The sequence below is a fragment of the Marinomonas sp. AWM4_232 genome, from assembly GCF_056158325.1.
Genome location: NZ_JBSWTA010000001.1, coordinates 115,344 through 173,014 on the forward strand (window position 1 = coordinate 115,344; position 57,671 = coordinate 173,014).

General features: G+C 45.5%; 54 protein-coding genes and 1 pseudogene (2 of these 55 cut by a window edge). 20 read left to right on the top strand and 35 right to left on the bottom strand.

The features are described 5' to 3' along the window. The 9 genes from ACXAC1_RS00535 to ACXAC1_RS00575 form a co-directional block, all read right to left on the bottom strand. Positions 1-1,039, bottom strand: partial view of an ABC transporter ATP-binding protein gene (locus ACXAC1_RS00535; protein ID WP_475057573.1) — the 5' portion only. It extends 713 nt beyond the left edge of the window; the window shows 1,039 of its 1,752 coding nt (coding positions 1-1,039); its start codon is at positions 1,037-1,039; its stop codon lies off the left edge, out of view. Positions 1,040-1,042: 3 nt separating this feature from the next. Then, positions 1,043-2,839 (bottom strand): ABC transporter ATP-binding protein, encoded by a 1,797-nt coding sequence (locus ACXAC1_RS00540; RefSeq protein WP_475057575.1) that lies wholly within the window; start codon positions 2,837-2,839, stop codon positions 1,043-1,045. After that, complete coding sequence (locus tag ACXAC1_RS00545; protein ID WP_475057578.1) at positions 2,832-3,812, bottom strand: siderophore ABC transporter substrate-binding protein; 981 nt, start codon at positions 3,810-3,812, stop codon at positions 2,832-2,834. The genes ACXAC1_RS00540 and ACXAC1_RS00545 overlap by 8 nt, the downstream gene beginning before the upstream one ends. A 12-nt stretch (positions 3,813-3,824) precedes the next feature. Next, on the bottom strand, positions 3,825-4,586 hold the full coding sequence (locus ACXAC1_RS00550) for an iron ABC transporter ATP-binding protein (protein WP_475057580.1): 762 nt from the start codon (positions 4,584-4,586) through the stop codon (positions 3,825-3,827). Continuing rightward, positions 4,583-5,536, bottom strand: a complete 954-nt coding sequence (locus tag ACXAC1_RS00555) for an iron chelate uptake ABC transporter family permease subunit (protein ID WP_475057582.1) — start codon at positions 5,534-5,536, stop codon at positions 4,583-4,585. The genes ACXAC1_RS00550 and ACXAC1_RS00555 overlap by 4 nt, the downstream gene beginning before the upstream one ends. Further along, a complete protein-coding gene (locus ACXAC1_RS00560; RefSeq protein ID WP_475057585.1) occupies positions 5,533-6,519 on the bottom strand; it encodes an ABC transporter permease in 987 nt (328 codons plus the stop codon). Before ACXAC1_RS00560 ends, ACXAC1_RS00555 begins: the two co-directional genes overlap by 4 nt. Further along, positions 6,519-7,220, bottom strand: coding sequence for a TetR/AcrR family transcriptional regulator (locus ACXAC1_RS00565; RefSeq protein ID WP_475057587.1), 702 nt, complete (start codon positions 7,218-7,220; stop codon positions 6,519-6,521). Before ACXAC1_RS00565 ends, ACXAC1_RS00560 begins: the two co-directional genes overlap by 1 nt. Before the next feature lie 90 nt (positions 7,221-7,310). Beyond that, entirely contained in the window at positions 7,311-9,452 is a 2,142-nt protein-coding gene (locus ACXAC1_RS00570) for a TonB-dependent receptor (protein ID WP_475057589.1), read from the bottom strand. 351 nt (positions 9,453-9,803) lie between these two features. Then, positions 9,804-10,700 carry a LysR family transcriptional regulator gene (locus ACXAC1_RS00575; protein ID WP_475057592.1) on the bottom strand — a complete coding sequence of 299 codons (897 nt, stop codon included), beginning with the start codon at positions 10,698-10,700 and terminating at the stop codon, positions 9,804-9,806. A gap of 92 nt (positions 10,701-10,792) precedes the next feature. Between ACXAC1_RS00575 and ACXAC1_RS00580 the strand changes: the two genes are divergently transcribed. Further along, entirely contained in the window at positions 10,793-11,437 is a 645-nt protein-coding gene (locus tag ACXAC1_RS00580) for a LysE family translocator (RefSeq protein ID WP_475057595.1), read from the top strand. Positions 11,438-11,520: 83 nt separating this feature from the next. Here ACXAC1_RS00580 and ACXAC1_RS00585 read toward each other — a convergent pair whose 3' ends face one another. The 5 genes and pseudogenes from ACXAC1_RS00585 to ACXAC1_RS00605 all read right to left on the bottom strand — a co-directional run. Beyond that, the gene (locus ACXAC1_RS00585; RefSeq protein WP_475057598.1) at positions 11,521-12,909 is read right to left on the bottom strand and encodes a DUF3999 family protein; all 1,389 of its coding nucleotides are present in this window, start codon (positions 12,907-12,909) and stop codon (positions 11,521-11,523) included. Next, a complete protein-coding gene (locus tag ACXAC1_RS00590; protein WP_475057601.1) occupies positions 12,906-15,656 on the bottom strand; it encodes a DUF2339 domain-containing protein in 2,751 nt (916 codons plus the stop codon). Before ACXAC1_RS00590 ends, ACXAC1_RS00585 begins: the two co-directional genes overlap by 4 nt. A 358-nt stretch (positions 15,657-16,014) precedes the next feature. Next, the gene (locus ACXAC1_RS00595; protein WP_475057603.1) at positions 16,015-16,332 is read right to left on the bottom strand and encodes a hypothetical protein; all 318 of its coding nucleotides are present in this window, start codon (positions 16,330-16,332) and stop codon (positions 16,015-16,017) included. An 82-nt stretch (positions 16,333-16,414) separates the two neighbouring features. Next, positions 16,415-16,645: a hypothetical protein gene (locus ACXAC1_RS00600; RefSeq protein ID WP_475057606.1), complete on the bottom strand. Its 231-nt coding sequence runs from the start codon at positions 16,643-16,645 to the stop codon at positions 16,415-16,417. Positions 16,646-16,767: 122 nt separating this feature from the next. Further along, positions 16,768-16,971 (bottom strand): annotated as a pseudogene (locus ACXAC1_RS00605) (putative sulfate exporter family transporter); the annotation flags it as partial. An 80-nt stretch (positions 16,972-17,051) separates the two neighbouring features. Between ACXAC1_RS00605 and tnpB the strand changes: the two are divergent. After that, positions 17,052-17,414 (top strand): IS66 family insertion sequence element accessory protein TnpB, encoded by a 363-nt coding sequence (gene tnpB / locus ACXAC1_RS00610; RefSeq protein ID WP_475057608.1) that lies wholly within the window; start codon positions 17,052-17,054, stop codon positions 17,412-17,414. Between the two features lie 36 nt (positions 17,415-17,450). Next, positions 17,451-19,034, top strand: coding sequence for an IS66 family transposase (tnpC, locus tag ACXAC1_RS00615; protein WP_475057611.1), 1,584 nt, complete (start codon positions 17,451-17,453; stop codon positions 19,032-19,034). A gap of 200 nt (positions 19,035-19,234) precedes the next feature. On the opposite strand, the gene ACXAC1_RS00620 is transcribed toward tnpC, so the two are convergent. The 5 genes from ACXAC1_RS00620 to ACXAC1_RS00640 all read right to left on the bottom strand — a co-directional run bounded on the left by ACXAC1_RS00620 (position 19,235) and on the right by ACXAC1_RS00640 (position 24,095). Next, positions 19,235-20,032, bottom strand: coding sequence for a YeiH family protein (locus ACXAC1_RS00620; RefSeq protein WP_475057614.1), 798 nt, complete (start codon positions 20,030-20,032; stop codon positions 19,235-19,237). Positions 20,033-20,117: 85 nt separating this feature from the next. Next, on the bottom strand, positions 20,118-21,188 hold the full coding sequence (locus tag ACXAC1_RS00625) for a TRAP transporter substrate-binding protein (protein WP_199462173.1): 1,071 nt from the start codon (positions 21,186-21,188) through the stop codon (positions 20,118-20,120). A gap of 39 nt (positions 21,189-21,227) precedes the next feature. Continuing rightward, positions 21,228-22,520, bottom strand: a complete 1,293-nt coding sequence (locus ACXAC1_RS00630) for a TRAP transporter large permease (RefSeq protein ID WP_475057617.1) — start codon at positions 22,518-22,520, stop codon at positions 21,228-21,230. Positions 22,521-22,576: 56 nt separating this feature from the next. Further along, a complete protein-coding gene (locus ACXAC1_RS00635) occupies positions 22,577-23,128 on the bottom strand; it encodes a TRAP transporter small permease (protein WP_475057620.1) in 552 nt (183 codons plus the stop codon). Between the two features lie 64 nt (positions 23,129-23,192). Next, positions 23,193-24,095, bottom strand: coding sequence for an aldo/keto reductase (locus tag ACXAC1_RS00640; protein ID WP_475057623.1), 903 nt, complete (start codon positions 24,093-24,095; stop codon positions 23,193-23,195). 321 nt (positions 24,096-24,416) lie between these two features. Between ACXAC1_RS00640 and ACXAC1_RS00645 the strand changes: the two genes are divergently transcribed. The 3 genes from ACXAC1_RS00645 (at position 24,417) to ACXAC1_RS00655 (ending at position 27,457) form a co-directional block, all read left to right on the top strand. After that, positions 24,417-25,133: a GntR family transcriptional regulator gene (locus ACXAC1_RS00645; protein WP_475057626.1), complete on the top strand. Its 717-nt coding sequence runs from the start codon at positions 24,417-24,419 to the stop codon at positions 25,131-25,133. Between the two features lie 28 nt (positions 25,134-25,161). After that, positions 25,162-26,286 (top strand): Gfo/Idh/MocA family protein, encoded by a 1,125-nt coding sequence (locus tag ACXAC1_RS00650; RefSeq protein WP_133560242.1) that lies wholly within the window; start codon positions 25,162-25,164, stop codon positions 26,284-26,286. Positions 26,287-26,476: 190 nt separating this feature from the next. Continuing rightward, complete coding sequence (locus tag ACXAC1_RS00655; protein WP_475057629.1) at positions 26,477-27,457, top strand: TauD/TfdA family dioxygenase; 981 nt, start codon at positions 26,477-26,479, stop codon at positions 27,455-27,457. Positions 27,458-27,509: 52 nt separating this feature from the next. Here ACXAC1_RS00655 and ACXAC1_RS00660 read toward each other — a convergent pair whose 3' ends face one another. Genes ACXAC1_RS00660 through ACXAC1_RS00670 form a run of 3 tightly spaced genes read right to left on the bottom strand, consistent with a single transcriptional unit; the run spans position 27,510 to position 30,332 of the window. Then, complete coding sequence (locus ACXAC1_RS00660; protein WP_475057632.1) at positions 27,510-28,019, bottom strand: DUF7482 domain-containing protein; 510 nt, start codon at positions 28,017-28,019, stop codon at positions 27,510-27,512. Positions 28,020-28,059: 40 nt separating this feature from the next. Further along, positions 28,060-28,359: an antibiotic biosynthesis monooxygenase family protein gene (locus ACXAC1_RS00665; protein WP_133560245.1), complete on the bottom strand. Its 300-nt coding sequence runs from the start codon at positions 28,357-28,359 to the stop codon at positions 28,060-28,062. A 41-nt stretch (positions 28,360-28,400) separates the two neighbouring features. Beyond that, entirely contained in the window at positions 28,401-30,332 is a 1,932-nt protein-coding gene (locus ACXAC1_RS00670; protein WP_475057635.1) for a sigma-54-dependent Fis family transcriptional regulator, read from the bottom strand. 395 nt (positions 30,333-30,727) lie between these two features. Here ACXAC1_RS00670 and ACXAC1_RS00675 point away from each other — a divergent pair, with 395 nt between their 5' ends. The 6 genes from ACXAC1_RS00675 (at position 30,728) to ACXAC1_RS00700 (ending at position 36,779) form a co-directional block, all read left to right on the top strand. After that, entirely contained in the window at positions 30,728-31,816 is a 1,089-nt protein-coding gene (locus tag ACXAC1_RS00675) for an ABC transporter ATP-binding protein (RefSeq protein WP_133560247.1), read from the top strand. 1 nt (position 31,817) lies between these two features. Then, positions 31,818-32,918 carry an ABC transporter ATP-binding protein gene (locus tag ACXAC1_RS00680; protein WP_133560248.1) on the top strand — a complete coding sequence of 367 codons (1,101 nt, stop codon included), beginning with the start codon at positions 31,818-31,820 and terminating at the stop codon, positions 32,916-32,918. Then, a complete protein-coding gene (locus tag ACXAC1_RS00685) occupies positions 32,911-33,777 on the top strand; it encodes a carbohydrate ABC transporter permease (protein WP_133560249.1) in 867 nt (288 codons plus the stop codon). Before ACXAC1_RS00680 ends, ACXAC1_RS00685 begins: the two co-directional genes overlap by 8 nt. 135 nt (positions 33,778-33,912) lie before the next feature. Further along, a complete protein-coding gene (locus ACXAC1_RS00690; RefSeq protein WP_055463373.1) occupies positions 33,913-34,710 on the top strand; it encodes a carbohydrate ABC transporter permease in 798 nt (265 codons plus the stop codon). 11 nt (positions 34,711-34,721) lie between these two features. Further along, positions 34,722-34,994: a DUF2160 domain-containing protein gene (locus ACXAC1_RS00695; protein ID WP_133560250.1), complete on the top strand. Its 273-nt coding sequence runs from the start codon at positions 34,722-34,724 to the stop codon at positions 34,992-34,994. 66 nt (positions 34,995-35,060) lie between these two features. Next, the gene (locus ACXAC1_RS00700; RefSeq protein WP_133560251.1) at positions 35,061-36,779 is read left to right on the top strand and encodes an ABC transporter substrate-binding protein; all 1,719 of its coding nucleotides are present in this window, start codon (positions 35,061-35,063) and stop codon (positions 36,777-36,779) included. 72 nt (positions 36,780-36,851) lie between these two features. Here ACXAC1_RS00700 and ACXAC1_RS00705 read toward each other — a convergent pair whose 3' ends face one another. Beyond that, on the bottom strand, positions 36,852-37,751 hold the full coding sequence (locus tag ACXAC1_RS00705) for a DMT family transporter (protein ID WP_475057638.1): 900 nt from the start codon (positions 37,749-37,751) through the stop codon (positions 36,852-36,854). Between the two features lie 89 nt (positions 37,752-37,840). On the opposite strand from ACXAC1_RS00705, the gene ACXAC1_RS00710 reads away from it, so the two are divergent. Then, a complete protein-coding gene (locus tag ACXAC1_RS00710) occupies positions 37,841-38,758 on the top strand; it encodes a LysR family transcriptional regulator (protein WP_475057640.1) in 918 nt (305 codons plus the stop codon). Positions 38,759-38,793: 35 nt separating this feature from the next. Here the strand turns inward: ACXAC1_RS00710 and glpK are convergent, their stop codons facing one another. Then, entirely contained in the window at positions 38,794-40,278 is a 1,485-nt protein-coding gene (gene glpK / locus ACXAC1_RS00715) for a glycerol kinase GlpK (protein ID WP_475057643.1), read from the bottom strand. Positions 40,279-40,440: 162 nt separating this feature from the next. On the opposite strand from glpK, the gene ACXAC1_RS00720 reads away from it, so the two are divergent. Together ACXAC1_RS00720 and glpD are read left to right on the top strand one after the other, a co-directional pair. After that, positions 40,441-41,205 (top strand): DeoR/GlpR family transcriptional regulator, encoded by a 765-nt coding sequence (locus ACXAC1_RS00720; RefSeq protein WP_475057645.1) that lies wholly within the window; start codon positions 40,441-40,443, stop codon positions 41,203-41,205. A 229-nt stretch (positions 41,206-41,434) separates the two neighbouring features. Beyond that, on the top strand, positions 41,435-42,958 hold the full coding sequence (gene glpD, locus ACXAC1_RS00725) for a glycerol-3-phosphate dehydrogenase (RefSeq protein ID WP_475057648.1): 1,524 nt from the start codon (positions 41,435-41,437) through the stop codon (positions 42,956-42,958). A gap of 47 nt (positions 42,959-43,005) precedes the next feature. Here the strand turns inward: glpD and ACXAC1_RS00730 are convergent, their stop codons facing one another. Continuing rightward, the gene (locus tag ACXAC1_RS00730; RefSeq protein ID WP_475057651.1) at positions 43,006-43,929 is read right to left on the bottom strand and encodes an LpxL/LpxP family Kdo(2)-lipid IV(A) lauroyl/palmitoleoyl acyltransferase; all 924 of its coding nucleotides are present in this window, start codon (positions 43,927-43,929) and stop codon (positions 43,006-43,008) included. A 166-nt stretch (positions 43,930-44,095) separates the two neighbouring features. Here ACXAC1_RS00730 and ACXAC1_RS00735 point away from each other — a divergent pair, with 166 nt between their 5' ends. Next, positions 44,096-45,427, top strand: a complete 1,332-nt coding sequence (locus tag ACXAC1_RS00735; protein ID WP_475057654.1) for an IS4 family transposase — start codon at positions 44,096-44,098, stop codon at positions 45,425-45,427. Positions 45,428-45,477: 50 nt separating this feature from the next. Here the strand turns inward: ACXAC1_RS00735 and ACXAC1_RS00740 are convergent, their stop codons facing one another. Then, positions 45,478-46,125, bottom strand: coding sequence for a DUF2959 domain-containing protein (locus ACXAC1_RS00740; protein ID WP_273102569.1), 648 nt, complete (start codon positions 46,123-46,125; stop codon positions 45,478-45,480). 96 nt (positions 46,126-46,221) lie between these two features. Continuing rightward, complete coding sequence (locus ACXAC1_RS00745) at positions 46,222-47,124, bottom strand: LysR family transcriptional regulator (RefSeq protein WP_133560257.1); 903 nt, start codon at positions 47,122-47,124, stop codon at positions 46,222-46,224. Positions 47,125-47,221: 97 nt separating this feature from the next. Between ACXAC1_RS00745 and ACXAC1_RS00750 the strand changes: the two genes are divergently transcribed. From ACXAC1_RS00750 to ACXAC1_RS00760, 3 genes are read left to right on the top strand one after another with little or no spacing between them, the layout of a single operon-like run. Then, the gene (locus ACXAC1_RS00750; RefSeq protein ID WP_475057657.1) at positions 47,222-48,403 is read left to right on the top strand and encodes an MFS transporter; all 1,182 of its coding nucleotides are present in this window, start codon (positions 47,222-47,224) and stop codon (positions 48,401-48,403) included. A 30-nt stretch (positions 48,404-48,433) separates the two neighbouring features. After that, entirely contained in the window at positions 48,434-49,237 is an 804-nt protein-coding gene (gene dkgB / locus ACXAC1_RS00755; protein WP_475057659.1) for a 2,5-didehydrogluconate reductase DkgB, read from the top strand. A gap of 15 nt (positions 49,238-49,252) precedes the next feature. Next, complete coding sequence (locus ACXAC1_RS00760) at positions 49,253-49,564, top strand: putative quinol monooxygenase (RefSeq protein WP_475057662.1); 312 nt, start codon at positions 49,253-49,255, stop codon at positions 49,562-49,564. A 74-nt stretch (positions 49,565-49,638) separates the two neighbouring features. On the opposite strand, the gene ACXAC1_RS00765 is transcribed toward ACXAC1_RS00760, so the two are convergent. From ACXAC1_RS00765 to ACXAC1_RS00780, 4 genes are all read right to left on the bottom strand, one after another. After that, positions 49,639-50,529 (bottom strand): LysR substrate-binding domain-containing protein, encoded by an 891-nt coding sequence (locus tag ACXAC1_RS00765; RefSeq protein WP_475057665.1) that lies wholly within the window; start codon positions 50,527-50,529, stop codon positions 49,639-49,641. Between the two features lie 40 nt (positions 50,530-50,569). Further along, positions 50,570-51,319, bottom strand: coding sequence for an amino acid ABC transporter ATP-binding protein (locus ACXAC1_RS00770; RefSeq protein WP_475057668.1), 750 nt, complete (start codon positions 51,317-51,319; stop codon positions 50,570-50,572). Beyond that, a complete protein-coding gene (locus ACXAC1_RS00775) occupies positions 51,312-52,259 on the bottom strand; it encodes an amino acid ABC transporter permease (RefSeq protein WP_475057671.1) in 948 nt (315 codons plus the stop codon). Before ACXAC1_RS00775 ends, ACXAC1_RS00770 begins: the two co-directional genes overlap by 8 nt. A 71-nt stretch (positions 52,260-52,330) precedes the next feature. Beyond that, a complete protein-coding gene (locus ACXAC1_RS00780) occupies positions 52,331-53,140 on the bottom strand; it encodes a transporter substrate-binding domain-containing protein (RefSeq protein WP_475057674.1) in 810 nt (269 codons plus the stop codon). A 296-nt stretch (positions 53,141-53,436) separates the two neighbouring features. Between ACXAC1_RS00780 and ACXAC1_RS00785 the strand changes: the two genes are divergently transcribed. Beyond that, positions 53,437-54,336 (top strand): homocysteine S-methyltransferase family protein, encoded by a 900-nt coding sequence (locus tag ACXAC1_RS00785; protein ID WP_475057677.1) that lies wholly within the window; start codon positions 53,437-53,439, stop codon positions 54,334-54,336. 69 nt (positions 54,337-54,405) lie between these two features. On the opposite strand, the gene ACXAC1_RS00790 is transcribed toward ACXAC1_RS00785, so the two are convergent. The 4 genes in view from ACXAC1_RS00790 to ACXAC1_RS00805 are tightly spaced (at most 9 nt apart) and all read right to left on the bottom strand, a layout consistent with a single transcriptional unit that may run on beyond the window. Next, positions 54,406-55,185 carry a LytR/AlgR family response regulator transcription factor gene (locus ACXAC1_RS00790; protein ID WP_475057680.1) on the bottom strand — a complete coding sequence of 260 codons (780 nt, stop codon included), beginning with the start codon at positions 55,183-55,185 and terminating at the stop codon, positions 54,406-54,408. Beyond that, a complete protein-coding gene (locus tag ACXAC1_RS00795) occupies positions 55,172-56,281 on the bottom strand; it encodes a sensor histidine kinase (RefSeq protein ID WP_475057683.1) in 1,110 nt (369 codons plus the stop codon). The genes ACXAC1_RS00790 and ACXAC1_RS00795 overlap by 14 nt, the downstream gene beginning before the upstream one ends. Beyond that, positions 56,274-56,957 (bottom strand): hypothetical protein, encoded by a 684-nt coding sequence (locus ACXAC1_RS00800; RefSeq protein WP_475057686.1) that lies wholly within the window; start codon positions 56,955-56,957, stop codon positions 56,274-56,276. The genes ACXAC1_RS00795 and ACXAC1_RS00800 overlap by 8 nt, the downstream gene beginning before the upstream one ends. A 9-nt stretch (positions 56,958-56,966) precedes the next feature. Further along, a protein-coding gene (locus ACXAC1_RS00805) for a MipA/OmpV family protein (protein ID WP_475057689.1) crosses the window boundary here: on the bottom strand, positions 56,967-57,671 show its 3' portion. It continues 51 nt past the right edge of the window; the window shows 705 of its 756 coding nt (coding positions 52-756); its start codon lies off the right edge, out of view — the gene reads right to left on this strand; its stop codon occupies positions 56,967-56,969.

The window sequence follows — 57,671 nt, forward strand, 5'->3', positions numbered from 1 at the left end:
GACCAAAGTAACGAAAACCAACATCGATTAATTCAAGCGTATAGTCTATTGGCATTTTTGGCGACTCAGCTTGCGCAAGTGGTTTAACGTCAAGAATGCCTTGAATCTCTTTAAGCTGATTACCCGCCGCCCTGATCGCTTCCCCGTAGCCAGACACATCAAGTAGCGGCTCAACAAAACGATTAATCAGCAATAAACACAGGATAGTACTAATCAAACTATCAACACTATTCTGTGTGGTTGCGTCACCACTTAGGGTGAACAGCGTTCCTATTAGCAAGGCAGCAAATACACCTTGTACCACCCATGTATTTATGAGTGAAGCAACTAAAGAAAGGCCTATCATTTTTCTTGCCGAGACCGTTTGATCCGCCACAGCCTGCTCTAACAACTGAGTGCTTGTCCCTTCACCATTAAAAGCTCGAAACATTGATTGAGCTTGGGCAAACTCAATGATTCTATGGCTTGTTTGAGCAGTAGCGTGATGATAATGCTTGTCCGCGCGGTAACCTAGTTTTGCTGCCAACACGCAACTTAGCCCCATGATAGGAAGGCTCAATAAAGCAATCACTCCAATTTTCCAGTTGATGCTAAATAGAGCGGCAATGATAACCAGCGGAACAACTAAGCCGCTAAATACAGGAGTGAATACATGCGCAGGTAGTTGTGCTATTTCCATCACACCATTGGTAATAGTATGACTAAGTTGAGCTGTGTTTTTCGCATTAAACCAACCAATTGGTAGCTTAGCAACATGAGACCCAAGCCTATGTCGCCCATCTTTCAAAATGGCAACACCAACATCGATACCCGCTTTGTCAACTCTAATGCGCAGATACCAACATATAAGCAACCCAACAAACAAAGCACAAAGCCAGTACAACGTGACGGAAGTCCTTGCCATTAATAAATTATGTATTATTGGGATGACTAAGGTAATAGTTAAGCCACTAAGAAGACCATATAGCAAAGCCATAGATACATAGCGCTGAAATTTAGACGATTCGTTACCGAGTAATAACCAAAGCGTTTTAAACACGACCTACTTCCCCCTCATGTCTACGTGGTAGTTGCCAAGACGCAATAATTTAGCGTAATACCCATTCATAGCTAATAGCTCTTGATGAGTGCCTTGCTCACGTACAACGCCATGATCTAATACAATGATCTGATCTGCCTTCTCAATCGTGTCAAGCTTATGAGTAATAACTAGTACGGTTCGATCTTGCAATAAGTGCGAAAGAGCTGTCTGAATGGCTACCTCATTTTCAGAGTCGGTCGAAGCCGTTGGCTCATCTAAGATAATCATCGGGGGATCTAATAAGATAGCTCTGGCAATATTGATACGCTGTCGTTCCCCGCCTGACAATTCGATGTCTTGACCAATAATAGAGTCATAACCTTGCGGTAGTGATATGATTCGATCATGTATATTGGCTGCTTTTGCTGCTTGCTCAACTTCCGTACGAGAAGCGTTGGCGCGGCCTAAAGCGATGTTGTCATGTAAGCTCCCATGAATTAAATGAGGCTCTTGTAAAACGAAGCCTACATGCTGATATAAATCGCTGACCGTAATATCTTTAAGATCTACTCCAGCAAAGGTAATACGCCCCTCCGTCGGATCGAAGAAACGCAATAGCAGCCTAGCTAACGTAGATTTTCCTGAACCCGACGCGCCAACAATCGCCGTCACACTGCCCGCATTTAGAGTTAGTTCAATGTTTTTAAGAACAAAATGATCACCTGCATAAGCGTAGGAAACATTGTCAAAATAAACTGTCTCACTTTCAATCTGGCAACGATTTTCCGGCGATGGCTGTGCTAAAACTGGCGTATCAAGTAATGCTTGTAAGCGTTGAGCTGCTGCAGTGGCATGATTTAAATTATGACTACTGTAGTTCCATTGCATCAGTGGTGACGAAATACCTGGAGCCACCAAAAGAAATGGCAATAAATCAATAGGTTGAACCAAGTCTAAACTGATAAACAAGCAACCGAATAGCAATATCACACTGAGTACAGCCACTGGTGCGATGATGGCATTAGCATTCGCGAGAGGCGTTATAAATGGTCTCGTAAAGCTTAGAAAACCCTTTAGAAAACTATCTACCGCATTCTGGTATCCTGAGTAAGAAGTATCATTCATGGCAAAGGATTTAATGACAGGCAACCCTCCAATAAACTCCGCCACCGCGTTATTCATAAGGGCTTGACCACTAACAAAAGCATTCATTCGCTCTTCACTAATGGATTTTTTGGCAGCGCCAAAAATCAAGTAAAAGCAAGGAAAAGGCAGTAATGAAACGATGGCTAAGCGCCAGTCCATAACAACCAGATAGACAACAGACAAAGAAATTACGCCGATACAGCGTCCTTTGGTCGTGTAGTAGTGAGCAGTCAGTTCATGCAGCGCATTGACATCATCTTGAACCGCTTGCTTTACATCGCCTGATGCTCGACTGGTAAACCACCCTAAAGGTACTAAGGTCAGGTGCTGCATAATACTGATACGTAATTTACGTGTTATTTGATTATCAGCTAAATGAGCCAATGCACCGCTAATCGAAACACACATCAGCCCCAAGAAAAGACTTCCTAAGCTGAGTCCAACAACAAACCAAACATGTGAAGCGTCAAACAAACTTTGACTCTTCACATCAGTATCAACTGGCCCAAAACGTCCCTCTTCAACCCATATTTCAACGATATAAGCAATCCCCGCCAAAGGAACGAGCGACAACATCGCACCGACGCCTGCAAGCGCCGTGACCAGCATTAGCTTGCCTTTGATTGGATACAACAGTTGCTCGACAGGACTCGCTTGAGCGTTACTATTCATCAGCGTATCCCTTTAAAACATCGTCAATAACAATTTGTAAGGCGCTATAGCCCGCACCAGTGATATACCACGCTTGTGAATTAACAAAAATCACACGATTGTTCTGCCATGCATTCGTCTGACGGATCAGTGGGTTGTCCATGGTATCTCTGTTTAACGCTGCTGTTCGCTCCATCACTGATGTACGATCTACTACATAGATAATGTCTGGATTATTCTCGAATATGAATTCACTTGAAATTGGTTGCCCATGTAACCCAGAATTCATTGGGGAGGAAACTGGTTTCACGCCTAAGGCCTGAAACACAAAGCCATAACGCGATTTTTCCCCTAAAAAACTATAAGCTCCATTGTTTCGTAAAACGATCATAGCTTTCTCAGGCCTGTTCTTAATAATGTCACGTGCCTGCTCAACTTTTGTATGCAATAAATCTGCCTTTCGCTTGGCGAGCTCTTCTTTATCAAATATTTTTCCTAACGTTAGTAAATGACTAATAACAGTATTAAAGTGTTCACTGCCACTGTCTTTATAGTCAACATCAAGTAATAAAGTAGGTGCTAACTCTGACAACTCAGAGTAGTAATTTGCTTGAAGCGGTGACATTAAAATAAGATCTGGTTTAAGCGCATAAATTTTTTCTATATTCGGCTGAACTATAGCACCAAGATCTGCAATGTTAGGATCGTCAGCATAGCTAGACAGGTAGCTAGGAATAAAATCTTTAGGCATGCCTGCAACTGAAACATCAAGCTGATCAAGTAGGTCAACCTCATTCATATCAAGTGCCGCAACGCGAACTGGGCGTTGATCAATTGATACATCCCCTAATTTATGGCTAATTGAAATCGTTTCAAATCTATCAAGATTTTCATTTTCCGATTCATTTTTTTCTTCATCAGTTCCACATGAAACAATACTTACTGTCAAGAAAGTAAAAAAACAAATCCGATAAAAACCATTAATTATTTTCATTAAAATCAACTCCTAAGGTTTAAAGTAACTACAGACAATTCCATTTTTAGAACGCAATATTTCAAAATCGATTTCATATAAATCGTCAAGTCTTTTCTCATTCACTATTTTTTCAGAAGAATCAGAATAAAAAACACTCCCAGACTTCATAGCAACAATATGATCTGAGTAATTCACTGCAAAATTTATATCATGAATCACTAACACTATCGTTCGATTATATTTATCACACAATACTCTTAGCATTTTCATTATTTTTAAAGCATGCTTCATATCTAGATTATTAAGAGGTTCATCCAGAAGTATGTAATCTGTCTGTTGTGCTATTGTCATTGCAAGAAAGGCCATTTGACGCTGGCCACCACTAAGCTCGTCGATAAATGAACCTTTCAAATTCTCAAGCTCTAGAAAGGATATTGAGTCCTGAACAATGATTTTATCTTCGCTTGTTAAAACTCCATGACTATGAGGAAAACGCCCAAACTCAACTAGTTCTTCAACTGTTATTCGCACGTTAATCGCTTGAAATTGGCGCAGGGTTGCTACTTGTTTTGCAAAAGATTGCACGGAAATATTATTTATATTATTTTCTTCAATCAGAATTTTACCAGAGTCTGACTTAATCAATTTTCCGATAGACATTAAAAGTGTGCTTTTTCCGGCACCATTAGGGCCAATAAGAGAAGTTAGCTTTCCTTTTGGAAAGCTAGCTGATACATTATTTAAAACAGTATTTTTCCCATAGTATTTACTTACGCCGTCAACAAAAATCATGCCAGCCTTCTTTGACTAATAACCAGTATAATAAAATAAAAACCGCACATTAAGTTAACCAATATTCCAACCGTTGTCTTATAGTTAAAAACATGTTCAACTAGAATTTGTGCGACAACAAAAACCCCTATCGAAAAAGCAACACCTATCGAAAAAATCGTTTTATGCTTCGGTGATACAGATAAAAAGTAAGCCATATTTGCTACCAATATTCCCATAAAAGCAGTTGGACCAATTAAACTTGTTGAAATAGCTACTAATATAGAAATCATAAAAAGACTTTTTTTAACAACAGGATCATAATCTAAACCAAGAGATTTTGACTGGTACCGCCCCAATAAAAGCACATCAAATAATGGAGTGGCTCGATATATGTAAATTGAAATAACCACCATCACTATCAGTGATAAAAGAATTTCATATCCTGTTGATCGGTTAAATGAGGCTTGGCTATAACTCATCAACATTGAAAACTCACCAGGACTAATCGAGAACTGGATCAATTGATTAAAGGACGTAATAACCAAGGTCAAAACTAGACCAAAGAGCAGAAGAAAATATACGTTTCCTCCTTCCTTCTTCATCATGAAATGGTGTACCAACCATGAAAAAACTATAATAACCAATGAAGAAAGTATAAAGTTAACACCTTCATTAAAATAAAGAGCACTTCCCATACCTAGAAAAAAAATAAGCAACGACTGAAATAAAATATAAATAGACTCATAACCCATAATAGATGGCGTTAGTATTTTGTTCTCAGTAATTGTTTGAAATAGTATGCTGGACAAGGCAATACAAGAACCTCCAATAAACATTACCAATAGACGAGATACTCTATTCGGAATAATATAATTAAAATCCAACGACGAATCAAAAAACACATAAGCAATACTTAAAATTGACACAAAGAAAAATAACCAAACTTCTCTTTTTTTAAAAAAAGTCATCTATTGTATTTCCATATAATAAATAAAAAAACACAACCACCTAGACAGGAAACAGTTAAACCAATTGGTACTTCGAATGGATAGAGAATAATTCGCCCAAATACGTCACAGGCTAATAGAACTGTAGCCCCAGTCAAAGCAATGATGGGAAGTGTTTTCTTTAAATTATCACCAAACAAAACACTTACTAAGTTTGGGATCACCAAACCAATGAATGGGATAGCACCAACTGTAATAACGACGGATGAAACCGTTGTAGCTACTAAAATAAGGCCGAGAATAGTCATAGATAAGTAGTTTAATCCTAAACTCGTCGCCACCAACTCACCCATTCCAACAACAGTAAAACGGTGTGCAAATATATAAGTAGCTATTATAATAGGAAGTACAACATATATAATCTCATAACTCCCTTGTATTACTTTGGAAAAATCGCCTAACAACCACCCCTGCATATTTTGTAACAAGTTATTTTGATAAGCATAAAATTCTGCGACAGAGTTCAAAACTGCGCTGTACATTAACCCAATCACTGGAACCAGTACGGCATTTTTAAACCTAATAAGTCGTAATATGCTGATAAATAAAAGACTAGAAGCAAGACAAAATACTAAAGCTCCTATCATTTTCCCTGTTGTACCCCATGCTGACAAATGAATTAATGCGAAAAGAATGCCGAGCTTTGCTGCATCCAATCCCCCCGTCGTCGCGGGTTCAACAAACTTGTTACGCACAATTTGCTGCAAGATAACACCGCAAATGGACAGACCAACACCCGCTATGATAAGCGTCATTAGTCGTGGTATTCGACTTGCTAATAGCGTCAGCCAAGTATCACTGGAAAGTTTTGTAAATTCAGATAAATGAAGGGATTTCACTCCAATCGTCAGCGAAGCAAAACATAATAGAAAAAAAATGCATATTAACAGCGAGATAGAATTTAGGTTGCTTAATCCTTTAATGGTAGAGCGAGATACATACATTAGTTAGACTCGTTTAAAGCCTTATCATGACGCTGCTTCATAATCTCAATTCCCTCTAAAGCAATATCTCTTTTATTTTCCCACCACTTCCTAGGACCAGCCTTCATAATGCCCACCATTGCATTAAGCTGTTGAGATTTTTCCGAGCAATTCAGCGCTTCTATCTCCCACATTTCAATCATATGCTCAGTTCGTGTACGACCATCTTGCTCTGTTTTAACAATTGACCACCAACCGATAAAACAGTCCTTTACCATATCTACCAACATATCTACGGCCACCACAGCCAACTCAAGAGAAAACCCCTTCTCTTGAAGGCGCTCCACTGATTCAGCGAACGATAACATCCCCGTTTTAGGCGCTATTTCCGCAAAATTTAACGCTTCAGCAAGACCTGGGGTTTGATCGTATAACGCCCAAATAGAGTCCGTAAGTACAATAAGCTCTTCTCGCCAAGACACCGCTTTCGGCGCACGCCATTCCATATCTTGGATAGCTATTTCCGCTGCCAATTCGATGATTTCAGCGCGGCTTTTAACATGATGATATAGGGAAGAATGATCGACCCCCAAGTGTGTAGCGATAGTCGGCACAGTGGCTTGGTTAACTCCAATTTCTAGTGCTGCGCGGGCGATTTTTTCACGTGTAATTCGGCTTGGTCGTCCACGTTTACGTTTTGTTCCTTCTAAAGAATCGCTCATCTAAACTCCTAGGTGGTTACCTTCATATATACAGAAAAAGACACCTAAATATGATGCATCTAGATGCCCTTTATTGGGGGTTATTAGTTGTTAAAAATCTACGCTGGCTGATAGTTTGAAGGTACGCCCCTCTCCTACTGCCAAATCATTATAATGAGCCATTGACCAATAAGATTTGTCCATCAAATTATCAATATTTGCACGAACCGTTAGAGGCATTTGATCTATTTTCGTCGAGTAACGAGCACCTATTCCGTATATAGTTCGACCTGAAATTGACTGATCATTATCATTATCGAGATAAGACTTAGAAGCAGAAGTCGCATTAGCTGTTAGCGTCAATTTATCCATAAATGGTGTATCCCATTCCGCCCCTAACTTTGCTTGCCATTCAGGTATGCCGGAAGCTTGATTACCTATTTGCGTAACATCATTTGCCGAAGTGATTTTTGCATCAAGGTAAGTAATACCTCCCATTAAACGTAGATGGTCAAATGGCGTACCATAGAAGCCCCATTCAATACCTCTGTTACGCTGCTCTCCGTAATAGCCATAGACATTTGTTTCGCTATCCGTATAACTACTTGGTCTTTCTATTTCGTAAATCGCTAGGTTGTGAGTAAAGCTACCATGATCGAACTTAAGACCAATTTCCTTTTGCTTAGTCTTATAAGGTGCGAAAATTTCTCCGGCGTTGTCAGATAGCGCAGGAGCTGTACCACCGGCGCTGAGGCCTTCCATATAGTTTGCGTACACAGATGTTTGATCATTGAGACGAGTCACAAAAGCGACCGACGGCGTTACAGCACTTTCGTCGTAAATAGAACCGGTTGATAACATGCCACCTGTTTGTTCCGTTTTCACCATTTGGTGTCGAGCACCGACAGTAAGCTGATAACGGTCTTGATCAAATGATAGAGTGTCCGCCAATCCAACACTGGTCAAGGTGGTTTCTGTAGTCAGTAACAATGGAGCATTTAAATCCAAGTTTGGCTTATTGCTCCAATCCGGCGCATAGATATTTGTTGTAAATTGATCACTAAACCGTACGGCATTTAGATTATAAGTTTCCTTGTAGTGAGTGGCGTTGGTCACCAATTGATGACTTATTCCTCCAGTATGAAAGCTATACCTAAGGCCCGATTCCAATGACATACGTTTGTTATCATCGTCTACATAACCAAGGGTTGTATTGTAATCCCCAGCGGAATTGAATATCTCAGCTTTTGATGCACTTAGGCCTTCATAATCCATTTCGTTTTGGCCTGCTGCAGCATAGATAGACAATTGATCATTTACATCGTATTCGCCGCGAGTAATGACCCCCTGAGTCTGAGACTCGTAGAACGCCCAACTAGGGCTTAATGGATTATCAGCATCCGGCGCACGAGGAATATCAACAGCTGAGGCAACAGTAATACCTCGTGTGGGGCCATCCACTTCTTCTTTAGTACGATAGATATCTGCTGATAGTCGCAAGCGCTCACCGCGCCAATCTATACCTAGCGAACCTACATTAGATTCTTTTTCCTGCGAGTCAATACTGGTATCACCATTTGAATAAGCACCATTAAACCGCATCCCCCACTCATTATTTTCACCAAAGCGACGACCGACATCTAAGTGCCCACCCACTTGCGAGTCCGAGCGATATTTAGTTGTTAGGCGTGTCAGTGGTTCCTCTCCCGCGCGTTTAGTTTGAAGATTGACAGAACCACCAACAGAGCCATTTGGAGACATACCATTTAATAATGCAGAAGGCCCCTTGAGAACTTCGACACGCTCAAACATTTCCGGTGCACTACGGTAATATGGCGCCATACCAGATAGACCATTAAGGGTCACATCATTGCTGTTTGTAGAAAAGCCTCGAATGGAATAGCTTTCAAGGTTTTCACCAACAACTTCACTGCTGTATACAGATGCATCTGTTGCTGAAATCACTCCTACGATATCTGTTGCTTGCAGATCATCTACAAATTTATCTGTATAGCTAATCGCACTAAAAGGCGTCTCCAATGCATCTTTATTACCAAGAAAACCGGCATGATTAGATTCTAAAATTTGATCGGCAGAACCTTGGTAAGTGCTTTCTGCATCTTGCTCTCCTTCTACCATCAACACTGGCAAAGTTGTCGTTACAGAACTCTCCTCTTGCTGCTCTACTTCTGTTTGAGCATATACATAAGAGCTATTCACTAGCACAGCGCCAATAACAATATTTAACATCATTAAACTCTTTACATTTGGGGAAGAGCTCAGTGCAGAAGCCACTCTCATTGGTGCATGCTGACCTCTCTCAGTTGAATACTTCTCGTACATTTCCTTTCCTTATTCCCAAGCCAAAGACACAACAAGAATGGATAGTAATGCAAATCATTATCGCCTTCAATATTTTCAAACATACTGTTGATAAATAATTTTTGAGACAATATATCCCTTCACATAAAAAGCTCCCAATAAAAATCCCCGCTTGATTAACCAAGCGAGGATTCTTATTGGGAGCGCTTTAGAATTACTCGAAATAGTGAGGTAGCAGTGCTTCACACACCGACTCAAACATGGTCTCACCAATCAGCAAAACTATTTTTTTTCTTTAAATAACGACAGTAACCAGTTTTCCAGCTGTATCACTCTTGGATCTGGCGTCGGTTTATCAAGGCTTAACACTTGATAGCAATAACCAGTCGGTTCCACTCCCCAAGGGGCCACTAACAGACCTTGCTTTAATTCTGTCTCGATCACGGGATAAGAGCCAATGGCCATGCCTAAGCCACTTTGGGCGGCCTGTAATGTATAAAAGAAATGATCAAAATATCGATCATCGTGTTCTTCCGGTACCTCCCTTCCTTGAAGCGCTATCCAGTCACGCCATGCTGCAGGGCGTGTTCGGCTATGAAACCGAACGCCTTTATTCCAATCTTGTGCGATGGATTGAGCATAGGCATCGGTACACACCGGGCCAGCCAGCTCTTCCACAAAAGGCGTAATGCGATAGTCATCCGGCACACCAAAATCTGAACGCCTGATCGCCACATCACAGCCTTCGGCCAAGAGATCAATAGGCCCACCCGCCATGCGCACATCTACACTGATCTCAGGGTGCAGGCGATAAAACGCCCCTAATTTTGGCAACAACCAGCGCATGGCTAGAGTTGGCTCGCAGGACACAACAAAGATAGGAGACGTAGTAGATTGACGATGAATCTTTTCCACCGCATCGTCTAGGGTATCTAGGCTCTTTTGTGTGGCTTTGAACAGCAACTCCCCTGCATGGGTAAGCACCACCCGTCGATTACGGCGATAAAATAGGGGCGTGCCAAGGCGCTCTTCCAAACCCGCAACCGCACGACTCACCGCCCCATGGGTCATGTTGAGACTTTGCGCGGCTTTAGAAAAGCTCTCGTAGTGGGCGGCGGCTTCGAATACCGGTAACGCATTGAGCGATGTCACCACTCTCTTTCTGTGAAAATTACTCACATATATTCCCAGTTATTGTCGATTTTAAGGCATTAAAAGATGCTTCATGATTGTTTTATTCACACAGTAAAGCAATCTTTGCAGGAGTTTCAATGGACTATTTCACAATTGAGTGGGTCAGTGTGGTGTTAATCAGCAGCCTTGCGATTATTAGCCCTGGGCCCGATTTCGCCATGGTGTCTAAAATCGCCGTGAGCAAAGGCCGACCAGCAGGCGTTTGGTGTGCGGTAGGCATTGGCATGGGCGTCACCGTGCATTTGACCTACACCTTACTCGGTTTTGGGCTGTTGCTCAGTCAGCAAGTTTGGTTGCTGACTACGCTAAAAATCATTGGCGCGAGCTATTTAATTTGGCTGGGGCTGCAAGCCTTTTGGCCTGATATTAAGGCCCGTTTCTTTCCAAGCCCTACTATTGAGCAAGTTGTGAAGCCAAAGCCTAGGTGGATGCAACTTAGCCAAAGCCCTTTTTTTACAGGTTTTCTGTGTAATGCGTTAAACCCGAAAACCATGCTGTTTATTATCGCGCTGTTCAGTCAAGTCGTGTCCAGTGAGAGCAGCCTGTGGCAGGAAATGGGCTATGGCGTCTTTATTGCACTGGCACATATGGTGTGGTTTGCATTGATCGCTTGTGTTTTTACTAGCGCACGCTTTGAGCAGCAAATACAACGTTGGAAGCGACGAATTGAGCGCAGTTGTGGCGTTGTGATGATCGGCTTTGGAGCCAAAATGATCTTATAAAATTTGCTAACGTTGTCGTTTTAACTCGGAGCTTTTTATTATCGTTTAATAAAGCTCCACTAAGCTCACATTACACGTATTTATTAATTTTCACGTTGTAATTGACGCAGCAACTTGACTGCAAACAACGCTAACACTATCACCGCAACGGCCAAGCTGAGCCAAAACACTAAGTCCATCCAATTCTGCTGAGTCTGCTGCGCTTTAGGCAAACGGATAATTTCCAGCGGTTTCATCCCCAGCGCTGCCCATTCAACGTCGCTCTCCCCTAATAGTTGGCTAAACACACTGCTTGACGCATTTTGCTGCGACACTTCAGCTGTTTTCCCGATGCGATAAGGCCCATTGTTATTAGCGATAAATTGTAGGATTTGTTGCGGGTGGTGCAGGGTTATCTTTGGCGTTACTGTGTCTTGCAAGCCGTTACTGAGCTCTAGGCGCCAATAGGAATCGGTATTGGCGTCTATTTCAATGGCTTTGCTATGTTGCCACGTATCCCCCACTTTGGCGTTAAACCAAACGCCTAAGTAACGCTGTCGCCAATCACTCTGCGCAGTGGATCGAGAATAGAGACGAACAGTATCCCCGAAGGTTGTTTTACCGAAATCCAAACTTAGCTGTTGAATGGCCGCTTGATCATCACGCTGGTATTCCCAAGCGCTCACTGGGCCATCATCCGTAGTGAGTGAATCCTGCTGCTGGGCCAATGTGCCGATCACTTGCCAACTTAAGAGTGGTCTCTGGGTAACGACTTGTACAGGCTCGGCATGAATCGCCAACGGCTGCACGTCAGACTGATCTGGGAACGCAATTCGCAGAAACTCATATGGCTGTGATGTTAACGGGAGGTCGATCTTGTTGCGCACTAGGCTTTGTTCGCCTTGTTGAAGCTGAACTAAGGTGGTGCGGGACAGGCTTCGCCAACGATTCAAGTCATGGCTGCCACTGACCTCAACCACTAAATACTGGCTTGATGGATCGACTGCCCAACTCAGTTCGAGTCCCTTTAGTGCGCGTTCGTGTTCTCGTATATCAATCAGATAGAAATATTCATCTTTGGCTGGCTGGACATTACTAGGATCTAGGGAGATGGCAATAGACCCTTTATCAATCTGTAACTGAGTTTTGCCTTGTAACATGGCTCCAGTTAATGGCGTACCGACCAGCACAGGAAAAAAATTCAGCGCTATGATTTCCGGCTTAGATTGTGTCTTTGACTCGGCCATGCGAATGCGCGATGGCAAGACCGCGTCTTCGCCATCCAATACAACAATGTCTTTGAGTTGGGCGCTGTCCGTGTAGCGATAGATCTCAGCGGGTAAGGATGCTTCCAGATACACATCGGCAGAGTCAGAGACAGGTTCGATGTCATAAAGCGCCGTAACCTCATCTTGGGCTAAAAGCGTGTAGCTACCAAGTAAACCTAGACATAAGGCTGACCATCGCACTGCGAGCATGGCGATTTTATTCATGAGAACTTCTCCCGGCTATCCGACTCAGTCTCTGTTGGAGCACGACTTGGAATCGGCGATAAATAACCGATCAGTAACATGAGCCCGCCTACCACCATAAAAGAAACAATACGTGTTAGGTTTCCGCTATCTTGTAGATCGATGGTAAAAAGCTTTAATAGCACCACCCCCAGTACACTGACACCCAGCAGCCATATATTGCGGCTTTGCTGACGACGGGAAACATTCATAATCACTAAGGCGCATAGACTCCACAATATCGACAGTGACATCTGTACCGTGTCGGATTGCCACAGCGCCTGCGCGTTGTAAGGTACCTCAATAAAGTGATGAAGCCCCCTGAGTAACACGAGGTTGAGCCAAACAAACCCTAGCACCAGCGGCACCGACATGATCAATGCCTGTCTAACGGCCTTAGTTGCCATGATATTTTGTTGGACGGCATAGGCCATTAAGATCACCAGCGCTAATTGAGCCAAATCCACCGGGTTAAGGATCGGTAGATGGAACCACTGAGTTGCCCCAGAGTTAGTGCTCGCTCCGAAAAACCAAAGCAAGAGCATTAATACCAAAGGAACAGGCACCAAATCTTTGTAGACGGAGCGATGGTGTACCATCGGCCACCTATCGCGCTTTAACAGCTTCATAAGTAACAACAAGGGGCCAGCAAAGACCGCAAACCAAACTAGTATCGAGGTGATGTCGCTCCAATGCTGTATGTTTTGATACCAGCTTACCTCCCAGATTAAAGCCAGCCATAGCCCCCATACGGTGAGTGCGTGCCAGCCTTTCACCAATATTTCGGTCGATTTCGATACTGGATGTTCTGCATGTTGCTTGCCTTTCAGCCACAGGAAGTAATATTGCACACCGGCGAATAGAGCAAATGCCAGCCCCCCCAAATTTTGGAAAGGATGCAGCGAACTGCCATCAAACATTGAGACAACAAAGCTTACAGCGCTCCAGAGCACCACGAGCGGCAACAAACTGTAAGCGGCATTTAATACATTAGGCCAATGCAAGCGACGACTGAGCAGCAGACAAGCCATTGAAGACAAGGAGATAAACAAGATAATCCCAGAAAATAAGTATTCTCGGGGCACCTCATTGACGATCTTGATGCTTCCCGCCACATACCACCATGTTAGCCCTATCAGAATAGACAGGCTTTCTAGAGGCATTTCATAGTGAGTCAGTACGGCACGATGCCGTTGCAGAATCAGACCAATATAAAACGCCGCCAGCGCCAAGATAACTAAGCTCAGCACCTGATCGGCGATGATCTGCAAGCCGGAGAGATAAAAGTGCCCGTTCGCATGTAACGCTACCGCACTAGCAATATAAAGCATGTAACCCGCCAAACGCGCTAACCAACGCTGCTGTCGTGCGCCAATCCAGACAAGCCCGGCAGCTTCAATACACCAGGTGGCCGAGGTCCAGCTGGCATCCAGTGCCAGAGGTACGGCAAGAGTGACAAAGATAAGCCCCAAAGCAATAAAACACTCACTTAATAAACGATGGGACTGCTGATATTTCTTCATTAGAAGCGCTGCCAGCGCAAGATAAAGAGCCGCAAGAATCACGGCACTGATCGGCAAGCCATACTCGGAATCTTTGAGCAAGAATGTTTGCAGGCCAAAGGCTACCACTGGCAAACCAAAAACCAAACTGCCATCCACTAAACCCGTCAGTTTCGGTGATTGCTTGGCAGAGAACAGCACTGAGACCATCAGATACAGTAAAAAGAAGGCCACCAGAAATGGCTGTGTCGAGCTGTAAAACTGCGGCTGATAACTTTGTACACTCCAAAGAGACGTGATCACAAAGGTAAATAAGAAACCGATCCAGTTCAGCAAGCGCCAAGCTTTAAACCAAGCAATCGCCAAGATGCCGAGGTTTAGTAGCAGGTAAAAGCTAAACAGCGCCACATGGTTACCCGAGCCGTCGGAAGTCAGTATCGGCGCGAGAAAACCACCAATGGTCGCCATAGTCGCCAGCCCTTGGGCATTTTGTAACACTGCCAAGGCCACGCCAAAGACGACAATCACCGTCATGAGGCCGAAGGTCATGGTGGTCGACATCAAGTCGTAAAACTTACCCGCCGCGAAAATGGTGAGATACAAGGCGGCGATGCCTCCACCCTGCAATATCAGGCCATAACCATTGTGCCGATCTCGGGTAAACCAGCCAATCACTAACAGTGCAGCGGCAATCAGCGCAATGACTGTCAGGCGCATTTCAATTGGGAACAGTCCTGCACTGGATGCATATTTAGCTAAAAAGCTCAGACCAAAAAACAACACCAGCATGCCCACACGCACCACGGGATTACCTTGAGTAAAGAAGCGGCGCACCAGCTCAGTCAGCTTGTTAAGAAATTGCAGACCATTCGCCGCTTTATCGGCTTGGCGCCCCTTGGCAAAACGCTTATCCCTCCAGCGATCGGTTTCTTGGGCAGCTTCGGTTTGAGGAGTAGTCTGTTGAGCATTGGGTAAATCATACAGAGGAGCTTTTGCGACAGGCGCCGTCTGTGTTTCCCTAGAGGCCCCCACTTCAGATCGTTTAATCTGAGCACTCGTTTGTAAACGAGAGACCTCTCTTTCTAAGCCTTTAACACGATCGGATAACTGCCAGACCTGTCCTAGTGAAAGTCCTACCAAACCACCAAACAGCCAGCCAAACGGGTCTGATAAATAGGCCGTTCCAGTAAAAAGGCCGATAATGGTCGTGACTATGATTTTACCCATTAGATCATTCCTTTCCTTGTGCATACGATCTGCTGCTGAATTCTTCATCCGGCAGAATTGGAACTTAATTGGCTCATTAGCCGACAAGCACAGCGGCGCAATTTACCACAATCCGAGCAGTTTCAATAGTTATGAAATCTTTTCGGGTTAGCATTGCTTACACCTATATAACGCATTGGGAATATCAACACTGGAAACCGCTGTGGGAAGGCCCTCTATCGGGAAGAGGCATATAAGACTCAGCGGCGTTACCTTAATGACCTGTAACGGTTTAACGCTGATAGATGATTGCGGCAGGATTATTAGCCAGCAAAGCCGGGCTGGTATCTCAGCACTGACTAACACTAGAAGAGATATATCACGTTACTTTAAAACTCCCGACATGGCTTTCAAGTGCTTGATACAAGGAAGAGATCTGTCGCGCTTGCTCGTTGATCAGTTGAGCCACTTGTTTAGCGGCTTCGGTCTGTGAGTTGAGGTGAACGAGATTTTCATTGATCTCTTTGGCCACTTTTGATTGCTCTCTGGTTGCTTGGGCAGTTTGCGCCGCCATACCTTCGACCTTGGCAAAAGATTGATGCAACGAATGGAACATTTCGGTGACTTTACCGAAGCTTTCAGAGGTCGTTAGCGCATTTTCTCTGCTGGACTTGGTCGAGGTGGATACGATACTCATTAAAATGCTCAATCACTTGAGCTGTGTTGTCTTGAAACGCCTTCAGGACAGCTTCTTTGCTTTCCAGCCCATTACAGAGGAGCTATATTGCCAAACGGGGCTGATAAAGATCCCTGTCAGCATTTAACACAGCACTAATGGCTTCTAAGTAGCGTTCTAGTTTCGCTGCGGAGACTTCGCCATTAAGCGCTCTAGTTTTATCCCTTAAGGTTTCCCCCGCTTTATCCAACATAGCCCGAATGCTAGCGAATTGCTGATCCAGCTCCATTTCCTGAGCTGTGCGCTGATGGCGTAATTCCGTATTAGTTTGCAAACGTTCACTTTGTTGTAGCCAAGTTTGAAAAAAGTCTAGGCAAAGGATCAAAATTCCGCCAAGTACGATTGGCATTTTTATTAAGAGAGGGCGTTTGAAGAGAAGTACACTACGCTCTCAGTTCAAATAAAACAATACGCCAAAACGGCACCAGCAACAGCCATGAACACTGTTTCCCCAACAAGAATAAGCAATGGCGCCATGCCAACTTCTTTAAGTTTATTTAAGCGCGTGCGCATGCCAATGGCTGCAATGGCGAACACTAAACACCAACGAGACAGATGTGCCAAAAATTCGATCACGATTTCAGGAATCCATCCCATGGTATTTACGTAAGCGTCCGGCCATTCACACCTTAATCTAGCACCTTAGATCCGACATAGTCATGACTTTTGGAGTAATGACTGTGTTCAATACAAGCGATTCCCTCCCTGTTATTCTGATTTGTGGTCCAACCGATATGCGTAAGTCCATTGATGGCTTAACCGCTATCGTTGCGTACGACTTAGAACAAGAGCCATGCTCTGATCGTTTATTCGTCTTTTGCGGTCGAACCCGTAATCGTCTCAAAATCCTGCAATGGTCTAGGAATGGTTTTTGGCTGCATTACAAACGCTTGGAAAAAGGTGTGTTTCAATGGCCGGGCATCGAAGATGAGCAATTGTCTTTGCAAGTATCACCAAGGCAGCTCAATTGGCTACTGGATGGTTTACCGCTTAGTCTTGATCAGGCCCACCCAAAAATTACCTACCGTTATCATGAAAATTAGCGCTCTAATCTGTAGATGGCTGGTATAATCCATGCCATGAAAAAGACTCTGAATGACCTACCTGACGATATTGATTTGCTTAAGAAACTCTTGCTTGAGCAGGCGGAGCAGTTGTCAGAAAAAGATGAACAAATTGATCATTGGAAGGCGGGCTATGAACGCCTGCTACAGCAATGGCGTTTGGCCCAACATCGCCAGTTTGGCAAAAGCTCTGAGAAGAGTCCAGGTCAAGGTGAACTGTTTGATGAGGCTGAAGCAGTGGTCGCAGAAGAAGAGACTTCAAACGAAGCCGATTCGTCGTCAGAAAAGAACGATGCATCAATGCGTCATCGCCCTAAGCGTAAAGTCTTGCCCAAAGACCTTCCTCGCACTGTCATTGAGCTGGATGTCGCCAATGTAGAAAAAGTCTGTGCGTGTTGCCAAGGTGCATTACATCGTATTGGCGAAGATCGTTCGGAGCGCTTAGAGTTTATTCCTGCTAAAATCACGGTGATTGAAACGGTTCGTCCTAAGTATGGCTGTCGCCATTGTGAGCAGAATGAAACGCATGTCACGATCAAACAAGCACCACCAGCACCCAGTCTTATCCCAAAAGGCATCGCAACACCAAGTTTGCTAAGCCAGATCATCACCAGTAAATACCAATTTGCTTTACCTCTGTATCGACAAGAGGCGCTGTTCAAGCAATTAGGCATTGAGCTGAGCCGCAGAACCATGTCGGACTGGGTGCTCAAAAGTGCCGATGCATTAAGACCGCTTTACCAGAGACTGAAAGACATTTTAGTCCAGCAGCCTGCGCTTCATGCGGACGAAACACCGCTCAATGTGGTGAAAGAAGATCGAGATAAATGCTACATGTGGGTCTATTGCAGTGGTACAGATGGTCCAGACACGCCTCATCCTATGTATAAAACGCCATTAATCCCCATTGTTTTATACGAGTTCCAAAAAACGCGCCAAGCGACCCACCCCAAGACCTTTTTGAATGATTACTCAGGGTATCTACACGCCGATGGGTATGCTGGATACGAACAAACCGACACACAGCTCGTTGGATGCTGGGCCCACGCACGCCGTAAATTTATGGACATTGCCAAAAGTTTAGGAAAGAACAAGACGGGCACACATACCGTGGCACTGAACTGGATACAAAAGCTCTATGCCATTGAAAGTAGAGCTGCACAGTGCGAGACAACGGAAAAGGCCTTCGCTTATCGCCGTGAACAGGCGATACCGGTGCTAAACGACTTTAAGAAGTGGCTAGAAAAAACAGTGAAAAACAAGCCGCCAAAAGACAAGCTCACCAGTGCTTTAAATTACTGTCTCAACCAATGGGATAAGCTTATTCGCTATGTTGACGATCCACACCTCAACATCGACAACAACCGTGCCGAGCGAGCCATCAAGCCGTTCGTGATTGGGCGAAAGAACTGGCTCTTCTCAAATACGGAAAATGGTGCCGAGGCCAGTGCGATGCTCTACAGCATGATCGAAACTGCTAAAGCCAATGGCTTGATCACTTACGACTACCTTGTGAAAGTGTTTGAAGAACTACCAAAACGCAAAACAGGTGCAGACATCGATGACTTGCTGCCTTGGAATGTGACGTTAACGTCTTAGAAGAAACTGTTCTCTGCTGCATCCGTGCAGCTTCATGGTCATCCTGAAGAAAGGCAGAGCTCCCATCCTAGGAGCTTAAACTATCCATAGCTCTCTGCCTCAAACGTACATTAAAGAGATCACAGCCTGTTTGCACCTTTTAAATGTCTCAAAAGTGTTATAGATCAAAAAACATCCTCAAGGTGTGAATGGCCGGACGCTTACGTATTTACAACCACTAAGCCAATAAAAACCAATAAAAAAGGTGGTACTGGAAACTTTTTAGCAACGTTTTGATGCTGGCTTTTGCGGGCAAACATTAATGCCAACACAAAGACAATGGGCGCCAGCATCGCTACACGAAACAGCTTTACCAAGGTTGCATTATCACCAGCGTATTCAGAAACACCGTAGCCTGCGCCGACTACTTGGACCACATCATGAATGGTTGCGCCTAAGAAGAATCCTGTTTGACGTTCATCTAGGCCAATCCAATTGGCAATCATAGGATACACAATCATGGCCGTGGTGCTCATGGCGGTAATCCCTACAATGGTAAAGACCACTGAACGATTAGTGTTGCCATTCTTAGGCAGCACTGATGCGACAGCAGCCGTTGCCGATGCCCCACAAATCGCTACTGCACAACCAGCCAACAGCCCCATGTTTCCCGGTAACTTCAATAGCTTTCCGGCGACGACACCAATCATAATCACGGCTAACACCAATAGTCCTGTACACAATAAGACAGGCCAACCAAAATCCGTCAGGGAGCTGATGGTGATTCTGGCTCCAAGTAGTGCCACTCCGGTACGCAGCAATGTGGATGCAGTAAACTCTAAACCGGAGCAGGTTTTCTCTTCGTCCGCCATAAAGTTAAAGCTCATGCCTAATAGCAATGCCATCAACATTACTGGTGCACCATAGTGTTCACTTAAAAAGGCCGCCGACAATCCCATAACGATAGCCAGCATGATGCCAGGAATTTTAGGCGCAAAAAGTCTCATTGGGTTATACATGACGTACCCATTGTATAGATATATAGAGTGTTGTTTGGGAAAGAGGCGGCGAACACCGCCTCTTATTTTGAAGAGCTAAGCGAGCTTATTTCAGGTCTGCATCGTATTCAGAGGCAATTTTTTGCTCAGCTTCCTTAGCCGCATCGTTTAGCAGGTTGTACCATTTTTCACCGTCTTCTATGTTTTCTTGGAACCAAGTGTAAACAGGCTTAGCGGCTTCTGCGAACTGCTCTTTCTCTTCTGGAGATGGCACATACAATTCACCACCTGCCTCAGCAAAGGCTTTGTATGCGGCAATGGATTTACGTTTTGGTGAAGCAAACGTGGCTTGCTGCAACGCAGAGAAGCCATCAACTACGACACGGCGCAATTCTTCTGGCATATCCATAAATACATCATTATTCATGTACCAAAGCGCTGACATGTAAGCGTGGCCATCTAGAGTCACGTACTTCAAACCGGCATCGGTGAACTTCATGCCCATGATGTCTGTGATACCGTTTTTGGAGCCTTCAACCACGCCCGTTTGGAATGATGTAAACAGATCGCCCCATGGGATCGGTGTTGGGCTAGCACCAAGTGAACGTACTAGCTCCTGCGGCAGGTCAGAAACGACCGTACGTATTTTTAGCCCTTCGAGGTCTTCTGGAGTTTTCACCGTATGCTGGGTATTGGCAAAGTTGCGCCAACCGCCAGTGTTACCAATCGTCATTAGACGAACTGTATCACCGGAGTCTTCCAGGATTTGGTTACGTAGTTCGCGGGTAAAGTCGCCAGTAAAGACTTCCTCTGCAACGCGGTCATCACGCAATACATACGGCAAGTCTAATACTTGAACGTAAGGGTACATTGCCGAAGCCCCACCAGATGTAGAGATGTAAATGTCCACAGAACCGTATTCAACGGCTTCAAGACACTCTACACCATTACCACAAAGCTGAGTCCCCATGTAGATGTCTACAGCGATTTTGCCGTTTGAATGAGATTCAACGAAGTCTTTAAAGACCACCAAGCCATCATAGTCTTCATCGTTCTCGTTGGAGTTCGCCACAGCACGCAGATTAAAATCCGCTGCCTGAGCCAGGCCACTTAACATGACTCCAGCACCGATTAACGTCGCGGCAACTACACTATTTATTTTTGTTTTCGTGAACATGTAACAGTCCTCATTAATGGTTTTGCTTTGCGTTTGCGCCTATCCAGCTACTAAGCCAAGTAACCTTGGCAAAGTCATGGATAGAGATGGGAAAAAGGTAACTAAGAAGATCACTAAAACCTCTACCGCCAAAAATGGCAGAATGGCTTTAGAGATCGTTTCGATGCGCTCACCAGAGACACTGGAAGCAACGAATAACACTAAGCCCATGGGCGGAGTTGCCAAGCCAACAGTCAAGTTGACACTCATGATGATGGCGAAGTGAACAGGGTCGATGCCTAAGTTGATAAAAATCGGTCCTAAGATTGGCCCCAAAATAATGATGGCGGGGCCGGCATCTAGGAACATACCGACAATAAACAGAAGTAGGTTAATCAAGAACAGCAACATCAGTGGATTTTCACTGATGGTCAGTACCCAGTCAGCCAAGATTTCAGCACTGTGAGACAGACTTACCACTGTTTTAAACGCTATGGCGGAGCCGACTAGTAACAGCACCACAGCGGACGTTTGTGCCCCTTTGATAAAAATGTCCGGTAGGTCGCTCAATTTAACCGTTTTCATTACCCAAACACTAATGATCAAGGCATAGGCTGTCGCAATCGCAGACGCTTCCGTTGGCGTAAAAATACCACCGATGATACCGCCTAAAATGATTACCGGAGCAAATAATGGAAAGATGGCATTGCGCGTTGCCGTACCACGCTGCTTCCAAGTCGATTTAGGTCCAGCGACAGGGAAATCATATTTCTTCGCCATTAAGGCAATCATGATCATCAAGCCGCCACCGATCAAAATACCTGGCACAATGCCTGCTGCAAACAAGGCAGCGACGGACACTTCCATGGTGTAAGCGTAGATAATCATAATGCCAGATGGCGGAATAATAGGACCGATCACAGAAGATGCTGCAGTAATCGCGGTGGCAAATTTACGGCTATAGCCATTCTTCTCCATAGCAGGGATCATCATAGAGCCAATGGCTGAAGTATCCGCTACTGCTGACCCTGACAATCCGGCAAACAGCATACTGGAGAGAACGTTTACATGAGCCAAACCACCACGTACATGGCCAATAAAGGCTTGTGAAAACTGCACTAAGTTCATGGTAATGCCGCCACGGTTCATTAACTCGCCGGCTAGCATGAAGAATGGAATCGCCATCAAAGGAAAAGAGTCAATGCCGTTATAGATATTACGAAACAGCAAAGAGATATCTCGCTCCATGCCCGTCATATATAGCATGGCCCCTGGTGCTGCCAACATGGCAAAAAACACTGGCATACCAATCAACAGCAAGACTAAAAATAAAGGTAAAAACAGAGCTAACATAATGTGCGTCTCTTGTTATTGTTGTTCTCTATAAGCACCGTCAAGCGGTCACTGTGTTATTCAGCAGGGGCATCAGCGCGAACTTCGGTGCTCAGGGCCAACTGTTTTTGTCCCAATAGGCAACCCAATTCCCGTAAACACAGCTCAATGTTCGCCAGAAGCATAGTGAAAAAGCACACAGGCATCGCAAGGTAGATCCAAGCTCGGGAAATATGAATCGATGCGGCTCTTGAACGGAAACCTCGGTCAAAGAAGTCAATACCAAGTACCGTCAACTTCACCAATACAGCGCCTGCAACCAGCAGCAAGACTAACTTAAGTAGACTTGATGCTCGTTCTGGTAAAGCACTCAAGAACATATCAATCGCCACAAATGAGCCCCGTCTATAGGCTTCACCAGCCACCATGGCCATCATCCAAATCATTAATGCGCGGGCCGCTTCTTCAGGCCATGGCAAGGCGTTACCTAATACATAGCGACAGAAGACTTGTAATAAGATGACGCTGATCATCAATGCAACCAGCACCCAAGCAATGTTGCGACCAATGCGATTCAGCAGCAAATTCATGGTGGTAAAGCAGGACACCAGCATTCCTAGAATGGCCATGTGTTACTCCCTCAAAAACCTATTGTTATTGTTATCGTGTCTAACTGTTTAAGAGCTTCCCTGCTTAAGGGACTTCCTGGCCCGCCGCCGCTGTCCAAAGCTCAAACCAAGTTTCACGATCAATTTGGATATCTAAAATATTAGAAAGGTCTTTGATTCGATCTGGGTTATTGGTTCCCACTACAGGCAAAATATTCGCTGGATGCGCTAACAACCAAGCAAGCGCAACATGATCAGAAGAAGCTCCCTGCTCTTTTGCTAAACGCTCAAATAATGGAGCCAAGCGACGAGTCTCTGGGGTATCACTAAACAAGGCACCGCCACCTAGAGGTGACCAAGCCATCGGCGTAAGTTGATCCAACTGCATGGCACTCAAGCTACCATTGGTAAAGGCATCACGGTGAAGCAAGCTCATTTCCACTTGGTTGGCAACCAGAGGATGACGCATGTTGGCTTGCAGTAAACGCCAGTCCCATACGTCAAAGTTAGAAACACCGACAGCACGTACTTTACCGCTGTCGATTAGGGCATCTAATGCTGCGCCAGTTTCAGCGGCGTTCATTAAAGGATCAGGGCGGTGGATTAATAACAGATCTAGGTAATCCGTGTGCAAGTTTTTAAGGCTCTGCTCAACACTAGCGGTTACGTATGCAGCACTGGTGTCGTAGAACTTCACACGACGATCTGGGAATTTTTCAGACATCAGAGCGATGTCACATTTTGAGATAAGTTGCATCTTAGGACGCAAACTAGGATCTTGGGCTAAGGCCTTTCCGAATAGCATCTCGCATTCGTAATCGCCGTAGATATCAGCGTGGTCAAAGGTAGTAATCCCCTGCTCAAGGCACAGGTCAATTTTATGTCTGACGTGGGTCAGAGACACATCAGAAGCGTCTGCTAAACGCCAAACACCGTACACTAGACGGCTGAATTGTAGGTCAGACTTGCCTATTTGAACCATTCGCATTGTTTTCTCTCTCCGAATTTTGAGCGTTCCTGGCTTCCTTTGGACGCTCAGAATTTTGTTTTTGTTTTATGCTCCTCGCTTTAGGTCAGATCAAATCGATACCATCACGAGAGGTTGTATATTTACCCTAACAGTGTATTCTTGTGATGTAAATCAATAGTGAATGAATTTTCCTAAAAAGTTCTTTTTCCCTCCTAAGCCATGGTTGGTTTGGTGGGCGAATACTCTGCCAAGTCAGTTACTTAGGGCACTTTAGCTACTTACAATTGCCCATTTGACTTGTAAGATAGGGATACATATTGCGCAGGTTTAGGTGAAAAAGTGGAAAAGAAAAACAAGACAAAACAGCTACCGCTCTATATCCAGATTAGCGAATTATTAAATCGCGAAATTGCAGCAGGACATTGGTTACCCGGAGATCGGTTACCCATAGAAGCAGAGCTTGCTGCCAAGCTGGGCGTGGCGATTGGTACTCTTCGTAAAGCCCTTAAAAAGCTTGAAGAAGATGGTTTTTTAGAACGCCGCCAAGGCTCTGGAAATTATGTGAAGCGTGCGCCAGGTGGCCGTGCTATTTACCAATTTTTCCATCTGGAAACTCTGGAAGGTGGTGGAGTACCGACGGCTGATATTTTGTCTGTCACGATTGATGACGATGAGTTTGTGAAACGACAGTTAAACATCGATGCAGATGGCAAGCTATGGTGTATCAAACGTGCTCGTTATCTTAATCGCGAACTTGTTGCTATGGAGCAGATTTGGTTCAAACACGCCCATGCACCAACTCTAAAACCAAAAGATTTACACGAATCGCTGTACCTCCATTATCGAGACAACTTTTCTTTTTGGATTAGTCGAGTGGAAGACGAAGTCGATTGTGCCCCCGCACCTCAATGGGTGACGGACAACCTGGAGTTAGCTCCAGAAACAACAATGCCAAAGGTGCATCGTAGAAGTTGGTCAAACGAAGGCAATATCGAAGAGTTTTCGTTTACATGGTATGACCCAGCCAAGTGTCGTTACGTTGCCCGGTGGCACTAACATTCAATAAAAACAAGAGGTTAGAAAAATGGGGAATTCCGTTCGATATGGCATCCTAGGTTGCGGAATGATGGGGCAAGAACACCTCAGAAACTTGGCTTTGATCGATGGCGCACAAGTCGTCGCGATCACCGAACCCAATCAAGCTATGCAGAGCCGTTGCAGAGAGCTAGTGCCTGACGCACAATTTTTCGACACACTGGATGATATGCTAAATGCCGACCTCGGCCTTGAAGCATTGGTCATCGCTACGCCTAACTATCAACACGCGGAGCAACTGATAGAGCTATTTGAGCGCACCACCCTACCGATCTTAGTAGAAAAACCGGTGGTCAGCGATATCGCCCAAGTAGCCAAAATCCGTGATGCCGCAGCGAAGCACCCCGCTCCGGTTTGGGTCGCTATGGAATACCGCTACATGCCACCAGTAGCTCAATTTCGCAAACAGCTTTTAGATGGCGACATTGGTGCTCTGAAGATGCTGAACATTCGCGAACACCGCTTCCCATTTCTTGAAAAAGTAAACGATTGGAACCGTTTCAATCGTCAAACAGGCGGTACACTGGTCGAAAAATGCTGCCACTTTTTCGATCTAATGCGCCTTTTGATGCAGGGCGAAGTGAAGCGCGTATATGCTTCCACAGGACAAGACTGCAACCATCTAGAAGAACGCTACGACGGTGAAATGCCAGATATCATCGATAACGCATTTGTCGTGGTAGATTTTGAAGACGGACAGCGCGCTTGCCTAGATCTAAATATGTTTGCAGAAGGCTCACGCTACCAAGAAGAAATCTGTGCTATTGGCCCTAAAGCTAAACTTGAGTGCTTCGTACCAGGCCCTGGACGTTTCTGGCCGACTGAAACGCTCGGCGCAGCTCCCATTCCGAAAGTGGTTCTTAGCCCACGTGATCCAAAAGGCCCAATCGAGTCTGACATACCTGTGGATCCAGCTTTACTGGATGCCGGTGATCATAATGGCTCAACTTTTTACCAACACCTTGGCTTTTTCAAAGCCATCACAGAAAACGCTCCTGTAGACGTGACAGTGGAAGATGGCTTGAAAGCTGTCGTGATAGGCTTAGCCGCTCAACACTCTGCACAAACTGGCCAAGCCGTCACTATAACGGACTCTGGCTACGCTTTCGCGTAAATTAATTACAGAAAATAAAACTAAGTAAATCAATAGCTAATGATCAAGTAAGGCGTTTCTTACAAAAAATTCATTCACTATTGATTTACTTTTTAACTTCACGTGATTAGAGTTAATTAAATTCATTCACTATTGATACACATCAATAAATGAATCCCTGACAACAAGATGACCTAAATCGGGAGTAAATATGAGTGTGGTAATTTCCAAACTAGAAGAACAAAAACAAGTAAATGGGTTGGATTTTCCATTGCTGGTAACGCCTCACAACTCGGACGTTCAAAGCAATAAGATGGACTTTTTCAATTGGGTAGAAGGCAACAAAGCAGAACTTCATGATCTGTTGATCAAACACGGTGCCGTATTATTTCGGGGCTTCCCGGTCGAAAACTCAGACGAGTTCGAAAAGATGCTCGACCAAACAGACTACCAAAACATGCCCTATGTAGGTGGCGCCGCCCCTCGTGCACAGGTAACGGCTTCACGTATCGTGACCGCTAATGAGTCCCCAGCATCAGAAAAGATCCCGTTTCACCACGAAATGGCGCAAGTACCAACACCACCGGGTTACATCTTCTTTTATTGTGAAACCTCCGCTGCCAAAGGTGGTGCGACCTCCATTCTTCACTCAGGCGAAATCTGCAAAAAATTCTTTGAAATCGCTCCTGACTTCGCCAAAAAAGTTGAAGAGCAAGGGGTTCGCTATGTACGAGTGATGCCTGAAGTGACGGACAACACATCTGCAATTGGCCGCTCTTGGAAAGACACTTTTCATGTAAAAACCCGTGAGGAAGCAGAAGAAAAAATGCGCGAAGCGGGCATGAATTGGGAATGGCTAGAAAACGGTGATGTACGCACAGAAACTCGCGTGCTACCAGGGATTCGTTTTGATGATGAAACTCAGCAAAAAACTTTCTTTAACTCTATTGTTGCTGTGTTCACAGGCTGGAATGATTCTCGCAACCAAGGGGAAAAAGCGGTCACAACAGCAGATGGGGAGCCAATGGATGCCATGGCACTTGAACAACTCGTTGAGGCCATGGATGAGCTGTGCGTAAACTTTAAATGGCAAGTTGGCGATGTATTATGGATCAATAACCATACTGTTTTACATGCACGTCAACCATTTGAAGGCGAACGCCGCATTCTTGCCTCTATTTCTTTCAAGTAAAATCATTAAAGGCGCTTGTGCAGTCAAGCGCCTTTCTAAACTCTTAACACTATCAATGACTTACGTAAGGCGATGGCACAATTGGGCAGTTCACCACGACGTTAGTTCGTTCGATATTCACTAAGCCTTTCGCTTCCGCATCCAGCAGTGCTTCTTCTGATTTGAGTTCGTAGGCTTCGTCAGGATTCACCCATTTTACCCAGTACATTAGCCAAAGTGGCGAATAGGCGGTATCAGTGCTTTGATAGCCCACTGGCGCAGGAGCCGAGGGGAATATATTTCTCTGTTCACCATTGGGAAAGCCATAAACGCGCTCCAGTACTGTCTTTTGACGAGGTGGCTTTGGATAATTTGGGATAGCATCACGTAAGCGTGGCACATAGTTGGCGCCCATCTCTTTTGCCATGTCCTGATCAGACACATCCGTTGTCACATAATAGACAAGGTCATTATTGAACCAAGCACTTTGTAGTGGCAGTGACACCTGCTTGGTCGAGTTGGTGGCGGCGCACCCCGTTAGACCAATCATTAACAAAATTCCCAACACCCCTCGGACAGTCATTTCCTTCGCCTCCTTTTACAATTTCATGTCCTATGAGTCTTTACTTAGAGATAAAGTTCCCAAGCTCTTCATAGACATTGACTGACACCAAGGTGGCCAATTTGCTCATGCGCAAAATTTCAGGAGGATTATCACTGGACCAGAAGCTACGCCAATCTTCCGTTGTGTTCCAACGAGCAATGGTAAGTAGGTGATTCATTTTACTTTCATGTTGCAACAACACGCTGCCGTGGGCACCAGCATACATTTCTCGGACCAAGCCTGTCGTTTGCTGCCAAGCATCACAAAACTCTGATAGATGCTCTGGGCTGACGTGCCACTCATAAACCACTCGAATCATTGCGCTCTCCTTAAGATGAAACAAATCACTACGTTATAGAATTATAGGCTTTTTTCTTTTGCATATTTATAAACGGTATTACGGCTAACGCCAGCCAGCTTAGCTGTTTGAGACACGTTCCCTTGGGTTTGCGCCAATAACTTAGGAATTAAGACATCGTATGACTCAGGTTCACTCTCCTCTTCAGACACTTGTGCAGACGTTTGCAGGTCATCAAAGAAATCATCAGGCAGGTGCCAATCTTCCAGCTCATCCCCATCTGCCATAGCCATACCCACTTTTAACACATGTACTAATTGGCGCATATTGCCTGGCCACGGATGTCCTTCTAACAGTGCCAACATCTCTTCTGACAGGGCTGGCCCCGGTTCTTCTAAGCGTAAGCGTTCATGAACGTAGGAAATCAGTTTACGCTTGTCTTGGCGCTGGCGCAGCGAGGGCAGTTCAATGTTCAAACCTGAAATTCGATAATACAAGTCTTGTCTAAAGCGCCCTTCTGCCACTTCGTCTTTTAAGTTTCGATTGGTGGCTGAAATCAGTTTCACATCGACAGGGTATACTTCGGTTGATCCCAACGGTGTAACCACACGCTCTTGCAACACTCGCAGTAATCTGGATTGCACTGTGGCAGGCATTTCACCGATTTCATCAAGGAACAAGGTGCCTTTGTGTGCGCGTCTAATAAGACCAATCGAGCCTTTGTTTTGAGCGCCAGTGAAGGCTCCTTTTTCATATCCAAAGAGTTCAGACTCCACCAACTCGGATGGAATGGCGGCACAGTTGACGGCCACCAACATCTCTTTGTGACGAGAGCTGTGATAGTGCAAACTGCGCACAAAGATTTCTTTGCCCGCCCCTGTTTCACCATGGATTAAGATCGGAATGTCTTTCTCCATGATTTTGTGAGCTTGCTTTACGACGCGCTGCACCTGTGGATCGCCATGCTCGAGCTCATCTAACGGAATCACATTATCAGGGATGCTGCTGGGCATGCTTTGCTTCGCAATTTGCTGCGGCGGCGCTTCATAACCTCCAGATGTACGATAGTCAGGCACCTTCATCACTTGGGTGACAGGTGGCAGAACCTTCATATAAAACTGAAAACGCCCTAACGCTCGTTGCTTCATGGGCATATGCAACGGCTGGTTTTTAATCTCACGCATGTCGCAGTCAAAAATCTGCGAAATATTCAGTAGCGATAAGTCCCGCGCCAAAACGATTTCAGCACGGCGGTTAGCCGAGACAATGGTGCCTTGATCATCCAATACCAATAATCCTGACCAATGGCTGTCGAGGCTGGTGAGATTGGTATTAAAGCTGACAATAAAATGATTCTGTTGGAATGCCGCAAAGATCAAACGATTTTCGACACTGAGAGACATGAGTTTAACCATGCCAAGGGTATGATCTTGAGGAAGATAGGCGTCAGAGGAAATGTCTAGGACACCCAGCAATTCATTACCAGTGTCATAAATTGGTGAGGCTGAGCCCACCATATAACGATTGGCACGTAAGTAGTGCTCATCTCGACCAACTTGAATCGCACGACCACTGATAATCGCCGTACCGATAGCGTTGGTGCCAACGCCCTGTTCGGTCCACTGGTTACCTTCGACTAAACCGTGGTACTGACCGCGCCCAAAGCGATTTTGTCCCCATGTACTAAGTACATGCCCCTGCCGGTCTGCTAAGACAATAATACAAGCTGAGTTACTGAGGATATTCTCGTAATAGGGAATGATCTCATTCTCAGTGGTTTCTAATAAGTTACGGTGTTGATCGCGTAAATCATTAAGCTCCCCTTTTGGCAAGGCAGCAAAATTCGGTTCAGAGGTATGCTCTAAACCAAACTGTTCACACCGATACCACGAGGCTTCGATCTGTTGTTTGTGTTCTTCGTCATTTAAGTTGACGTTGGGACTTCGCATTGCCTTGCTGTCATCCGATTCTTGTTGTTCTTTTTTTATCGTCATTGTGTGCTCCATTTGAAAAAGGAGCGACAAGCCAACTGCTATTCTGCTTGGCTCTGACCACAAGGTCAATTTAATTACCAAGGATTGTTCAACAGTGTTCAAAGAGACTGTTCAGTGAACACTTTTTACGGATGTGAACACTTCTGTTTCGTAAACGAACATTTTCTAAAAATCGACTCCAAATTAATTTACATCCTTATATTTCAATAACTTAAGAATAAACACCTTTTTCTTACACAATCTTGGCACAGGCTTTGTATTGTTACCCTGACCACTGACATGTTTAGGCATTTGCGAAAAGCGACAAGCCAATCTCTTGAGGCGATGCTGAACACAGTGCCGACTACACACCGCATCATTGTGGCGGCCATAACAACAAAAAAGGGTTAATTACAATGTCACTGACGCTGAGTAATGTGTCTCGCGTTGTTGATGGAGAAACTTGGATTGACGACGTCAATCTGTCCCTAGAGCCGGGGTCATTTAACGTGCTTTTGGGAAGAACACTCTCCGGTAAAACAACGCTGATGCGCCTAATGGCAGGGCTGGACCGCCCGACATCAGGCAAAATTATGATGAACAATGTTGATGTAACGGGTGTTCCGGTTCGAGAGCGCAACATCTCTATGGTGTACCAACAGTTCATCAACTACCCCAACATGACGGTGTATGAAAACATCGCCTCGCCTTTGCGCCTAGCGAAAATGTCGGACCAAGAAATTGATCGTCGAGTTCGTGAAACCGCTGAAATGCTGCGCATTGATCCTTATCTAGACCGCTTACCACTGCAACTATCTGGTGGTCAGCAGCAACGTACCGCCATGGCTCGCGCATTGGTCAAAGACTCACAAATTATTTTGTTTGATGAGCCACTGGTGAACCTAGATTACAAACTTCGTGAAGAGCTTCGCCAAGAATTACGCGCCTTGTTTAAAGCTCGTAACTGTATTGCTGTGTACGCTACCACAGAACCTAACGAAGCATTAGCCTTAGCTGGTAACACTGCGGTACTACACGAAGGCAAACTTTTACAATTTGGCGAAACCGCTGAGGTTTACCATCGTCCAAAAGACATCATCACCGCAGAGATGTTCTCTGAACCACCGATCAATGTCGTACCTGGCCGTGTTAGCGATACCGAGGTGACTTTTGATGACAGTGTTCATTTCCAATTAAACAGCGACTTGCGCCCTTTAGAACCAGGCAACTATCGCTTTGGTGTGCGCGCTTCGCATATTGGTTTAGTACCGCACTCTGATGACGACTTAGAACTCCCCGTACGAGTGGACCTTGCCGAAATCAGTGGCAGCGAAACCTTCCTGCACGTGCACAATCCACATTTTGATTTGGTGCTACACCTTTCGGGTGTGCATGAGTATCACGTTGATCAACAAATCAAAGTGTATTTCCCAACACACAAGCTGTACGCCTTTAACGAAGCGGGTCGCCTTGTGCATGCACCAGCTGGTTTAGGAGGACGCTAACATGGCAGAAATTACTTTGAATGCCTTGGCTCACACATACAGTGATGCGCCCAGTAAACCAGAAGATTATGCCATTCGCCAAATGCAGCACGTTTGGCACCAAGGCGGCGCTTACGCCCTACTCGGGCCATCAGGCTGTGGCAAATCGACGCTTTTAAACATCATCTCTGGCTTACTGGAACCGTCTGACGGTGAAGTGCTGTTTGATGGCAAACGCGTTAACGAGTTGAAGCCAGAAGAGCGCAACATTGCTCAAGTTTTCCAGTTCCCAGTGGTATACGACACCATGAGTGTGTACGACAACTTAGCCTTTCCACTACGTAACATTGGTGTGCCGGAGCATAAAATCCGCTCTAAGGTACTGGAAGTGGCTGAGATCCTAGAGCTTTCCGACCAGTTAAAACGCAAAGCCAAAGGCCTATCCGCTGACCAGAAGCAAAAAGTCTCCATGGGACGAGGCTTAGTGCGTGATGACGTGTCGGCAATCCTGTTCGACGAACCACTGACCGTTATCGATCCGCAATTAAAATGGAAACTGCGCCGTAAGCTCAAGCAAATCCACGAACAGTTCAATATCACCATGGTGTATGTGACCCACGATCAGTTGGAGGCTTCTACCTTTGCCGACAAAATCGCGGTGATGTACCAAGGTCAAATTGTTCAATTTGGTACGCCTCGTGAATTGTTCGAGCACCCTGCTCATACCTTTGTTGGATACTTCATTGGCTCACCGGGCATGAACTTTTTAGAAGCTGAAGTTGGCGAGGATGCGCTGATCTTTGGTGAACATACTTTGAATATCGATCCGAAGTTGTTAGCTGCCCTGAAAGCGCAAAACGCGACCTCCGCAACGGTAGGGATTCGACCTGAATTTGTACATGTGTGGGATGGTCAGAATGTAGACGCTTTCAAAGTAGATGTGGACTTTGTTGAAGACTTGGGCACCTACAAAATTCTTACTTTTACCTTTGCCGGTGTGTCCATGAAAGCACGCTTAAGCGAAGACCAGAAAGTGCCAGAAGGCAAAGCCTTTGTCAGCTTCCCAGAGCAGTGGACCAAGATTTATCTCAACGATTATTTAGTGGAGGTACCCCATGACTAAGGTCGAGAACAATAAGGCTTGGTGGTTGGTACTGCCGGTATTTTTGATCGTTGCCTTCTCCGCCATCATTCCGTTAATGACGGTGGTGAACTACTCAGTACAAGACATTTTTGACCCTTACACACGCTACTTTGTGGGCACAGAATGGTTCAAACAAGTCATGCTGGATGAGCGTTTGCACGATGCCTTGATTCGCCAGTTTATTTTCTCTTTCACAATCCTAGCGATCGAGATCCCACTCGGCATCATGGTGGCATTGATGATGCCAACAAAAGGCAAAGGAGCATCTCTAGCGCTGATTTTGGTGGCGATTCCACTGCTGATTCCATGGAACGTAGTCGGCACAATTTGGCAGATCTTTGGCCGTGCTGACATTGGTCTCTTTGGCGCAATGATGGCGGAACTGGGCATCAACTATAACTACGCCTCAGAACCCATGCACGCTTGGTTAACCGTGGTACTAATGGACGTTTGGCACTGGACACCTTTGGTGGCATTGCTTTGCTACTCGGGCCTGCGCGCCATTCCAGAAGTGTACTACCAAGCTGCGCGTATTGATAAAGCGTCGCGTTGGGCAGTATTCCGTTACATCCAACTGCCGAAGTTAACCAATGTGTTGATCATCGGTGTGCTGTTGCGCTTTATGGATTCGTTCATGATTTACACCGAGCCGTTTGTGTTAACCGGTGGTGGTCCAGGAACGTCAACAACCTTCTTAAGCCAGTCGTTGGTACAGCAAGCCATCGGTCAGTTTGACCTAGGTCCTGCCGCTGCCTTCTCTCTGGTGTACTTCTTAATCATCCTGCTGGTGTGTTGGGTGTTCTACACCACCATCATGCATATGCAAAAAGACAAATAGGAGGTGAGTATGTCGACTTCATCCAGCATCACATCACAACGCTCGTCTGAAGAAACAATCGCCGAGGGTTCTTACTCAAGCCAAGCGCCGCAAGCACCTGTGGTCAGTCTGGCTGAGCGCAAAGCAAGAAATGCGATGTGGCGTGGCCGCATCGGCATGACGGTGTATTTGATTTTGTTGTTAATGCCAATTTACTGGCTACTGAACATGTCATTTAAAACCAATACGGAAATTTTGAGTGGTTTATCGTTCTTTCCCGAGAACTTCACTCTGGAAAACTACGCCAAGATTTTTGGCGATCCGACTTGGTACATGGGGTATGTGAACTCGATCATCTATGTATCCATGAACATGGTGATCAGTTTATTGGTTGCTTTGCCAGCCGCTTACGCGTTCAGCCGTTACAAGTTTGTCGGTGATAAGCATATGTTCTTCTGGTTGCTGTCTAACCGTATGGCACCACCAGCAGTATTCCTGTTGCCATTTTTCCAGCTTTACTCGTCGGTTGGTTTGTTTGATACCCACATTGCCGTGGCGTTAGCACATTGTTTATTTAACGTGCCGCTGGCGGTTTGGATCCTAGAAGGCTTTATGAGTGGCGTGCCACGGGAGATCGATGAAACTGCCTACATCGACGGTTATTCGTTCCCGAAATTCTTCGTCAAGATCTTCTTGCCATTGATTCGCTCTGGCATCGGTGTGACGGCTTTCTTCTGCTTTATGTTCTCTTGGGTAGAGCTATTGCTAGCAAGAACGCTGACGTCCGTTGATGCCAAACCGATTGGTGCCATCATGACGCGAACCGTGTCCGCATCCGGTATGGACTGGGGACTGCTCGCCGCTGCCGGTGTGCTGACCATCGTCCCAGGTATTTTGGTGATCTACTTCGTTCGAAATCATGTTGCTAAGGGCTTCGCCCTAGGCCGAGTTTAAGGAGCTTCAAAATGGTTTGGATGTCTTGGACCTTACCTACTGCCGCATTTTTTGCTGGCATCGCTTTGATCCTCGTCGCGATGACGACTTGGCAAGCGATCTCCCCAAGCGTGGAACGTAAAGGCTTTTTGCCGATTGAAACGACACGTGGCGATCGTTTGTTTATTGGCCTACTGAGTAGCGCCTTTGTTCACCTAGGTTTCGTTGCGTTAAGTGATGTTCCACTTTACGTAGCAACCGCCCTTTGCGTGCTTTGGATGTGCTTCCTGATGCGCTGGGGTTAAGTGAGAGTGTACAAGGAAGAACCTGCATGGAAGCGAAATACCTATCTTTAATCATTGAGGTAAAACATGTACAACAATAAAAAGAAATTCGTTTTAGCTGCTATCCCATTGGCTGTTGCACTGGGTTCAGGATCTGCTTGGGCAGATCAATACTCTGATGCTGCCCAAAAATGGCTAGATAGTGAGTTTACGGTATCGACTCTTTCAGAAGCTGAGCAATTAAAAGAAATGGCTTGGTTCACTGAAGCAGCTAAACGTTTTCGCGGTATGGAAATCAACGTCGCATCGGAAACACTAACTACTCACAAATACGAGTCACAAGTTCTTGCTAAAGCCTTCTCTGAGATCACAGGGATTAAAGTGAACCATGACTTGATCCAAGAAGGGGATGTGGTCGAGAAACTGCAAACTCAAATGCAGTCTGGTCGTAACATCTATGATGCTTATGTGAACGACTCCGATCTGATCGGTACTCACTTCCGTTACGGTAAAGTAGTACCTATTTCAGACATCATGGAGCAGCATAGCGATCTTAAGTCTCCTACTCTTGATCTAGGTGACTTCATCGGTTTGAACTTCACATCTGGTCCAGACGGTAAGCTTTACCAACTGCCTACCCAGCAATTTGCGAACCTATACTGGTTCCGCTACGACTGGTACCAACGTCCAGAGCTTAAGAAACAATTTAAAGAAATCTACGGCTACGAGCTAGGTGTGCCAGTCAACTGGTCCGCTTATGAGGACATCGCAGAGTTCTTTACTAAGCACGTTGGCGAAATCGATGGTCAAAAAGTTTACGGTCACATGGACTACGGTAAAAAAGACCCATCTCTAGGCTGGCGTTTCACGGATGCTTGGTTCTCTATGGCCGGTGCGGGTGACAAAGGTCTGCCAAACGGTTTACCAGTCGATGAATGGGGTATTCGTGTTGAAGGCTGTAACCCTGTCGGTTCCAGCGTAGCTCGTGGTGGTGCGACCAACGGTCCAGCGGCAGTTTACGCGACAACGAAATACGTAGATTGGTTGCGTCAGTACGCACCACCAGAAGCACAAGGCATGACGTTCTCTGAAGCCGGTCCAGTGCCAGCACAAGGTAACGTGGCTCAGCAGATCTTCTGGTACACCGCGTTCACGGCTGATATGACACAAAAAGGCCTACCAGTTGTGAACGAAGACGGTACGCCAAAATGGCGTATGGCCCCTTCTCCACGTGGACCTTACTGGGAAGAAGGCATGAAACTGGGTTACCAAGACGTGGGCGCATGGACATTCATGAACTCAACGCCTGAAGACCGTCGTCTAGCGGCTTGGCTATACGCTCAGTTCACGACGTCTAAAACGGTTTCATTGAAGAAAACGCTGGTTGGCCTAACACCAATCCGTGAATCGGACATCAACTCTCCAGAGATGCAAGAAGCGGCACCATTCCTAGGTGGTTTGGTTGAGTTCTACAAAGGACCTGCTCGTGAGCAATGGTCACCAACAGGTACAAACGTACCGGACTACCCAAAACTGGCTCAGCTATGGTGGCAGTACATTTCTCAAGCAGCATCTGGCGAAGCAACGCCACAAGTGGCACTTAACGGCCTAGCAGAAGCTCAAGACAAAGTGCTTCAGCGTCTAGAGCGTGCTGGCGTTCATGAGAACTGTGGTCCAAAACTAAACGAGCCTCGTGATGAAGCCTACTGGTTGAATCAACCAGGTGCGCCAAAAGCGAAACTTGCGAACGAAAAACCTCAAGGTAAAACCGTCGATTACGACGCGCTATTACGCTCTTGGGAATAACGTTCAAAAGATCACCCTCTAAGTGTTAGACCGGCTTCGCGCCGGTCTTTTTTTTGCATTCTACATGCTCTCTCAGCGGCTAGTGGACACTCGCATAACACTGGCAATGATTAACAAGGCCCCGAGCCATTGGATTAGAGAAAGACTCTCCCCTAGCCACAACATGGCAAATAAAGCACCAAATAACGGCTCGCTGCCCATCAGTAGCGCGACACGCGTTGGGGACGTTCGGCTGATCGCAAGGTTTTGAGCAAAAAATGCAAACAGCGTACACATCAGCACTAAATACAAGGTAATCAGCCAAAAAGCAGGTAGACTGAGTGACGACCAAGCAATCGACTCACCTGAGCCCCAACCAACGATAATGGCCATCAGCGTCACCACCAGAGACTGAATCGCAGTCAAACTCAACATGGTAATGGAACGGTTATGAGTCAGGCGTTTGGTCAACGTCACCATGATTGCACGCCCTACTGCTGCCAGTAGAATCAAGCCATCTCCCAAGTTGAAAGAGAGGTTAAAGCCTGAGTGCAAGCTCAGCAGCAACACCCCCAAACAACTTAACATCCCCATTAGCCATAGAGATCCGGAAACTCGGCTACGATTAATTAACGTTTCTGCAAGCGCCGTTAGGATCATCGACAAGCTGATCAGCACTGCAGCATTCGTAGCGCTGGTGTACAGCACGCCAGACACTTCACAGACAAAGATTCCTGACAAAACAAGACCGGTAGGCAGAGCGCGTAACCAATCCTGATTCTTACCTTGTTTAAAGTCTCGAACCAATACAGGCAAAAGCATCAGGAACGTCAGGCCAAAGCGGATGCCAATAAAACTAAACACCCCAACATACATTAACGCGTCTTTTGTTAATCCATAGCTGGTCCCCCAAAAGATCGCGACCAGTAGTAGCATGCATTCTGTCCAGCCAAATAATGGCCGATAGGGATGAGTGGTTAGGGTTGTCATCATCTTACCTCGTTGTTTCTTTTGACGAGGTACAGTCTAAATTGTATCGTTCAAGACAATAATACAGACCTTTAACAAATAACTTTTGTCTTATGAACACAAATGAACTACTCAAGCTACTGCCTGAACTCGGCACATTTGTAACGGTGGTCGATGCTGGCAGTCTTTCTGAAGCGGGCCGACGCCTACAGCTGCCGCCCTCTTCTATTAGTCGCGCTATCTCCAAGCTTGAAGATCAATTGAGCAGCAAATTATTAGAGCGCACCACTCGTTCATTGGCTCTGACACCGATAGGTCGGGATGTATACGAACAAGCGCTTTCAATGATGGACGCAGCAAAAGCCGCCATTGCTCGCATTGAAAGTCAAAAACACGAATTGAATGGTCTGCTAAGGATTGCGGCCCCAAAAGCATTAAGTAAGCACATCATCGGGCCTTTGATCTTTAAATTTATGGCGCAGCATCCAGCGTTAAAAGTGCAGCTCACGGCTTCGGATAACATGGTCGACCCAGCGACAGGGGAAGTGGATCTATTGCTTCAGGTGACTGAATCCCCTTGTGAACATCTGGTGGCAAGGCCTGTGGGATTCGTTAAGCAAGTACTGTGCACAACTTGGGATTACCTTGAACAACATCCAACACCACAACATCCACAGGATTTAAAACAACATGCCTGCATCGCTTTAGGTGAAAATAATGACGATCACTGCTGGTACTTTGCCAACAATGAAACAGTAGAGCAGGTCATGACAAAAGGCGCGTTTGCCAGCAACCACTCTGAGATTCGTCTAGCTGCCGTTCAGAAAGGCCTGGGGATCTCGATTTTTCCAGAATTCGTGGTAAATGAAGCCATTTCAAAAGGCGAGTTGGTGGCATTGCTGCAGGATTGGACGTTTCAAGGGAGCTATCATGGCACGATATACGCTCAATACAGCCAATCACGCTTTGTGCCGGCGACCATTCGAGCGTTTATTAGTTTTCTTACCTCTGAGCTTGCTGAACAGGATTAGGTGTTCAGCAAGCCTACAGAGATGCTAAACGAGCGTTATTGAACCGAACGCACTCGTCTCACCGCATCAAGCCAACCAGAGTAAAGCTTTTCGCGATTGTCTTGCCCCATTTCTGGGTTGAACTGTTGCTCTGATTGCCACAGTTCACTGATTTGTTCGAGAGATTCGTACATGCCCACGCGAAGTCCAGCAAGGAAAGCGACACCTAACGCCGTGGTTTCTGTCACCTGTGGACGTTCAACGGTGACACCTAATACATCACTTAAGAACTGCACGACAAGGTTGTTCACCACCATGCCACCATCAACTCGAAGTGTACTGAACTGCGCGCCATCCTGTGCCATGGCATCGACGAGATCTTTGGTCTGGTAACACACGGAACGCAGCCCTGCGCTGACGATATCCGACACACTGGTATCACGAGTTAGGCCGATCATGGCACCACGGGCATCAGGGTCCCAGTACGGCGCACCTAATCCAGTAAAGGCAGGCACTAAGTAGACGGTATCTGCATTTAAAGCTCGTTCCGCAAGGCTTTGCGTTTCAGCTGCATCATCAAATAACTTCAAACCATCGCGGAGCCATTGAATAGCTGCCCCAGCCACAAAGATACTGCCTTCTAGGGCATAGGTGACTTGCCCGTTAATTCGATAGCCTACGGTGGTGAGCATTTTATGTTCTGATTTAAGCGGCTGATCACCGGTATTCAGGATCATAAAACAGCCTGTGCCATAGGTGCTTTTCACCATACCAGGGGAGAAGCAAGCTTGACCCACTAATGCTGCCTGCTGATCACCAGCAATGCCGTTTACAGGGATTTCAGCTCCCAACCACTGGGCATCGATGGTGCCGAAATCATCACTTGAGTCCATCACTTGCGGGAAAATAACATCGCCGATTTCTAATAACTCAATTAACTCTTCGTCCCATTTTTGCGTGTGGATATTAAACGCCATGGTGCGGGCGGCATTGGTCGCATCTGTTCGGTGGTAACGACCGTTTGTCAGCTTCCAGAGTAAGTAGCTGTCAACCGTACCAAAGGCAATGTGACCGAGCTTTGCTCGCTCTTTCACACCTTCAACATTCTCTAGAATCCAACGAATCTTGGTCGCAGAAAAATATGGGTCGATGAGCAGACCAGTTTTGGATTGCACCAATTCGCTGTAATCTTTGTCGACTAAAGACTGACAGTACTGGCTGGTTCGGCGATCTTGCCAGACAATCGCGTTGTAAACTGTATCACCCGTCTCAGTGTCCCACAGCACGGTCGTTTCACGTTGGTTGGTAATACCAATTGAGGCTATCGCATCCGCATCAATGCCTGTATCCTTGAGCACGTTTTGACAAACCGTAAGGGTAGATTGCCATAGGTCGTTCGGGTCGTGTTCCACCCAGCCATCGTTTGGAAAATGCTGAGGAAATTCTTGTTGGGACTGACCCACGCGCACGCCTTTCGCATCAAATATAATCGCTCGGCTACTGGTCGTTCCTTGGTCGATAGCAAGTAGATATTGGCTCATGACTTAGCTCTCTTGGTTTTTCAAAACATCACTATCCAATGGGATGGCGATGAATACGTTGTTATTTTTGTTAACCGAACATAAATGTTCAAATTCGAATATTCTGTATTAAAACCATATTCGTTTGCTTTAGCAAGCAACTATTGAGGAGTTTGAATCGGCATGGGCCAGATGACACGCCAAGATCAGATTATTAAAGTCGTTCGCGAAAAAGGTTACGTCTCTATCGAAGAGTTGGCAGCGCAGTTTAATGTGACCCCTCAAACCATTCGTCGTGATATCAATACGCTGGCCGACCAAAACATCATTCGTCGCCATCATGGCGGTGCTAGCTGCGAGTCTTCTACTACGAATGTAGATTACAACACACGCCAAGCGTTACAGCTCGATGCTAAAAAACAGATCGCTAAGCACATCGCCAAAGAAATCCCAAACGGCGCTTCTTTGTTTATTAATATCGGCACCACAACTGAAGAAGTGGCTCGCGCATTACTGCAGCACCATAACCTAAAGATCATTACCAATAACATCAATGTTGCGTCGATCCTGCGTACCAAAGAAGGCTTCAACGTTATTGTTGCAGGGGGAACGGTTCGTAGCCGAGACGGCGGTATCATTGGTGAGGCCACGGTAGACTTCATAAATCAGTTTCGCGTGGATTACGGTATCATTGGTATCAGTGCCATTGATCAAGAAGATGGCTCTCTATTAGATTACGATTACCAAGAGGTACGTGTCGCACAGAGTATTATCTCCAACTCACGGGAAGTCTTTCTGGCAGCCGATCATGCGAAATTTGGCCGTAGTGCCATGGTGCGCTTAGGCAATATCACCCAGGTAGATCGCTTATTCAGTGATGCAGAACCCCCAAAATCTATTAAAGCCTTATTAAAAGAACACTCGGTAAAATTTGAACTGTGTGAGTAATCCTGACACAGTTCACGCTTTCTTACTCTGTCACAAGCCTTTTCCATTCTGAACACCTCTCCTCCTTTTCAAAGCCTCACGTTCAACAACTGTCACATTTGTTTGATAATTTTTTAATCAATCAGCTTGCCAAAGCGAACATCTAGTTCTAGTATTCGAACAATTATTTTCATTTTCGAAAATAAAAGTTCACATTCAAACTTATAAATGTATTCGAGAGGGACTGAGCATGACCCACAGACACGTTGATCTTTTCATTGTCGGTGGCGGCATCAATGGTGCAGGCATAGCAGCTGATGCAGCAGGCAGAGGCTTATCGGTAGCGCTGTGTGAAATGAACGATTTAGCCAACGCTACGTCTTCGTCTAGCAGCAAGCTGATTCACGGTGGCTTAAGATATCTAGAGCATTACGAATTTCGTTTGGTACGTGAAGCGTTAAGCGAGCGTGAAGTATTGCTAAAGAATGCGCCTCATCTGGTGACTCCCATGCGCTTTCAAATGCCTCACCGCCCTCATCTTCGCCCTGCTTGGTTAATCCGCCTTGGTCTTTTCCTTTATGACCATATTGGCAAGCGCGAAATGTTACCTGGCTCAAAAGGCGTAAAGTATGGCGCTGACAGCCCTCTTAAACAGGACATTTCTCAGGGGTTTGAATACTCAGACTGTTGGGTTGATGACGCACGCTTAGTCGTTGCCAACGCCATGAGTGCCAGAGAACACGGCGCCCTGATCATGACTCGCACCCGTTGTGAGTCGGCTAAGCGTGAAAACGGTGTTTGGGTAATCGACGTGGTTCATACCGAAACGGGCGAAAGCCAACGTTTTACAGCGGATGGCATGGTCAATGCCGCAGGTCCTTGGGTTTCGAGCTTTATTGAATCGAAGCTAGAGCGTAAAGCACCCTACAGCATTCGAATGATCAAAGGCAGCCACATTGTTGTGCCGAAGCTGTTTGAGCAAAGTAATTCTTTTATCATGCAAAACGCTGACAAGCGTATCGTGTTTGCCATCCCCTACCGAGATCAATACACATTGATCGGCACTACAGATGAAGAATACCATGGCGATCCAAAAGATGTGTCTATTAGTGATGCCGAAACGGATTACATTCTTGATGTGGCCAATCAGCATTTTAAAACCCAGCTGTCTAAAAAGGACATCGTCTGGACTTACTCAGGGGTTCGCCCACTACTTAACGATGAGTCGTCTAACGCCTCAGCGGTCACCCGTGACTACACGCTTCATGTGGAAGATGACCACGGAAAAGCACCATTGTTAAGCATCTTTGGCGGAAAGATCACGACTTATCGTCAACTGGCGTTATCAGCCATGAAAGATCTAAAAGAGTATTACCCTAATATGGGCAAAGAATGGACCCATGCACACCCACTGCCTGGCGGCGATATGAGCAATGACCATCTGGCCTTCGCACAGAAGCTGCTACAAGAGTTTCCATTCCTTACTCAAGCGCAGTCAAAGCGCTTTACAGGAAGCTACGGTACTCAAGCCTATGTTCTATTGGGTGAAGCCACTTCAGTGAGTGATTTGGGCGAGTGCTTTGGCCAAGACCTCTATAAAAAAGAAGTCGACTATCTAATGGAGCATGAGTGGGCAAGAACAGCCGAAGACATCTTATGGCGCCGTTCTAAACTCGGACTGGAATTCACGACAGAGCAATGTGCTCGTTTAGAAAGTTACTTGAAAAGTGAGCTGGCAAACGACGAAATACTGATGAGCGAACAAATCGCTTAAACCAGATAGTTAAAATGAAAAAGAGTGCTCTCAGCACTCTTTATTCACTAGTAAACTGAAGGATCGCCTTCATTAGGGCGAGTTTTAAAGCGGCGATGCAGCCACATGTATTGCGCTTTATTACGGCTGATTAACTCTTCAATAATTTGATTGCCGCGGATAGCGTCCACCGTTTCGTTTTCACCTGGGAAATTCTCTAATGGCGCGCCAATTTCTATATTGTAGCCTTTGTCGTCAGCGTTACGCTCCACAAAGAATGGCAGCACTTTCGCTTTGCCAAGTTTCGCCAATGTTGTGCCGCCAGTGATAGTCGCCGCATCCGGCACAGCAAAGAATGGGATAAACACAGCACTTGAACGACCGAAGTCTTGGTCTGCGGTGTACCAAATAACATCTGGCGCGCGTAAGCTTCGCACCATTTGTCGCATGTCTTTTTTCGGGATCAAAGCTTTGTTCGAACGCAAACGGCCTTTAACTTGTAGATATTCCATCACTGGATTGTTGTGCGGGCGGTACACCCCAACACCAGGATTAAACTGACCAAAGATACGCGCTCCCATTTCCAGTGGTAAACAATGCACCGCAAACAAGATGACGCCTTGCCCATTGTCCAACGTGCTCTGAACATGCTCTTGGCCTTTGATGGTCATATGGCGTTGCACACGCTCATCAGACCACCACCAACCACAGATCGTATCAAAAATAGCTTTACCAGCTTCTTCGAAATTACGGACTAATAAATCGTGGCGCTCTTCTGGGCTCGCATCAGGAAAACAAAGCTCTAAATTACGTTTCGCCGTTCTGACTCGGCTTTTAGCGTACTTCATGATCAGACGACCGATAAGTTTACCCAGTCCCATCTGCCATGGTAACGGCAACATGGACACTAAACGTCCTAAACCGATACCGAACCAAAGTCCCCAATGTTTGGGATGGAGCAATGCCTTAGAGAATTGCGCTTGTTCTACCACGTCTTATTACACCCATTAAAAATTCGCCGCCATTCTAACGTATCTTGCGTAAAATTTTGAGTTCGTAGAGACAAATAAAGCCCCATATAGGGCAATGCTGTTCACTTAAGAAAAAAACAGCATAATTAGTTAAAATCCAGTAACCATCAGGCTACTGGATTTTTTTATGCCTCTTCACCAAACCTTGCTTGAAATCGACGAACTACACCAATTCTCAGACCAAAGTACTTTTACTCAAAACATCCCTGTTGAATGGGTCGAATCCGCCCTTACGCTCACTCAGAGTGCAACCATTCGTAGGCGGCGATTACCATCAGATCAGGTGCTTTGGTTAGTGTTAGGCATGTCGCTCTTCAGAGATGAACCTATTGCTGATGTGGCACGACGTTTAAACATCTGCTCCCAAGGCTTGGCTAATGACTGTTTACTAGCAAAAAGTGGCATTTCTTCCGCTCGCCAGCGGTTAGGTCCCCAGCCTCTTGAGTGGTTATTTCGCAAAACAGGTTATCACTGGGGAAGTGAGCGTTACCCAGCAGATGACTGGAATGGATTGCAAGTTTTCGCTGTTGATGGTGCGTTGTTCCGAACGCCTGACACGCCCGAGTTACGAGAGCACTTTGGGTCTGGTAACACCTCGACTAACCGTCAAACACCTTATCCTATGCTAAGGCTAGTCAGTCTTATGAATACAAGGTCTCACATCATGCTTGATGCCCAAATCAGTCCCTATCGCAAAGGTGAAATTCGAATGGCTGAGAACTTTGTATCTCGTATCCCTGACCACTCTGTAACACTGCTAGATAAAGGTTTTTGGGGAGCCGACCTTTTGCTCAGCATCAATCGTGACAATGACAATCGCCATTGGTTAATCCCTGCTCGTAAGGGATTGGTTTATGAGGAGGTTGAGCAGTACAACTCACGGGATAGATTACTGCGCATGAAGGTCTCAGATCAGGCTAGAAAACGCAATTCAAGCCTACCTGAATACTGGGATGTCCGCGCTGTGACTTATGAAATCAATAAGGTTGAGAAGACGGTTTATACTTCCTTGCCCTATGCGAAATTCAATACAGAAATGGTGAGCAAGTTATACCATGAGCGCTGGGAAATCGAACTAGGCTTTAGAGATATCAAAAGCTCAATGAACAATAATGCTCTCACTCTTAGAAGCAAGAAGGTGGAACTGATTTATCAGGAGGTTTGGAGTTTATTACTAGCCTACAATGTTGTAAGGCGTGAAGCAGGGCAAGTAGCCATTGCTTATCAGAAATCCCCAAGTGAAATAAGCTTTAAGGCGGCATACTGCTATATTGCGAGTCAGCTCATTGTGATGGCACAAGCACAACCAGTATCAAAGACAGGAACTCGCTTAGCTCACCTAAGATCAGGTATTGGAGAGTTGTGTATAAACTACCGTTCTAGGCCTTCTAGACCTAGGACGGTAAAGATAAACAAGACCCGTTATCCGGTGAATCGCAATGCTGCTCCCCTTAAGTGAACAGCATTGCCATATAGGGGCTTTATGAGAAGCACTAAGGTTAAAAGGAGTTATTGCTGCAAAGTTGCAATGAATTCATCCGATTCTTTAATCGCTTCACTCATCTCGTTAATCAGACCTGAAATGTCAGTTCTTAGGCTTGCGAACTCGCCCTTGATCGCACTAACCGCAGCGGCATTCAGGTTATGCTTCAAATACAATACATTATCATTCAGGGTTGCCAGTACTGGCGCCATTTTAGACTCCGCTTGATGCATACTGCGAAGCATTTGGCTGAACTGACGCTTAGTCGCGTTCAGTTTGTCTTCACTTGCACGGCGTAGCTTACTGTTCGTGTATTGATCGAGCTCGTCTTCCCATTCATCAAACAAGTCGTTAGCGACCTCTTCTACGTTATCGATTTTTTTCGATACACGCTCCGCCGCGGCTTTACTGTTTTGATAATCGTCATTTAGATCGTTGTAAATGTCTTCGTAATCGCCACCATCAAAATCGGTCAACACCACCAAACGCTGGTAAGCTGTTTGAAACTCTTCTTGGCTGTCTTTTTGACTATCACGAACATCTTCAACTCGATCCACCAAGATGTCTCGCTTATCAATGCCAATTTTTTCCATGGCACCATAGTAGGCCGTTTGACAGCCAGCTAATGACATCAACAACACTGCACCCATGGTTTTAACGACCATACCTTTCATATATTTTTCCTTATCGATCCGTTATCTGTTGAATATTGTCTCGACTGTTAACAAGGATTACAACCTTTCGCAGCCCAGCTTTCATATTAGGTATCATTATAAATCTTCCATACTGAGGCTTATCCTATCAGACATGTAATCCAGAAAAGCCGTTATTCGGCTGGCAAGTGTGGTATTGCGATAATACACCGCATGCACGGGCTCCCGCTCATTCGGGCTAACTGTGTCTTGCTCCAATACTTTGATGAGACGGCCACTTTTTAAATCTTGCATAATCATAAATTCAGATAACAACGCAAAACCTTGTCCTGCAAGGCATAGTTGGCGCATGGTTTCACCACTACTGCAATGCAAAGTTGGGCGCAGAGTCACTGCAGAAGAAAGCGGCCAACGATTCAAATGAGGGGCATCGGTAAACCCCAACACCTGATGTTTTAGCAAGTCTTCTGGCACTCGTGGAGCACCATAGCGATTAAGATACTCTGGCGATGCGACAACATGCAAAGGGCTTTTGCCAAAGTATCGCGCATGCAGATTTGAATCCTTAAGCGAACCGATCCTAAAAGCCAAATCCGTGCGGCGCTCAATCAAATCTATGATATTTTCATTTGCCACCAACTCCAGCTCCACCTGCGGGTAGCGTTCGCGAAAGCCTGCCACGTGGGGGACTAGTTGATGCAAGATAAAAGGTGTTGCTGCATCAACTCTCAAGCGTCCCGCAGGAATGCCTTTTAGTACTTTTAATTCCTCTTCTGCAGCAGCGAGTTGTTGCAAGCCTAGGCGTACTTGCTGGGTGAACTGACGTCCCTCTTCCGTTAACTCAAGCCTTCTAGTCGTTCGGTTTAATAGCGTGCTATCCAATTCTTTTTCAAGGCGACTGACGGCACGAGACACTTTCGCCACTTGAATATCTAGAATCCGTGCAGCCGAAGAAAAACTGCCACTATCCACTACCGTGAGAAGAATTTCGAGATCTTCGTTACGAGAAATTATTGTCATTTTTGTAAAAGTAATTTGTTGTTGATGCTGTTTTTGCAAAAAATAGCATTGGGCATACTGACACGCAAGTTCAACATAACCTCAACTGGAGATTGAAATGCCCATTGCTCTACTGGCACTGACCCTCAGTGCATTCGCGATTGGTACGACCGAGTTCGTTATTGTCGGTTTGGTACCTACTATCGCTCAAGACCTTAGTGTGTCCTTGCCCTCAGCTGGCTTGTTGGTTAGCTTGTACGCTTTAGGCGTGGCCATTGGCGCCCCGGTATTAACCGCTCTGACTGGTCGCTGGCCCAGAAAACATGTCTTACTTTCGGTCATGACATTATTTGTGATTGGTAATGTGCTGGCTTGGATGGCCCCTAGCTACGGCTCACTGATCACAGCCCGCATCCTTACCGGTCTTGCTCACGGTGTGTTCTTTTCTATCGGCTCAACCATCGCAACGGGGTTGGTTAGTAAAGATAAAGAAGCCAGTGCTATTGCCATCATGTTCACCGGTCTTACCGTAGCTCTAGTAACTGGTGTGCCGCTAGGCACATGGATCGGCCAAAACTTTGGTTGGCGTGCGACCTTTATGGTGGTTGCTGTTCTTGGCTTTATCGCACTGATCGGTAGTGCTTTATTGATCCCTAAAAACTTAAAGCAATCAGCCCCTGCGCGTATCTCACAGCAGCTTAGTGTTCTGACTCAACCACGTTTATTACTGGTCTATGCCATGACAGCGGTTGGTTACGGCGGCACTTTTACTGCCTTCACTTATCTTGCGCCTATTTTGCAGCAGGTGTCAGGTTTTGATGCCAGTGCTGTAGGGCTGATCATGCTGGTCTATGGCGTCTCTGTTGCGTTCGGCAATATCTGGGGTGGTCGTTTGGCAGACCGCTTGGGACCAATCAAAGCTTTGAGCTACATCTTTACTGCGCTGGCTGCCGTTCTTCTAGTGTTCACGTTTACCGCAAGCAACTCTGTGGCAGCGGTACTGACGATCTTAGTTTGGGGAGCCTTTGCCTTTGGCAATGTACCAGGCCTTCAGGTCTATGTTGTGCAATTGGCAGAGAAATACACACCTAACGCCGTGGATGTGGCATCTGGTTTAAACATCGCCGCCTTTAACGTAGGCATTGCTTTAGGCTCGATTCTTGGCGGCGTCATTATTGAGCGCATGTCTCTCATGGACACCGCTTGGATTGGCGCCATCATTGTTGTCATTGCACTCATACTGACCCGCTTTTCTGGATCTTTGGATCAGCGTCAAACCTCTGCTCAAGCAGCACTTTAACCCTTATCATTACATTAATAGGAGCATTTTATGAATACGATCCCATCACTTGGTTTTGGCACCTTTCGTCTAGAAGGCGACATCGCATATCAATCCGTAAAGTCTGCATTGGAAGTTGGCTACCGCCATATCGATACCGCACAAATTTATGGTAATGAAGCTGAAGTTGGTCAAGCCATTGCTGACAGTGGCATTGATCGCTCAGAGCTGTTTATCACAACAAAAGTTTGGCTCGACAATTTAGCTACTGAGCACTTTTTAAAGAGTGTTCAAGAGAGCCTAACCAAATTGCAGATTGACCAGGTAGATCTTCTGCTTATTCACTGGCCTGATGCGACTAACAAGATTCCTTTGACCTCTTATCTTGATGACTTAGCTCAGGCTCAAAAACAGGGTTTAACCAAACACATAGGCGTTTCTAACTTCACCATCCAACATTTGGAGCAAACCATTCAACAATTAGGTGAGGGAGCAATATTTACCAACCAGATCGAAGTGCACCCCTATTTGCAAAATCGTCAGGTCATTGACTACTGCCAGCAACACAATATTCGTGTAACTGGCTTCATGCCTCTTGCTGTCGGTAAAGTCATGGAAGATGCAGTGTTACAGTCCATTGCCAAAGCTCACCAAACCTCCGTCGCGAATGTGGCGCTTGCTTGGCAGTTACAGCAAGGGTTTATTACTATTCCATCTTCCACCAAACGCGCAAATCAAGAGGCTAATTTAGCTGCATTCGATTTAGCACTGACGAACGAAGACATGCAACGAATCGCTGGACTTGAAGCCAACGAGCGCATTGCAAACCCAGACTTTTCTCCTAAATGGGACTAATAGAGGTCGTTAAATATGATTCACGTAATCGCAGCAATTGACGCAAAACCTGACTGCAAACAAGCCATCTTAACGGAGCTTCTGGCTATTCGTCCCGAGGTGCTGCTAGAAGATGGTTGCCTAGAGTATACGCCACTGGCGTTAAGGCCCAATGCATTAGGCATGGAAGTAACAAACCATCCACATCGCTTAACCCTTGTTGAAAAGTGGGCATCTGAAGAACATTTAAAGCGCCATTTAGAAACAGGGCATTTTCTGCGCTATAAAGCAGTAACGGAAGACTTAGTGGAAGCTGTTAGCATTAACGTTTTTGAGCCGTTAGCGTAACGGCTAGGTGAATAGAAATCGCCCTATTAATTGATATTTTTAGGGCGATTTTTCTTATGAAAAATCTCGCTGAGCTAAACGGAAGTTCGACTTTGACGCTCTAACCAATCAAAAAACAACATCGCTTCATGAGACAGGTCTGTGCCTGACTTGCGCACCAAATAGAAAGACTCACTAGCAGGGATACGTTGATCAAACAGTTCCACTAATCGACCATCGGCGAGCATATCTTCCACCATGGATGAACGTGCCAACGCTACCCCTACGCCAAGCTCTGCTAGACGCAACGACGCCAATAACGTATCCAGTTGCATACCGCGAGAAGGATCGACCTGATCCTCATTGATCATCGATAACCAATAGCCCCAGCCTTCTTCGTAACCAAGTACATGCAGCAAGGTGGTTTTAGCTAAATCACTAGGATTTTCAATCGCTTCTCGTTCCATAAGCTCTGGTGAGCAGACAGGAAATAAAGTATCCCAGCTTAGGCGCTGAGATACATAACCGGACCACTGGCCATTGCCCCAACGAATTTCAAAGTCATCGTCCGCATCGGTGTCTTTCACCCATAGGGAGCTGATATAGCGAATGTCGATGTTTGGGTGTAACTGGTTAAACTCCGCCAAGCGCGGTGCCAACCAATGAACAAAGAAGGATAAACTGCCACGAATTTTTACTGGCGTGCGCTGATCCGAGTTGAACAGTTCATTGGTGGCGGCGGCTAGGCGAGAAATAGAATCTTGGACCACAGGCAGATAAGACATGCCTTCATCGGTCAAAGTTAAACCGCGTGGCAAGCGCTTAAATAAGGCGACACCAAGATGACGCTCTAACAAGCGAATTTGCTGGCTGACCGCACCTTGCGTTAGATGTAGTTCTTGGGCAGCTTTGGTAAAGTTCAAACTGCGTGCAGAGACTTCGAAGGTGCGTAACCAGTTTAATGGGGGAAGTGTTTTCTCATTCATCAAAGCACCCAAGCGCCGACCGTTTCGATTAGAAAGGCGCTTAGAGTACCTGACCTAGAAAACGTTGCAAGCGCGGGTGTTCAGAATTAAAGAAACGCTCTGGGGATTCTTCAAGTACTAGCTCGCCCTCTTCCATAAAGACCACTCGATCGGCCACTTCACGGGCAAAGCCCATCTCATGAGTTACCACGACCATAGTCATCCCTTCTTTGGCCAAGCCTTTCATGACATCCAGCACTTCTCCGACCATTTCAGGATCTAGGGCACTGGTTGGTTCATCAAAAAGCAGTGCTTTAGGCTTCATAGCAAGAGAGCGAGCGATGGCAACACGCTGTTGCTGACCACCGGATAAACGTGATGGATAGTGCTCCATGCGCTCATGCAATCCGACTCGGTAAAGTAAGTCTTTAGCTTCTTGCTCTACCTCAGCTTTATCACGCCTCAGTACCTTTAGTGGCGCCAGCATGACATTGCCTAGTGCTGTTTTGTGCGGAAACAAATTAAACGATTGAAACACCATGCCCACTTCTTCTCGAAGCTTGTTGATGTCAGTGCTTTTATCCGCCAAATGCACGCCGTCAATTTCAATTCGACCAGAGCTAATGGTCTCGAGCTGATTAAGCGTACGCAGAAAAGTAGACTTACCTGAGCCACTCGGACCGATGATTACCACGACTTCACCACGGTGAATGTCGAGCGATACGTTTTTCAACGCGTGGCAGCCATTTTCAAAGACTTTATCCACGTCTCGCGCTTGAATTAACACTTCTTGTTTGATGGACTTAGTCACTGGCAGCTAACCTCTTTTCTAGTCGTTGGATGGCCCAAGATAAGCTACCTGTCACCAGCAAATATAATGCGGCGACCGTAAACCACACTTCAAATGGCGCAAAGCTGCCACTGACTACTTCTCGGCCAGCCTTAGTCAAGTCGGTAATCGAGATCACCGATACCAAGGACGAGTCTTTGATCAAGTTGATGAACTGTCCAGCCAGAGACGGTAGCGTTCGTTTGATGGCTTGTGGCATCACTACATAGATCATCGCTTTGGCATAGCTCATCCCTAACGAGCGAGCCGCTTCCATTTGACCAGGGGGCACGGATTGAATACCGCCGCGAACGATTTCAGCAACGTATGCTCCGGTGAAAATCGATAATGCCGCAACGCCCGCTGTAAATCGGTCGAGATCAAACACGGTGCCGATAAAGAAGTAGACGATGAATATCTGCACCAATAAAGGCGTGCCACGGATGACTTCTACGTAAGTCACTGCCAAATTGCGCCATACTTGGCCATGGGCCACACGCATCAAGCCAAAAATAATTCCAAGAAGAATGGAAAAAATCAGCGATAAAAAAGAGATCTTAATAGTGACCCATAAACCCTCGGCAATCGGTCCAAAGCGCCAGCCTTCGATACGGGCAATTGTGTCCCCTTGAAAGATCAAGTCACCATCACGGGCCACCAACTTATCATATTCAGGAACGATCTGAGGCGAACCGCCAAAGTCAGGGGTGATACTTAGCTGACCGGAAGAACTGACCACTGCAGTCCCATCGGTTTGGGCAATAATGTCCTGCGGCTCAGTGTTAATGACATAAGGCCATAAGCGCTCCCAATGCCAACTGTAGTTGATTTTCTGTCCTGAAAAATACACGCCAGCTATTAAAGCGGCCATGATGACAAGGTATAAGCCGTGGCCAAACCAGCGGCGTGATGATGTCTGCATGATGTCTCTTTTTATAGAAAAAGAGCCTAACATGTTAGGCTCTTGGTATGTCTCGCTTATCGATTCAGCGTTTACTGAATGCTATCTACCCAAGCATCTGAATTAAACCACTTATCGTAAATACGGTCGTAAGTACCGTCTTTCTTAATCTGAACAAGATAGTTATTTAAGAAGTTGATGAAATTTATATCATTTTGACGGATAGCCCAACCTAACGGCTCGTAGGTAAAGGCTTCGTCTAAATGCACAACACCTTCCTTATTCTGCGCCGCATACATGGCATTGTATGGTAGGTCATAAACAAATGCGTCCGCCTTACCATTTTTCACCTGAAGAACAGAGTCTGCCGACGTTTCAAACAGGTCTAACTGTGCATTAGGGAAATATTTCTTTGCTGCCATCGCACCGGTTGTGCCAATTTGAGAAACCAATCGGAACTTAGGATCATTCAAATCACGGAAGCTATCAATTTGTGCCGCGACTTCTGGCGTGACTAATACCGTTTGCCCCATTTCTAGGTAAGTGTCAGCGAACATCACTTTTAAATTACGCTCAGGTGTAATGGCCATGCCGCCGTTGATGATGTCACATTTGCCGGTTTGTAAGGCAGGGATAATACCGTCCCAAGCAGTGTTAACAGGGACAAATTTCACGCCCATAGAACGTGCCATATGTTTTGAGATGTCGATATCAAAACCAATAAAACGACCATCTTTGGTTTTCATTTCAAAAGGAATGTAGCCAGCTTCAAAGCACACTTTTAACTCACCGGTTGAAAGGATGTTATCGATCGCTGAATCCGCCGCGTTGGCGAAACTGCCGCCTAACATTGAACCTGCTAGAGCTAAGCCAGCCAGTGCTTTCTTGAAACCTAGTTTCATGTCATTCCTCATCATCTATTTTGTTTTGAAGGCACTCTCACAGTGGTAAACCACTGCGCCTATTAGAGAGACCTGTAAGGGGGACTAAATATACCCAAAACTAAAAAGAAGTAGTATCGACAGGATCCAGCCCTAAGACCCAAGTATTTTAATGGCTAGACAGCATTTGATTGATTCTCTGCCCATTATAGTCATAAAAACGTACTTTTGACCCTTTAAAAGTAATTAATGCGATTTTATTTCCGGATTGACCTCGCTAGAATGAGCGCCAATCAAATCTTGCTAGGAATACAATCATGACGACAATCACCATACTTGATGGCGGCATGGGCCGCGAACTAGAACGACGCGGTGCGCCTTTCAAACAACCTGAATGGTCTGCCTTGGCCATGATGGAAGCACCTGAGATCGTAAAAGACGTACATAAAGCGTTTATCGCGGCAGGTTCTCGTGTTATCACGACCAACAGTTACGCTCTCGTACCGTTTCACATTGGTGAAGAGGTTTTTAAACAGCGCGCTGTAGAATTGGCGATTGATTCTGCCAAAGTTGCAAGGCAAGCGGTTGCGGAAAGCGGCGAAGATGTAAAAATTGCCGGCTCTCTTGCGCCGCTTTTCGGTTCATACCGTGCTGATTTATATGAAGCGGAACGTGCGGAAGAAATCGCTCGACCATTGATCACAGCGTTAGCACCATATGTTGACCTTTGGCTGAATGAAACTCAGAGCTTATTAGCAGAAACCTTGTTAATGAAGAAGCTGGTTGACGAACTAGACAGCGAGAAAAAACCTTACTGGGTGTCTTTCACTCTTGAAGATTCAGAACCAACCCCTGAGCCTTGCCTACGCTCTGGGGAAACGGTTGTTGAAGCAGTGAAAGCCATGGCTGAAGCAGGTGTCGATGGTATCTTGTTTAACTGCTGCCAACCTGAAATCATCGCCGATGCAATTGCTCTGACCAAACAAGTCTTAGCAGAAATGAATACAGAGCTTCAGATCGGTGCTTACGCCAACGCGTTTCCTCCACAGCCTAAAAACGCAACGGCTAACGACGGCTTAGATGAATTGCGTGCCGACCTCACACCAGAGTCTTACTTAGTTTGGGCTGAGAAATGGTGCGAGCTGGGTGCGACACTGATCGGCGGCTGCTGTGGCATTGGCCCAGATCATATTGCCGCGCTTGCTAAGCGTTTGTAACGTCTGTTGATAAATTATTAAAAACAAAGCTCTATCTTTAAGCTTAGCGATAGGGCTTTGATTAGATGGCTACATTTGCTTAAACAAATGCATATTACTTCGACTAACCGGCAGCGTTTTCCCAATCTCTTTTAGTGAGACCGTTAAATTTCCATTCTCATCCTTGTTCACACATTTAATGTGACTAACCTGCACCAAGGCAGAACGATGAATTCTCCAAAATTCCTGTGGATTGAGTTCATCCATAAGTTGCTTAATGGATTTTTTAATAAGGTACTCACCCTCCTCTGTAACCACCGTCGTGTATTTATCTTCTGCTATAAAACAGCTGATATTGCTGACGTTAATTACATGAATTGCATCGCCTCGAGAGGCATTAACCCATTGCAGAGATTGGTTCGAGTGTTGTGGTAATAGCTGATTTAACTGCTGAGCATCCAGCTCATATTTAACCGTTGTTTGTGATCGTTTCTGAAGTCGTTGAACACACTCCAAAAGACGTTTTTCATCGACTGGTTTAAGCAAGTAATCCAATGCTTCATGCTCAAAAGCCGCAATAGCGTGCTCATCATAAGCTGTAACAAACACCAAGTTACCTTGAAATCCAGAGTCACGTAACTGTTTTGCTGTTTCAATTCCACTTAGTCCAGGCATTTTTATATCCATAAAAACCGTATGAATATCTATTTCACTGGCGACATTGATTGCTTCGATACCTGAACCCACCGCCATAATTTGATCAATATCTTGCCACAGCTCCTGAAGTATTTTTTGCAAGTGGAAACGTAATAGCGGCTCATCATCAACCACCATGATATGGATCGGCTTCTCTGTTTTAATGTTTGACATGATCCTGTCCGTGTATCGTTAGAGGTGGCATATCCAAAGGCCAGCGAAGCTGTACCTGACAACCAGATATTTGCTTTTGCTCACTGTAAACATTCTCTATCTGAAATGTTGCCCGCTCACCATAGATTAACAACAAACGCTGACGAATGTTTTTCAGGGCAATACCATGTTTTTTATCAGAGACTTCAGAGCTTTGCCAATTTGGCGCTAAGCCTAGGCCAGAGTCCAGAATGGTCACATAACAATGCTCTCCTTTCACCTTGACCAAAACCTTAATAGCACCACCTTTTAAGCTGGGTTCTATTCCATGGACAATGGCATTTTCAACCAATGGTTGCAGTAAAAATGGAGGGCATTCTATCGCCCCTACATCGTCTAATACTTGGATATCATAATTTAGTCGGTCTCCCATTCTTACTTTCTGAATCGATAAATAGGCCGTTACTAAATCCAACTCTTCAGTTAGCTTAATACGAGGTTGTTTTATCTTACTCATGGAAACACGCAGTAAACTCGTTAGATCATCGAGCATATGCTTGGCATCGTTCGGTCTGATATCAATCAGTACTTGTATATTCGCTAACGTATTGAACAAAAAGTGCGGCTCAATTTGAGATTGCAACATTTGGTAATTTGATTCCGCTAATTGCTTTTCTTGCATGAGTGTTTTCATCTTTTGCTCTTGCAACTCGCGCTCTTTTCGACTCAACCTATGAGCATTGTAAAAGATGTAAGTGACTAGCATGCTAAATAGCACTTTCAATAATAGATCTGACCAAGAAGCATTTAACACGGCATCAAACGAATCATAGACCTGATAAAGCAAATACCCCATCCCGATCACAACACCACCGAAATAGCCCAGTATTGTGGCCCCTAAAACCGAGAGTTTATTTTTAAGACAATGAATACTGAGACGAATACAGGATAAACAAGCAGCACCAAATACCAAAGAGATCTGCAGAGTCATCCAAAATTCACCCGCTTCAGTAACCCAAATCACGACAGCAATCAGACCACAATAGATGAGAACGGTTAAAGTGTCTTTCAGAAGCTCATGACGCTGCCAAAAAGCATGAAATGGCCGTTTATTCATAGGTTTTAACCTTTTTATAGAGATCAAGTTGATACCAGCCCATCACCAAGAACCAAACCATGCTACCCAAACCAAAAACACCACCTAATTCAGTCAACATTGGCACCGATGTTAACACCCCAAAACAACCAAATATCACCGCAACCCATTTCAGCCAACGATTAATAGTGTCATCATTAGCCAAGCTTAGTCCTAGCATAGCAAGCCATACGCCCCCCACTAACTCATTACCACCCCCAATACCATTCAGCAGCATGTGAAGGGTATACCAAAGTGATATCGCGATGTCTTGCTGATGCGGCATAAGTTGCAAAATCATGTAGGTGCCAACATTAGCCAACATGCCACATGTGATGGTTAGCCCTGACCAGAGATAGCCGAAGATCAAGGCAATTGAAGAAAGTACCCCAGCTTCAAGGTAAGGCTTTATTCCCACCTGCAAAGCAATCAGCGCGACACCAAATACAATGTAAATCACAAAATACCATACGTACATCAGTGTCGAATGTGATGACATCAGGTTTAACTGCGTGAGGACATCATGTGTCATATCACCATAGGCGGCGGTGACAAATACTGAGAAGTAAACAACCAGTCCGACCAAAAAACTTAGGCCAGCCACCACACTTGCTGACCCAGCCAGCAAGTGTGATTGAGACTTTCTAAGAATTTCCATAAGTATCACCTAAAAGCGATAGAATACAGACAGAGCACCACTCCAGTAGCCAGACTCTTCTACTATAGGGCTGTCAGCGATCCCACTGCCCAAGTAGTCATAAGCAACTTGTGTCGCTACATGCCATTCAGGTGTGATGGGGTATACGTGTGTTATCGAAGCATTTGCATTAGTCGCGGCTTTCCCTTTATAAGAAGCAAAACGACTATTTGCTTCAGCCGCCCTTACACCATAATAATAATCCACAAGCTCTTCTGATTGATGCTGAATGGCAACCGCTGGAATAAATATACCGGCTTCAGTTTCCAACTTTTTGGATAGCATCAGCTTTGCTTCATAACCTTCATGCGTATCAGACACATCGGAAGAAATCGCCGTTGTAATATCCACTAAAGGCGTAAAGTGCGTCCAGTGAAGGGCCAGCTCTGTAGCATCATCTCGCTCTTTTAAATGTTTTAACAAACCGTTTTCATCATGATCAATCACAGATTCACGAACAATAAAAACCGCACTTAACTGATCGCTTTCGCCAAGCTGACCAGACACTCCAAGCCCATCGGGACCGGCAATAAAAACACCGTATTCTAGGTTTAAATAAGGGCGAACCTCAGCTTTATTTTCTTCTCCAAAAACATGGCTTTGAGCCCCCAGTAAAGAAAGCCCTAAATCGGCATTCCATTCCGTAGCTTGAATAGCGCAGCTCGCGCCTATTAA

Excerpts from the sequence above, each read along its gene's own strand:
- ACXAC1_RS00540 (WP_475057575.1), bottom strand. The coding sequence starts at position 2,839 with ATGAATAGTAACGCTCAAGCGAGTCCTGTCGAGCAACTGTTGTATCCA.
- ACXAC1_RS00545 (WP_475057578.1), bottom strand. The coding sequence starts at position 3,812 with ATGAAAATAATTAATGGTTTTTATCGGATTTGTTTTTTTACTTTCTTG.
- ACXAC1_RS00550 (WP_475057580.1), bottom strand. The coding sequence starts at position 4,586 with ATGATTTTTGTTGACGGCGTAAGTAAATACTATGGGAAAAATACTGTT.
- ACXAC1_RS00555 (WP_475057582.1), bottom strand. The coding sequence starts at position 5,536 with ATGACTTTTTTTAAAAAAAGAGAAGTTTGGTTATTTTTCTTTGTGTCA.
- ACXAC1_RS00560 (WP_475057585.1), bottom strand. The coding sequence starts at position 6,519 with ATGTATGTATCTCGCTCTACCATTAAAGGATTAAGCAACCTAAATTCT.
- ACXAC1_RS00565 (WP_475057587.1), bottom strand. The coding sequence starts at position 7,220 with ATGAGCGATTCTTTAGAAGGAACAAAACGTAAACGTGGACGACCAAGC.
- ACXAC1_RS00570 (WP_475057589.1), bottom strand. The coding sequence starts at position 9,452 with ATGATGTTAAATATTGTTATTGGCGCTGTGCTAGTGAATAGCTCTTAT.
- ACXAC1_RS00580 (WP_475057595.1), top strand. The coding sequence starts at position 10,793 with ATGGACTATTTCACAATTGAGTGGGTCAGTGTGGTGTTAATCAGCAGC.
- ACXAC1_RS00585 (WP_475057598.1), bottom strand. The coding sequence starts at position 12,909 with ATGAATAAAATCGCCATGCTCGCAGTGCGATGGTCAGCCTTATGTCTA.
- ACXAC1_RS00590 (WP_475057601.1), bottom strand. The coding sequence starts at position 15,656 with ATGGGTAAAATCATAGTCACGACCATTATCGGCCTTTTTACTGGAACG.
- ACXAC1_RS00595 (WP_475057603.1), bottom strand. The coding sequence starts at position 16,332 with ATGAGTATCGTATCCACCTCGACCAAGTCCAGCAGAGAAAATGCGCTA.
- tnpC (WP_475057611.1), top strand. The coding sequence starts at position 17,451 with ATGAAAAAGACTCTGAATGACCTACCTGACGATATTGATTTGCTTAAG.
- ACXAC1_RS00620 (WP_475057614.1), bottom strand. The coding sequence starts at position 20,032 with ATGTATAACCCAATGAGACTTTTTGCGCCTAAAATTCCTGGCATCATG.
- ACXAC1_RS00625 (WP_199462173.1), bottom strand. The coding sequence starts at position 21,188 with ATGTTCACGAAAACAAAAATAAATAGTGTAGTTGCCGCGACGTTAATC.
- ACXAC1_RS00630 (WP_475057617.1), bottom strand. The coding sequence starts at position 22,520 with ATGTTAGCTCTGTTTTTACCTTTATTTTTAGTCTTGCTGTTGATTGGT.
- ACXAC1_RS00635 (WP_475057620.1), bottom strand. The coding sequence starts at position 23,128 with ATGGCCATTCTAGGAATGCTGGTGTCCTGCTTTACCACCATGAATTTG.
- ACXAC1_RS00640 (WP_475057623.1), bottom strand. The coding sequence starts at position 24,095 with ATGCGAATGGTTCAAATAGGCAAGTCTGACCTACAATTCAGCCGTCTA.
- ACXAC1_RS00650 (WP_133560242.1), top strand. The coding sequence starts at position 25,162 with ATGGGGAATTCCGTTCGATATGGCATCCTAGGTTGCGGAATGATGGGG.
- ACXAC1_RS00655 (WP_475057629.1), top strand. The coding sequence starts at position 26,477 with ATGAGTGTGGTAATTTCCAAACTAGAAGAACAAAAACAAGTAAATGGG.
- ACXAC1_RS00660 (WP_475057632.1), bottom strand. The coding sequence starts at position 28,019 with ATGACTGTCCGAGGGGTGTTGGGAATTTTGTTAATGATTGGTCTAACG.
- ACXAC1_RS00665 (WP_133560245.1), bottom strand. The coding sequence starts at position 28,359 with ATGATTCGAGTGGTTTATGAGTGGCACGTCAGCCCAGAGCATCTATCA.
- ACXAC1_RS00670 (WP_475057635.1), bottom strand. The coding sequence starts at position 30,332 with ATGACGATAAAAAAAGAACAACAAGAATCGGATGACAGCAAGGCAATG.
- ACXAC1_RS00675 (WP_133560247.1), top strand. The coding sequence starts at position 30,728 with ATGTCACTGACGCTGAGTAATGTGTCTCGCGTTGTTGATGGAGAAACT.
- ACXAC1_RS00680 (WP_133560248.1), top strand. The coding sequence starts at position 31,818 with ATGGCAGAAATTACTTTGAATGCCTTGGCTCACACATACAGTGATGCG.
- ACXAC1_RS00685 (WP_133560249.1), top strand. The coding sequence starts at position 32,911 with ATGACTAAGGTCGAGAACAATAAGGCTTGGTGGTTGGTACTGCCGGTA.
- ACXAC1_RS00690 (WP_055463373.1), top strand. The coding sequence starts at position 33,913 with ATGTGGCGTGGCCGCATCGGCATGACGGTGTATTTGATTTTGTTGTTA.
- ACXAC1_RS00695 (WP_133560250.1), top strand. The coding sequence starts at position 34,722 with ATGGTTTGGATGTCTTGGACCTTACCTACTGCCGCATTTTTTGCTGGC.
- ACXAC1_RS00700 (WP_133560251.1), top strand. The coding sequence starts at position 35,061 with ATGTACAACAATAAAAAGAAATTCGTTTTAGCTGCTATCCCATTGGCT.
- ACXAC1_RS00705 (WP_475057638.1), bottom strand. The coding sequence starts at position 37,751 with ATGATGACAACCCTAACCACTCATCCCTATCGGCCATTATTTGGCTGG.
- ACXAC1_RS00710 (WP_475057640.1), top strand. The coding sequence starts at position 37,841 with ATGAACACAAATGAACTACTCAAGCTACTGCCTGAACTCGGCACATTT.
- glpK (WP_475057643.1), bottom strand. The coding sequence starts at position 40,278 with ATGAGCCAATATCTACTTGCTATCGACCAAGGAACGACCAGTAGCCGA.
- ACXAC1_RS00720 (WP_475057645.1), top strand. The coding sequence starts at position 40,441 with ATGGGCCAGATGACACGCCAAGATCAGATTATTAAAGTCGTTCGCGAA.
- glpD (WP_475057648.1), top strand. The coding sequence starts at position 41,435 with ATGACCCACAGACACGTTGATCTTTTCATTGTCGGTGGCGGCATCAAT.
- ACXAC1_RS00735 (WP_475057654.1), top strand. The coding sequence starts at position 44,096 with ATGCCTCTTCACCAAACCTTGCTTGAAATCGACGAACTACACCAATTC.
- ACXAC1_RS00740 (WP_273102569.1), bottom strand. The coding sequence starts at position 46,125 with ATGAAAGGTATGGTCGTTAAAACCATGGGTGCAGTGTTGTTGATGTCA.
- ACXAC1_RS00745 (WP_133560257.1), bottom strand. The coding sequence starts at position 47,124 with ATGACAATAATTTCTCGTAACGAAGATCTCGAAATTCTTCTCACGGTA.
- ACXAC1_RS00750 (WP_475057657.1), top strand. The coding sequence starts at position 47,222 with ATGCCCATTGCTCTACTGGCACTGACCCTCAGTGCATTCGCGATTGGT.
- dkgB (WP_475057659.1), top strand. The coding sequence starts at position 48,434 with ATGAATACGATCCCATCACTTGGTTTTGGCACCTTTCGTCTAGAAGGC.
- ACXAC1_RS00760 (WP_475057662.1), top strand. The coding sequence starts at position 49,253 with ATGATTCACGTAATCGCAGCAATTGACGCAAAACCTGACTGCAAACAA.
- ACXAC1_RS00765 (WP_475057665.1), bottom strand. The coding sequence starts at position 50,529 with ATGAATGAGAAAACACTTCCCCCATTAAACTGGTTACGCACCTTCGAA.
- ACXAC1_RS00775 (WP_475057671.1), bottom strand. The coding sequence starts at position 52,259 with ATGCAGACATCATCACGCCGCTGGTTTGGCCACGGCTTATACCTTGTC.
- ACXAC1_RS00780 (WP_475057674.1), bottom strand. The coding sequence starts at position 53,140 with ATGAAACTAGGTTTCAAGAAAGCACTGGCTGGCTTAGCTCTAGCAGGT.
- ACXAC1_RS00785 (WP_475057677.1), top strand. The coding sequence starts at position 53,437 with ATGACGACAATCACCATACTTGATGGCGGCATGGGCCGCGAACTAGAA.
- ACXAC1_RS00790 (WP_475057680.1), bottom strand. The coding sequence starts at position 55,185 with ATGTCAAACATTAAAACAGAGAAGCCGATCCATATCATGGTGGTTGAT.
- ACXAC1_RS00795 (WP_475057683.1), bottom strand. The coding sequence starts at position 56,281 with ATGAATAAACGGCCATTTCATGCTTTTTGGCAGCGTCATGAGCTTCTG.
- ACXAC1_RS00800 (WP_475057686.1), bottom strand. The coding sequence starts at position 56,957 with ATGGAAATTCTTAGAAAGTCTCAATCACACTTGCTGGCTGGGTCAGCA.